The organism is Nostoc sp. (assembly GCF_036918015.1).
Classification (GTDB): Bacteria; Cyanobacteriota; Cyanobacteriia; order Cyanobacteriales; family Nostocaceae; genus Nostoc.
This window is the reverse complement of the sequence record NZ_JBALEO010000043.1, coordinates 1-51,923: the sequence shown is the minus strand read 5'-3', so window position 1 is coordinate 51,923 and position 51,923 is coordinate 1. Positions and strand designations below refer to the sequence as shown.

At 41.6% G+C, this 51,923-nt stretch carries 31 protein-coding genes, 2 tRNA genes, 2 pseudogenes and 1 CRISPR repeat array; of the genes and pseudogenes, 15 read left to right on the top strand and 20 right to left on the bottom strand.

From position 1 onward, the window contains the following. Positions 1–502 (top strand): hypothetical protein (locus V7K61_RS10325; RefSeq protein WP_335053247.1); only part of this gene is annotated, 502 nt, incomplete at its 5' end. 126 nt (positions 503–628) lie between these two features. Further along, positions 629–3,955: a Swt1 family HEPN domain-containing protein gene (locus V7K61_RS10320; protein WP_335053246.1), complete on the top strand. Its 3,327-nt coding sequence runs from the start codon at positions 629–631 to the stop codon at positions 3,953–3,955. 276 nt (positions 3,956–4,231) lie between these two features. Here V7K61_RS10320 and V7K61_RS10315 read toward each other — a convergent pair whose 3' ends face one another. Further along, a complete protein-coding gene (locus tag V7K61_RS10315) occupies positions 4,232–4,489 on the bottom strand; it encodes a hypothetical protein (protein WP_094343937.1) in 258 nt (85 codons plus the stop codon). A gap of 196 nt (positions 4,490–4,685) precedes the next feature. Between V7K61_RS10315 and V7K61_RS10310 the strand changes: the two genes are divergently transcribed. Beyond that, a complete protein-coding gene (locus V7K61_RS10310; RefSeq protein WP_335053245.1) occupies positions 4,686–4,991 on the top strand; it encodes a hypothetical protein in 306 nt (101 codons plus the stop codon). 126 nt (positions 4,992–5,117) lie between these two features. Here V7K61_RS10310 and V7K61_RS10305 read toward each other — a convergent pair whose 3' ends face one another. Further along, positions 5,118–5,384, bottom strand: coding sequence for a helix-turn-helix domain-containing protein (locus tag V7K61_RS10305; RefSeq protein WP_152590045.1), 267 nt, complete (start codon positions 5,382–5,384; stop codon positions 5,118–5,120). A gap of 121 nt (positions 5,385–5,505) precedes the next feature. On the opposite strand from V7K61_RS10305, the gene cas12k reads away from it, so the two are divergent. Continuing rightward, on the top strand, positions 5,506–7,431 hold the full coding sequence (gene cas12k / locus V7K61_RS10300; RefSeq protein ID WP_335053244.1) for a type V CRISPR-associated protein Cas12k: 1,926 nt from the start codon (positions 5,506–5,508) through the stop codon (positions 7,429–7,431). A gap of 451 nt (positions 7,432–7,882) precedes the next feature. Continuing rightward, positions 7,883–8,428: a CRISPR direct-repeat array (repeat unit 37 nt; unit sequence GTTACAATGACCCTTCCCGTGTTGAGCGGGTTGAAAG). A 519-nt stretch (positions 8,429–8,947) separates the two neighbouring features. Here the strand turns inward: cas12k and V7K61_RS10295 are convergent. The 8 genes from V7K61_RS10295 to V7K61_RS10260 form a co-directional block, all read right to left on the bottom strand. Next, positions 8,948–9,021 (bottom strand) — tRNA-Met (locus V7K61_RS10295). A gap of 164 nt (positions 9,022–9,185) precedes the next feature. After that, positions 9,186–11,507 (bottom strand): peptidoglycan DD-metalloendopeptidase family protein, encoded by a 2,322-nt coding sequence (locus V7K61_RS10290; RefSeq protein ID WP_335053243.1) that lies wholly within the window; start codon positions 11,505–11,507, stop codon positions 9,186–9,188. A gap of 791 nt (positions 11,508–12,298) precedes the next feature. Continuing rightward, the gene (locus V7K61_RS10285; RefSeq protein WP_335053242.1) at positions 12,299–12,760 is read right to left on the bottom strand and encodes a tRNA (cytidine(34)-2'-O)-methyltransferase; all 462 of its coding nucleotides are present in this window, start codon (positions 12,758–12,760) and stop codon (positions 12,299–12,301) included. 394 nt (positions 12,761–13,154) lie between these two features. Beyond that, positions 13,155–14,294, bottom strand: a complete 1,140-nt coding sequence (gene gshA, locus V7K61_RS10280; protein WP_335053241.1) for a glutamate--cysteine ligase — start codon at positions 14,292–14,294, stop codon at positions 13,155–13,157. 188 nt (positions 14,295–14,482) lie between these two features. Beyond that, a complete protein-coding gene (locus V7K61_RS10275; protein ID WP_335053240.1) occupies positions 14,483–16,294 on the bottom strand; it encodes a hypothetical protein in 1,812 nt (603 codons plus the stop codon). 64 nt (positions 16,295–16,358) lie between these two features. After that, positions 16,359–17,237 (bottom strand): bile acid:sodium symporter family protein, encoded by an 879-nt coding sequence (locus V7K61_RS10270; RefSeq protein WP_335053239.1) that lies wholly within the window; start codon positions 17,235–17,237, stop codon positions 16,359–16,361. Positions 17,238–17,415: 178 nt separating this feature from the next. Next, the gene (locus V7K61_RS10265; protein WP_335053238.1) at positions 17,416–17,649 is read right to left on the bottom strand and encodes a hypothetical protein; all 234 of its coding nucleotides are present in this window, start codon (positions 17,647–17,649) and stop codon (positions 17,416–17,418) included. A gap of 344 nt (positions 17,650–17,993) precedes the next feature. Next, complete coding sequence (locus tag V7K61_RS10260) at positions 17,994–19,187, bottom strand: FAD-dependent oxidoreductase (protein WP_335053237.1); 1,194 nt, start codon at positions 19,185–19,187, stop codon at positions 17,994–17,996. A gap of 112 nt (positions 19,188–19,299) precedes the next feature. Between V7K61_RS10260 and V7K61_RS10255 the strand changes: the two genes are divergently transcribed. The 3 genes from V7K61_RS10255 to V7K61_RS10245 are packed head-to-tail and all read left to right on the top strand — an operon-like array spanning position 19,300 to position 23,043. After that, the gene (locus tag V7K61_RS10255) at positions 19,300–19,848 is read left to right on the top strand and encodes a (2Fe-2S)-binding protein (protein WP_335053236.1); all 549 of its coding nucleotides are present in this window, start codon (positions 19,300–19,302) and stop codon (positions 19,846–19,848) included. Continuing rightward, positions 19,835–20,848: an FAD binding domain-containing protein gene (locus V7K61_RS10250; protein WP_335053235.1), complete on the top strand. Its 1,014-nt coding sequence runs from the start codon at positions 19,835–19,837 to the stop codon at positions 20,846–20,848. The genes V7K61_RS10255 and V7K61_RS10250 overlap by 14 nt, the downstream gene beginning before the upstream one ends. 5 nt (positions 20,849–20,853) lie before the next feature. Further along, on the top strand, positions 20,854–23,043 hold the full coding sequence (locus V7K61_RS10245; RefSeq protein WP_335053234.1) for a xanthine dehydrogenase family protein molybdopterin-binding subunit: 2,190 nt from the start codon (positions 20,854–20,856) through the stop codon (positions 23,041–23,043). 192 nt (positions 23,044–23,235) lie between these two features. Here V7K61_RS10245 and V7K61_RS10240 read toward each other — a convergent pair whose 3' ends face one another. Continuing rightward, positions 23,236–25,965 (bottom strand): CHAT domain-containing protein, encoded by a 2,730-nt coding sequence (locus V7K61_RS10240; protein ID WP_335053233.1) that lies wholly within the window; start codon positions 25,963–25,965, stop codon positions 23,236–23,238. 144 nt (positions 25,966–26,109) lie between these two features. Beyond that, positions 26,110–26,703, bottom strand: a complete 594-nt coding sequence (locus V7K61_RS10235) for a hypothetical protein (protein ID WP_335053232.1) — start codon at positions 26,701–26,703, stop codon at positions 26,110–26,112. 296 nt (positions 26,704–26,999) lie between these two features. Between V7K61_RS10235 and V7K61_RS10230 the strand changes: the two genes are divergently transcribed. After that, positions 27,000–27,881, top strand: a complete 882-nt coding sequence (locus V7K61_RS10230; protein ID WP_335053231.1) for a hypothetical protein — start codon at positions 27,000–27,002, stop codon at positions 27,879–27,881. Positions 27,882–27,989: 108 nt separating this feature from the next. Then, positions 27,990–29,171: a sulfate ABC transporter substrate-binding protein gene (locus V7K61_RS10225; RefSeq protein WP_335053230.1), complete on the top strand. Its 1,182-nt coding sequence runs from the start codon at positions 27,990–27,992 to the stop codon at positions 29,169–29,171. 446 nt (positions 29,172–29,617) lie between these two features. Here the strand turns inward: V7K61_RS10225 and argJ are convergent, their stop codons facing one another. The 7 genes and pseudogenes from argJ to V7K61_RS10195 all read right to left on the bottom strand — a co-directional run bounded on the left by argJ (position 29,618) and on the right by V7K61_RS10195 (position 42,761). Next, entirely contained in the window at positions 29,618–30,781 is a 1,164-nt protein-coding gene (gene argJ, locus V7K61_RS10220; RefSeq protein ID WP_335053229.1) for a bifunctional glutamate N-acetyltransferase/amino-acid acetyltransferase ArgJ, read from the bottom strand. Positions 30,782–31,028: 247 nt separating this feature from the next. After that, positions 31,029–32,543, bottom strand: a complete 1,515-nt coding sequence (locus tag V7K61_RS10215) for a hybrid sensor histidine kinase/response regulator (protein ID WP_335053228.1) — start codon at positions 32,541–32,543, stop codon at positions 31,029–31,031. Between the two features lie 18 nt (positions 32,544–32,561). After that, positions 32,562–33,575: pseudogene (locus V7K61_RS34075) on the bottom strand (histidine kinase dimerization/phosphoacceptor domain -containing protein); the annotation flags it as partial. A gap of 84 nt (positions 33,576–33,659) precedes the next feature. Further along, positions 33,660–34,538 (bottom strand): annotated as a pseudogene (locus V7K61_RS34070) (PAS domain-containing protein); the annotation flags it as partial. 1,138 nt (positions 34,539–35,676) lie between these two features. Next, positions 35,677–35,750, bottom strand: a tRNA-Val gene (locus tag V7K61_RS10205). A 222-nt stretch (positions 35,751–35,972) separates the two neighbouring features. Next, positions 35,973–36,593, bottom strand: a complete 621-nt coding sequence (locus V7K61_RS10200) for a hypothetical protein (RefSeq protein WP_335053226.1) — start codon at positions 36,591–36,593, stop codon at positions 35,973–35,975. A gap of 981 nt (positions 36,594–37,574) precedes the next feature. After that, positions 37,575–42,761 carry a CHAT domain-containing protein gene (locus V7K61_RS10195; RefSeq protein WP_335053225.1) on the bottom strand — a complete coding sequence of 1,729 codons (5,187 nt, stop codon included), beginning with the start codon at positions 42,759–42,761 and terminating at the stop codon, positions 37,575–37,577. A 207-nt stretch (positions 42,762–42,968) separates the two neighbouring features. Between V7K61_RS10195 and V7K61_RS10190 the strand changes: the two genes are divergently transcribed. Together V7K61_RS10190 and V7K61_RS10185 are read left to right on the top strand one after the other, a co-directional pair. Next, the gene (locus V7K61_RS10190; RefSeq protein WP_335053224.1) at positions 42,969–44,789 is read left to right on the top strand and encodes a ShlB/FhaC/HecB family hemolysin secretion/activation protein; all 1,821 of its coding nucleotides are present in this window, start codon (positions 42,969–42,971) and stop codon (positions 44,787–44,789) included. Positions 44,790–45,140: 351 nt separating this feature from the next. Continuing rightward, the gene (locus tag V7K61_RS10185; protein WP_335053223.1) at positions 45,141–45,395 is read left to right on the top strand and encodes a DUF7219 family protein; all 255 of its coding nucleotides are present in this window, start codon (positions 45,141–45,143) and stop codon (positions 45,393–45,395) included. Between the two features lie 236 nt (positions 45,396–45,631). On the opposite strand, the gene V7K61_RS10180 is transcribed toward V7K61_RS10185, so the two are convergent. Continuing rightward, positions 45,632–46,663, bottom strand: coding sequence for a VOC family protein (locus V7K61_RS10180; RefSeq protein ID WP_335053222.1), 1,032 nt, complete (start codon positions 46,661–46,663; stop codon positions 45,632–45,634). 275 nt (positions 46,664–46,938) lie between these two features. On the opposite strand from V7K61_RS10180, the gene V7K61_RS10175 reads away from it, so the two are divergent. The 4 genes from V7K61_RS10175 to V7K61_RS10160 all read left to right on the top strand — a co-directional run bounded on the left by V7K61_RS10175 (position 46,939) and on the right by V7K61_RS10160 (position 51,841). Next, positions 46,939–47,562, top strand: coding sequence for a DUF3859 domain-containing protein (locus V7K61_RS10175; RefSeq protein ID WP_335053221.1), 624 nt, complete (start codon positions 46,939–46,941; stop codon positions 47,560–47,562). A 5-nt stretch (positions 47,563–47,567) separates the two neighbouring features. After that, positions 47,568–49,406 (top strand): asparagine synthetase B family protein, encoded by a 1,839-nt coding sequence (locus tag V7K61_RS10170; RefSeq protein WP_335053220.1) that lies wholly within the window; start codon positions 47,568–47,570, stop codon positions 49,404–49,406. Between the two features lie 32 nt (positions 49,407–49,438). After that, a complete protein-coding gene (locus V7K61_RS10165; RefSeq protein ID WP_335053219.1) occupies positions 49,439–50,740 on the top strand; it encodes a diaminopimelate decarboxylase family protein in 1,302 nt (433 codons plus the stop codon). A gap of 156 nt (positions 50,741–50,896) precedes the next feature. Further along, entirely contained in the window at positions 50,897–51,841 is a 945-nt protein-coding gene (locus tag V7K61_RS10160; RefSeq protein WP_335053218.1) for a hypothetical protein, read from the top strand. Positions 51,842–51,923: the final 82 nt, after the last annotated feature.

Sequence of the window (51,923 nt, the reverse complement as noted above, 5' to 3'; positions counted from 1 at the left end):
TGATTATCTTTCAAAAAAAATGATAATTAGAGAGAAGTTCTCTTGTTTATACAGAGAACTTTATCTTCTTTTTTTTCAAAATGAGAATTGCTGTGCAGAAACCCTCTCCAAAGCTAAGAATACAGCAGTACAAGGCATGGTAGACGCTGGCATCCTCACTGCCAAGGCGGGTAAAGTGCGACTATTGCGCCGCAACGAATTACCCAAAAATTGGAATCCCCAAACCGATAACCGCCTCACGGTCTGGGAAGCTACACAACACATGATTCGGGAATTGCAAGACGGTGCGGGAAATCAAGGTGCTGCAAATTTGCTATCTCAACTGGGAACCATAGGAGAAGCAGCAAGGGAATTAGCTTATCGGCTGTATAACATTTGCGACAGAAAAGGCTGGGCTGCTGAAGGTGTTGCTTACAACAGCTTAGTGATTTCCTGGCCAGAAATTTCTCGCCTCGCTGCTGAAACCGAAGAATCGACTCCTTTACAAATGGCTTTACTTTAATTATTTTCGACTCTCGTTATTAGCCTCAGCCTATTAACACATTCTGGGTGGCTCTAACGCCCAAAGTAGATGTAGCGATCGTGAAGCAGCAGCCCTGAGTTAAAAGAAAAACTAGTATAAAAATCTATGACCGTAAGTAACCGCGAACGAGTTGGCAGGGTGCTAGACCTTTTGAGAGATGGCTTATATCCTTTTGTGGAAAGGGAAATGCGTTCTATTTATGGTGATAAGTGGGTAGTTGCCGCTACACCTTTTGTTCCAGAAGACCACAGCTTAAGACGTAATGTCCAGCAAATTCTCAAGCAAGACGAATCAGCACTGCTGAAACTCATGTCTAATCAGTGGCGTGAGGTGTTCAAAAAGACTCTGGGCAATGCTGAAAGAAGCTTGGTTGGGGAATTAATTGACACGCGCAACTCTTGGGCGCACAACAAGCCACTCTCTACAGATGATGCCTATCGCGCTCTTGATAGCGTATCGCGGTTACTTTCTGCTTTTTCTGCACCAGAAGCAGATGAAGTTGATAAACAAAAACAAGAACTTTTGCGGGTACGCTTTACAGAACAAGCCCGTCGTGAAACTCGTCGTGCTACTCACCAACCTTTAGAAGGGAATCCTGTAGGCGGTTTAAAACCCTGGCGAGAAATTGTTACACCTCACCCAGATGTTGCCTCTGGTAGCTACCAACAAGCAGAATTTGCTGCTGACCTTTGGCAAGTTTATTTAGATGAAGGTTCCGACGAATACCGCATACCTACAGAATTTTTTAGCCGTACTTTTCTCACGGAAGGGCTAAAGCAACTGCTCATAAATGCCTTGCTACGTCTTGCTACCAATCAAGGCGACCCCGTTATCGAACTCCAAACCAACTTTGGTGGGGGCAAAACCCACGCGATGCTGGCACTATACCACCTGTTCATGGGAGTTCCAGCATCCACGTTACCCGGATTGGAACCAGTGCTGGAAGCGGCAAATGTTTTACCTCCGCCAAAAGTTAATACAGCAGTGTTGGTAGGAAATAAAATTTCTCCCGGTCAGCCTCAACCTAAAAAAGATGGCACATTTGTCCGAACACTCTGGGGCGAATTAGCTTGGCAACTGGGCGGTAGGGAAGCCTACGAAATGATTCGAGAAGCAGATGAAACTTCAACGAACCCTGGCGATACTCTCCGGCTGCTGTTTAACCGCTATGCACCCTGCCTGATTTTAATTGATGAATGGGTGGCTTATGCCCGACAACTTCACGAAATAAACGACCTTCCGGGGGGCAGCTTTGACACTCACTTTACCTTTGCCCAGACTTTGAGCGAGTCGGCAAAAAATGCTAACCAAACTCTTTTGGTCGTGAGTATTCCGGCATCTGATAATGAGATTGGAGGCGATCGCGGTAAAGCAGCCTTAAGTAGACTCAAAAATGCTATTGGCAGAGTCGAATCTCCTTGGCGACCAGCAACTGCCGATGAAAGCTTTGAAATTGTGCGGCGGCGGCTGTTTCAACCCATCACCGAAGAAAGTGGCTTTATTGCCCGTGATGCCATCATCCGTGCCTTTGCAGAAATGTACCAAAACCAATCTCAGGAGTTTCCTAGTGAGTGCCGAGAAGGTAGTTACAAACGACGGCTAGAAAATGCCTATCCTATCCATCCAGAACTGTTTGACCGACTTTATAATGACTGGTCAACTCTCGACAAATTTCAACGCACGCGGGGTGTGCTGCGACTGATGGCAAAGGTGATTCATTCACTTTGGGAAGGACAGGACAAGAGTTTGTTAATCATGCCTGCCAGCGTGCCAATGGATGACGGACAGGTACAAACAGAATTGACTCGTTACCTCGAAGATAACTGGGTGCCAGTGATTGAAAAAGATGTAGATGGATATAATTCTCTACCATTGGCGTGCGATCGCCAAAATCCCAACTTAGGACGTTACTCTGCCTGTCGGCGTGTTGCTCGGACAATTTACCTTGGTTCTGCTCCTACTTTGAGAGCAGCCAATCGCGGTGTAGAAGATCATCGGATCAAGTTAGGATGTGTTCAACCAGGGGAAAGTGCAGCAACTTTTGGCGATGCTTTGCGCCGACTTACCGACCAGTCCACACATCTTTATGTCGATAACACTCGTTACTGGTTCTCAACTCAGCCTAGTGTCACCAGACTTGCCCAAGACAGAGCCGAGCAAATCCAACAGGATCAGGATAAAGTTTGGGATGAAATCATTCTCCGATTAAAGGCTGACAAGCAGCGCGGTGAATTTGCTGGAGTACATATTGCTCCCGACTCTTCCGCAGATGTTCCTGATGAAATGGCCGTAAGGCTGGTTGTCATGGGGCCACAACATCCCCATAAAAATAAGGAAAGCGAAACCCAAGCCCGCACCAGAGCCGAAGAAATACTAAACCAAAAGGGAGCCAGTCCTCGGTACTGCAAGAATATGTTGCTGTTCCTAGCACCAGACAAAGCAAAACTGGAGCTATTAGAACAATCTGTTTGCCAATACCTCGCCTGGAATTCGATTATTCGGGATAAAGAAGCCTTAAACTTAGATGTTTTTCAAAGCAATCAGGCGACGACTAAACAACAGCAAACCGACAAAGATGTAAAAAGTTTAATTCAGGAAGCTTACATCTGGTTGTTAGTGCCGATGCAACCCGACCCCCAAGGAGAGATTGAATGGCAAGAAATCCGATTGCAAAAGCAAGACTCTCCTATTGTGCAAGCAAGTCGCAAAGCAGTTCATGAAGAACATTTGATTGCTAACTATGCTGCTAGTCGCCTGCGCCTGGAAGCTCTCGATCCATATCTCTGGCGCGATGTAAACCACCTCGACCTTAAGAAGTTGTGGGAGTACTTAGCGTACTACCTTTACCTGCCACGCATCAAAAATCAACAAGTGCTATTACAAGCGATCGCAGAAGGAGTTGCAGCGTTACTGTGGAATGAAAACTTTGCTTATGCCACTGGCTGGGATGAATCCAAAGGACGTTATCTCGGTTTGAAAGCAGCTGAACACATTACCGTAACCCTTAGCAGTCAAAATCTGATAGTTAAGCCAGAAATAGCACAACGCCAGTTTGAGGCAGATGCTGCTGCTAAACCTGTAACTCCACCAGTATTTAAAGAAAAAACAGGAAGCTATAAGACTGACAAGGAAAAAACTATTGACACTGTAGTAACAGAAAATGGCTCTTCTGGTAGCCAAGTAACTGTCATAGTTCCACCAAAACGTTTCTATGGTTCAGTCAAATTGGACGCATTGCGGCTAAGACGTGACATAGGACACATAGCAGACGAGGTTATTCAACACCTCAGTAGTTTAGTAGATGCTGAAGTAGAAATTACCTTGGAACTTCAGGTCACTGTCCCTGAAGGAGTGCCAGAGAACGTGATTCGCACAGTCAGCGAGAATTGTCGGGTTCTCAAATTTAGTAATCAGGGATTTGAACAAGAATGAAGTTGAGGTAGATAAACTGTTAGAGAGTAATGAGGTAAAGCATTACGTCACACCCAACAAAGTAAGGGAAAGTCTTGTGGGTTAACGGATTTGAGCGCGATCGCAGTCTTAATAATAGTTACTACTTCCCTATTACTCGTAGTAACCGTATATCTTCCCATAGTTAATCTCCTTAACAAAACTAAACCCGTCAGGCATCTGACGGGTTTTTTGGGTTCTTAGGGGCAGAACTGATAATTTGATCTATCCATAGCCTGAGAGAATCGTTCTCTTCTCTCAGGCTGCTAATTTTCCCAAGTATTCATTTTGGAGTGCAGCAACTTGTTGCTTTAGATTCTCCAAGTCCGCTTGCATTTTGGCTAAGTCTGGAGTTCCTTGGAGTTCTTCAGCCATGTAAGAACGAATCCATCCCATGATCAATTCTGAGGCTGTCTTGCCTTCAGCCTTAGCTTTATTCATAAAAGCTTCCTTTGTCTCATCATCCATTCTGACAATAATCTGATTGCTCAATTTCGTTGTCTGCCGCTTTGCCATACTACTTTCTGCTGAAAACTTTTAATCTGTAATAACTCTATTTACCTTAATTGTGGCGAATTTTGAAAATTTTGTAGTAATGCTATTGTTTTGGTAGTAACTAGTAGTTACACTATAGTAACAAAGCAAAGGCGATCGTCCTCCAGGAAGAGACTGCGATCGCCTTTTGTTAAACCCCATCAATGAGGTTACTCAGATGATTGTACAAGATGAGTTTGACAACCAAGCCTCGGCTCAAGCAGAATTTGAGGAATATGTTGACCACTTAGCTGACGCAGTAGCGCCAGAAATTGAAATTGACTCAGTGCCAGATGATTTGGGAGAACTGTATCGAGTTTGGAATGGTTCCCATCTGCTTGGAACTTTTTATCAGAATCTTGAGGGTAAATGGGTAACACAACCTTGCAATAGCGATAAAAGACATTGCTGTGACACCTCTGCTTCAGCGCAACTTTTGATCATTGCTGTCAACGGACTACTGGTCGCGGATGTAGCCGCTTAATGGTTTTTCTCCTATCATCTGGAGACGTGAGGTTAGCCACGTCTCTTTCTTAATTTTTGACATATTTGTATTTTTTGTAGTAATGGAAGGACAAATTTATGTCAGTATGTACTAAAACACTATAAACTAACACTCAGTATCTTTTTCTGATTTATGCTCTGCCTCAATACTGTAGTTGATAAAAAGAGCAGAAATGGAGATGTTTAGTGCTTTTGCAAGCTTTTCAATATTTTTGAGAGAAGGATTACGGGTTCCCGTCTCAATACTTGAGATGTAATTACGGTGAAGTCCAGCTTTTTCAGCCAGTTCTTCTTGAGAGTAATCTAGCTCTCGCCTTCTTCGTCTTATCGCCTTTCCAAAACGATATTCAATGTTGATGTTATTTTCCCTCACAGCCTAATAGTGAGGTACTATCAATCATAAATCTACACATAATAAATGTAAATTTGCACACTATAAATGTTAATTTGAGGATACTGGTGTATTTAGTGAAGTTTAGAGAAGAGAAACCGCTATGAGCGTGATCACTATTCAATGCCGATTAGTAGCCAGCGAAGATACCCGCCGCCATCTGTGGCAATTGATGGCAGAGAAGAATACACCTTTGATTAATGAACTACTTGAACAGGTAAGAATGCATCCTGATATGGAGGAGTGGTTGAAGAAGGGCAAATTACCAGATGGAGTAATCAAACCACTGTGTGACTCACTCAGTAGTCAAGAACGCTTTCTTAACCAACCCAAGCGTTTTTACAAATCAGCTATTGAAGTAGTCGAGTATATCTACAAGTCTTGGTTAGCATTACAGAAAGAACGACAACAAAAAATTGATAAAAAAGAGCATTGGCTCAATATGCTTAAAAGTGATGTAGAACTAGAACAAGAAAGTAACTTTAGTTTAAATATTATTCGGGCTAAAGCTATTGAAATTTTACCGTACTATATTGCTAAGTTTGAAGAAACTAATAAGCCGGATATTAAAAACGAAAATGTAAGTAAGACTAAACAAAGTAAAAGCAAAAACAATAATTACATACTGTTTGACATTTTATTTAAGGCTTACGATCAAGCAAAGAATCCTCTTAATCGGTGTGCTATCGCTTACTTATTGAAAAATAATTGTCAGGTTAGCGAAGAAGAGGAAGACGCTAATCGGTATGCTCTACGTCGTAGTAAGAAAATTAAAGAGATTGAACGTCTTAAAGAACAACTGCAATCGAGGATACCCAGTGGTCGTGATTTGACAGGACAAGAGTGGCTGCAAAGCCTTTTAGTAGCAACCACCACTGTTCCTGAAAGTGAAAATCAAGTTAAAATCTGGCAGAAGCATCTCTTAGAAAATTCTAGTTCGATACCATTTCCAGTTCAATTCACAAGCAACGAAGACCTTATTTGGTCAAAAAATGAAAAAGGTCGTATTTGTCTTAGCTTCTCAGGTAAAGAGTTCAACAAGCATATCTTTGAAATTTACTGCGATAATAAACAAATTTATTGGTTTCAAAGATTTTTAGAAGATCAGAGCATTAAGCGCAACAACAAAGACCAGCATTCATCTTCTCTCTTTACTTTACGTTCAGGACGTTTAGCATGGCAAGACAATAAAGGTAATGACCTTCCCTGGAAAATTCATCGTTTAACTCTTTATTGCAGCGTTGATACTCGCTTGTGGACGATTGAAGGAACTCAGGAGTTTAGGCAAGAAAAAGTAGACGAAATTACTCAAAAACTGGCCAACATGGAAAAAAAAGAAAACTTAAATCAACATCAGCAAATTTATATTAAACGCCTTAACTCAACACTCACTAAAATCAACGCCGCCTACCCACGTCCTAATCAAAACTTGTATGAAGGTAAAACATCAATTCTCATTGGTGTGAGTTTGGGTTTAGAAAAGCCTGCAACAATAGCTATTGTTGACTGCTCCACAAATAAAGTTCTTGCGTATCGCAGTGTTAAACAGCTACTTGGTGATAATTACAAGTTACTGAACCGCCAGCGACAGCAGCAGCAACGTAATTCTCATGAACGCCACAAAGCCCAAAAAAGCAACACACAAATTAAGTTGTCAGAATTGGAGTTAGGAAAGCACATTGATAACTTACTAGCACAAGCAATTATCACGTTAGCCAAAAATTACCAAGCTGGCAGCATTGTTCTACCCTCAATGAAAAATGTACGCGAGAGCATCCAAAGTGAAATAGAAGCTAGGGCAGTGAAAAGATGTCCTAATTACAAAGAAGGTCAGCAACAGTATGCAAAACAGTACCGCCAGAGCATTCATCGTTGGAGCTACAACAGATTGATCGAGTGTATTCAAAGCCAAGCAGCTAAGGCAAACATTTCTATAGAACAAGGCCCACAACCTATTCGAGATAGTCCTCAAGAAAAAGCGCGAGATTTAGCGATCGCTGCTTACCATTTTCGTCAAAATAAATCTTAATCTTCAGATTGAGCAAATATACTGAACCTTGACAATAAAATAAGTAATAGCGCCGCAGTTCATGTTCTTTGTAACCGCTGAACTGTGAAAAATATGGGGTAGTTTGACTATTGGAAGATAGTCTTGCTTTCTGACCCTAGTAGCTGCTCACCCTGATGCTGCTGTCTCCGGACAGGAATAAGGTGCGCTCCCAGCAATAAGGGCGCGGATATACTGCTGTAGTGGCTACTAAATCACCTCTGATCAAGGGGGAACCCATACCAATCCTTGTTTTCAGGCATTAGAAGAGATTAAAAATTTTCAGTCGATTCGCGCTTGCTTGCGGTGAAAGGGTTTTAGCGTTTAATGGCACATAAATTGCCCATTTAAACGGTAGTTGAAGAAGCATGGAATATATATCCGCGCTATCAACTCTGGAATCCTTTACAAAACAAGGATTCTACAGAGGAAGGTTACAATGACCCTTCCCGTGTTGAGCGGGTTGAAAGCTTAACCTGTTTGTGAAAAAACTGGGAATCCTAAAAGTTACAATGACCCTTCCCGTGTTGAGCGGGTTGAAAGACAGCAACCGTACTGCTGTAGCTACCAGATGCACTTGTTACAATGACCCTTCCCGTGTTGAGCGGGTTGAAAGGTTCAATCCATACTTGGCGTGGGTTCGCACGTAATCAGTTACAATGACCCTTCCCGTGTTGAGCGGGTTGAAAGGTTCAATCGCAATCCTGAAGATTTGCCACAGCATTGGTTACAATGACCCTTCCCGTGTTGAGCGGGTTGAAAGCGATATGTAAAATAGCAAGTACAGGAATGCTTGAAGTTACAATGACCCTTCCCGTGTTGAGCGGGTTGAAAGAACCATATACCTTGGAAGCAAGTTCTGGATATAGCGTTACAATGACCCTTCCCGTGTTGAGCGGGTTGAAAGTCGCAAACTAAGCGCTTTTCCTACCCAAATTATGGGTTACAATGACCCTTCCCGTGTTGAGCGGGTTGAAAGGCGCCGAATTGAGTTAAAGAATTTGTTAGAACTTAGAATGAGCCTTGCTGCAAAAATGGATTGAAGATGTAATACCTAACGATGAGCAAGAAAGGACAAGTTATATAAAATCTTCCAGTGCAGGGCTGATGGAAATATAAAGATTACAAGATATTAGGTATGGGTTGAAAGGGTTCAACTCCGTCCTGCTTAACTTTTGTTGCCAAGCATGGTGGTTGGACTAATTTTTTGCGAAATCAAAGAACAAAAATTCTCTGTTTAAGTAAGGTACAGTAAAAGTTTTTAGAGCTTGAGTTAAACTTAAGCTTATGGTGTTCTATTTGGTAAGTCTGATGTTGACTAGTCACAGTACACAGTCGAGAAGTCTCTAATATTGCGACATTAGTTTGTGAACGGTGATCTCGAATCACCCACGACACCAATTAGTGAAAGAGCGACATTAATTTGTGAACGGCGACATTCAATTTGTGAATGTACATGACTAGAAACTGATACCCTTATATAGATTAACTTTTAAAGTGGCTCAGGTCGGAGTTGAACCAACGACCCCAGGCTTATGAGTCCCGTGCTCTAACCAACTGAGCTACTGAGCCATGTATTTCTAAATCATCAACTAGGATAGCATAGAAAATTGCATAAGACTAGCCCCTTTTGCAATTTTGTTATATACTTCCATCCCTATTTAGTCAATAGAAAGTAGAAGAGGGAGGGAAGCTCCCTCAACTAACAAGGTAATAATTTAGTTACAGACAGCCAATTATATGCGTTCCGGTAACATAGCTATTGGGTTAACAGCACCCTTGCCTGATGGATGGATTTCAAAGTGGGTGTGTGGGCCAGTACTGTGACCAGTGGTACCCATTAAAGCAATTGTTTCTCCCTGATGTACTGCCTGACCAGGTTGCACCAGAATCTTGCTGTTATGAGCATAGCGAGTAGTGCTGCCATCAGGATGGCGGATTTCGACGAGGTTGCCGTAGCCACCATTGTTCCAGCCAGCTTTTAGTATCGTCCCCTCAGCAGAAGCGACAACTGGCGTGCCAGTGGAGTTAGCAACGTCAATTCCTTTGTGCATTCTACCCCAGCGCCAGCCATAGCCAGAAGTAAGGGTGCCCTTTGCTGGCCAGGTGTAAGCTAAGGTTGAGGAAGATGGAGGAGGTGTAAGTTCGTCAATGGGTCTGGGAAGATATTGATCCACTGCTGCCAAAGGCGGTAATACCTGTGGAGAAACTGTGGTTCCTCGCATCTTTCCTAAGGAATCAGAGGCATTTACTCTTCCAGAAGGTGTTGCAACTCTTGTGGCAGATTGAGTACGAGAGGGAGTCCACTGGCTAGCAGAACCTAGATTAGGCAAGAATTCTGGGTTTACTGCTTCGGTAGGGCGTACAGTAGTACGGAATTGGGACTTAATTGGCTGAACGCTATAGTTAGCCCGAATCGGTGTCGGAACTGGAATTGGTATTGCTACACTATTTGGTCTAGATGCAGGGTTAGGTACACTGAAATTATTGGGCGTAGAAATAGGAGTGAGCATAGCAGCATTATTTGCTTCGATCGCTGCTGCTGGCACAACTAAATTACCAGACTGTTGAGCGCGATATTTCTGCTGTAACCTCTGGATTTCCGCTTGTAAGCCCCGCAAACGGTCATTATTGTTATTATTTACCCTTGCTACCCTATTTGCTGGTGTCTTAGGCTGTTGCATTTCGGCAAAAGCTTGCGGCACTGGAATGTCACCACCGACGCCATAAGATTTAGCTGTAGGGGAGGCAGTTTCTAATTCGGTTGCACTATTTGCCTGAATCTGTACAGTTACCGGTCTAGGGACGGCAATGCTACTGTTGTCGGCAATAGTTGGCGATGGTGAACTAGGTAGATATGAGTTAGCACTGCCAATATTCAAAGGGGAGGCAGCAACATGAGGAGTTTTGCTAGACTCTACAAAAGTGGGCTGACTCGCTACAGTTGCCTCAACTTGAACAGCAGGAGTTTGAACAGCAGGAGTTTGAACAGCAGGAATAACTAGTTTTTGACTAATTCGCAGTTCATTGGGATTATTGAGGTTATTTGCTTTAACTAGTTCTGATACTGAAGTGTTGTATCTGCTGGCGATCGCTGCTAGTGTATCTCCAGGTTTAACTTCGTAGGCTGTATGTGTCGAGGAGGCAATCACTATTGGTGCCGCTGGTACAGATGCACTTGTTTGTGTCTTCTGTTTTAACCTCGATATCAGGTTCGCTTGGCTTGCATCGCTAGAAGTGTCTGACTGGACTGCTAATGCAGTCTTCTCAACGACAGTTGTCGGCTGCGCCAATTCTATATCCGCTTGTGATAAATTTTTGGTTTCTCCAGACTGCAACTGCGCCAGACTCTTTCTTAAACGGTTCGATTTTTCTTGTAAGCGATTTAGTGCGAACTCTTGTTGCGCCTTAAGTTGTGCATTTATTTCACTGTTGCCTGCACCAGATGTTGCCACTGTTTGTGGCTGGGCAGTTAGTGATGTATTTGTACTATCAACACCATCAGCACTATAGTCAGACAGCTTATTGACTGTTGGAAAACTAGTTTCGGCTAAGGTATTGTTCAATCCCTGTGCCATTTTGGGCTTCAGGTAGGTGGAATTTTTATAACCTGCTGTTGTTTGAGAAAACGTGTTTGATGCAGGAACTTGCAAAGATATTCCACTTGCCGCGACTTGCCATTTAGCTTCAAGCCCAGGCACTTGTGATACTGCCGTTGGTTCCACGATTACAGGATTTTCCGGCACGCTCGCTGATGAGACTGCTTGGGACTCCAGCTTTGTGGAGGCGAATTTCACCTGGGTGTCAGGAATAGCAGGAATCGCTGAAGTTGCCTTTTGGCTGCCTACTGGCACCGCTGCTTGGGCTTGATCGCTTTGTCGAGTCACCAAAAGGCTGGTTGCTCCCATAGAGATTGCCAAGCCAATCATCGCCGCTTTTGTCCGCACCCGGCTTTTAACTTTTGGATTCATCACATTTAGCAGTTCTACCGGGGCATCATCGCTGCTAGGGGTATTGTTCAACACAGCTTTTACTCTCTTTTTCAATGCTCGTTTCAAAGACGACCTCCTAATGATCACTAGCGCTTAACTAACCTCGATTTTTCAGTTGGATACTAGTCAATGATTTAGATCACAACAAATGATAGATCGAGATCACATTCACCAGAGATGCTTACGCAAGACTAACCTGCTTCTCTGATTTAGACAAGTTCACATTTGTTAGCAAAACTTAAATTTTGCTGTGTTTACTTGTCCGAACCACTCCTAACACCACTTAGGACGATTTTACTCTTTACCATTATCCGCGCTTGTCTTGCGTCAATCGCGGGGACTGGACAACTATTTGCCAAGTCCAAGTCGCTGCTGAAAATTAAATTGCGGCGACTTCTGGAAAAGTTATGCCCCCTGCTGTAGATATCTTCAAGATATTTCTACCCCATCCGTCTTCTCAACACGAGACTTTACGTTGATTATTCCCTAAAAAACAACCGTATTAACTATCGGCTACTTTGGGGCTGATTTCTGTCGTTGATTGAGCAAAAATAGCTCAAATGTAATACATGACTGGATTTTAGCAATTTCGTTCCTAGTTTAGGATGTTTTAAATTCATCAAAATCTATCATTCAAATTTGGCAATATCCCAAGTTTCATATACAAATTTCTTATAATAACCTTACTATACTTGTAAGTATCTTCCACTACATTTTGCGAATAAACCCAATTTTTGGTATATTGTTTTACATATTCTTGCTGTCACCAAGAAAAATTTTGCAGTCACAAATAAATCGTCTAATAGGTTTCTGGAAAGTTCATAAGTAAATACACTTATAACCATGAATGTAAGCAACTATTGTAAATAGCCTAACTGACGACGGGTTTCAAATAAGCCAATTGCTACACTCACTGACAGATTCAAGCTGCGAACCCCCGGTTGGCTCATGGGAATATAGAGGGTAGCATCGCAATCTGACAGAATTTCTGGTGATAAGCCCGTGGTTTCACTACCAAACAGTAGCCAATCATCAGGTTGAAACTGAAAGCTTACATAATTACAACTTCCATTAACCGTATAACCTAACCATCTGCCGCCACGCCTCTGATGTACGGTTTTAAAGGCTTCTAGTGATTCGTGATAGTGTAGTTTGACATAAGGCCAGTAATCTAAGCCGGCTCTTTTGAGGTAGCGATCGCTAATTTCAAATCCCAAAGGCCCCACCAAATGCAACTCTGTACCCGTAGCTGCACAAGTACGGGCAATATTACCTGTATTAGGAGGTATCTGCGGGTTAACTAAAACTACCTGAGGCATTATCCGTACAATTTACGTGTTGTATAAAACAATTTATTGTCAATGTTAAATCTACCAAAAGGTAGAGGCTATTCATAGGTTTTGTTAATAATAATCAAGCATCATCTATCGATTAGATTTTTAAAACGAAGTACAAACCATCCCAGAGCAATGCCTGAGAGGATATTTGGCTACAATCGGTAAATATTAAGTTTTGTGTAGAAAGGGTAGTACTTGTGTATTTTAGGGCTGGTAGTGACTGCAATAAAATCTTCCATTTGTATGAAGACGGGAGTGGGGAGTGGGGAGATGAGGGGGACAAAGAGAAATTCTTGAATCAGTATCTTCTCTTCCTTGTCTTCCCCCTCTCTTTTCTATGCCCAAGCCCCATGCCCAATGCCCAATGTCTCTTAAGTTAAGCCAGCAGTGACGAACACAATTTATCTTCGAGTTCGATTTCGCGCTCTTGGGTGGCGATAATAGCCTGACTGATGACGCGGTGGGTGTCAAAACCGACTGCGTGTAATTGCAACCACTGTTGAGCTTCATTGCCTTCGCGGAGAATTTTGTGCAAAGGGGAAAGGAAACAGCTAAAGCCTCGTTGTTTAGCGATCGCCCAAACATCTTGGTACATTTGAGCAATCCAATCTCTCGCTAAGATATTTCTACCATCTTGCCAATGCCTCAACTGAGCATCAAGACTACCAGCAGCAGCAGCAGCTTCATTCTCAGCAGTCAGAGTAACAAGTTCTTCAGCAGAGAAAGTACTTTGGGTTAACGGATCGATGCTAGGATTTTCGATTATTTGCAACAAACGCGCTTCTAATAAGGCTGTAATGGCTAGTAAGGCAATGGGATCTGTGACTAAATCGCAAATTCGCAGTTCTAGGCGATTCAAGTCATAAGGACGGCGATCGCCATTTGGTCGCACCGATGCCCACAAATGCCGCACATTCTGCATGGTTCCGGCAACGAGTTGATCTTCTACCCATTGGATATGATCGGCGTGGCTGGCAAATAAGGGGACATGGCTAGGCGTTTGTGGGAAGACGCCCCAACGGGTAGAGTGATAGCCAGTAGTTTTGCCATCCAAGAAGGGAGATGAGGCGCTGAGAGCGAGAAATAGGGGCGCTTCCATACGGATGACTCGACACGCCCGCATTAATACTTCTGGGTCACTGATGCCGATATTGATGTGTACGCTAGCGGTAACTACTTTCGTGCCGTAGGTATTCTCAATGTAATCATGATAGGGGTTTGCTGGATCGGAACGGAGAAAGCGATCGCCCCCACCCAAAGATAAAGTACTCCCTGGTATTAAGGTGTAATCGCCCAAACGATTGAGGTAGTTTCGCAACTCCCGCCTGGGACGCAACAAAGCACACAATAAATTTTCGTAATTATGGGATGGTTGGGTTATGTACTCAACGTTGCGGCTATCTGGTTCGCGCATAAACCCATCCAAAGCCGCAATAATTTTGTCGGAGAGACCGACGATTTCACCTTGAGGCGTGCCAGTATAAATCTCAATCTCAAAGCCTTTTAATAAGACCACCTTGTTCTCCTCGGCTCTCTCTACCTATAAATTGTATCGAACAAGACGAATCTCTGGATCTATCTTTAAGTCAATCAAAGGTTAAGAATCATTTAATTGCCAATCCCCGCAAAATCAAGACGGTATATTTCTGGGCTGGCTTCTGATAAATTATTACTCTGGGAGTATGAAAAATATCCTAGTGTGGGTTAAGTACCGTACAAAATAAAATCATTGCGTGAATCACTCTCTTGAACAATCTTGAGACGTATAAACTGCGCCCATACTTCATCACTAAGTAAGTTTAAAGCAGTTTCGGGATTGTTAATTGCGATCGCGCCGATGACTTTCCGCCATCCCTGTTGCAATTGCTCAATAAAAGCTTCTTCAATAGAAACTTGACTGAGCAACGAAAGTGCAGTTTTAAAACTTGCTGAATCACCTGATAGGTTTTTCGATTTTAATCCCTGTAGTACTACCTTTAACCATATAGGCAAAAGTTCAAACCAATTATTTTTCTGTATCTCTTTGAGTGCAATATCTTCCATACCTAACGCACCCCATACACATAAAGACTCTATTGCAAGTTTAGAATCGCGGTTTTTTAGAGCATTTTGCCATAGTTTTTGAGCTTGATTTTGGAAGCGATTAGCGAGAAATTCATAAGCTTCCTGGACTTGAAGGGGAATTGTAACTTTATAAACTGACTCACCTCGTGGTAGGTAATCGCCGCGATAGGATAACCAGTTATGAGATCCGCAAAGATGGATTTCTTTATCAACTATTACTTCTTTAACATGGGAATCTCCCAACCAAAAAACCTGTACAGATGGTAAACCATCAGGTGTTTTTATCGCTCGAAGTTTTTTTTCTACTTCTGGTGGAATTGGTTTCTCTTCATCTTCTTGTCGCCGCGCAATTCCATATCCAATTAAAATCCATACTCCGCGATTAGCTAATTTCTGTAATAGAGTAAGAAATTTTTCATTAACAACTGCTTGATTCACGCGAGGAGAATAAATCAGAACTTGGCTTTTAGCCGAATTTAAAACTTCTAAAAAAACTTGGCTAATTTGTCCATTTTGTAACTGAATGGCTTCACTTACTACTGATTTCTTATCAGATTTTGTAGCAGTTTTTATCGCCTTTGTGCGAATATTTTCGAGTCTAGCTTCTATTTCAGCGTTTTTCTTGGTTTCACGTTCACAATTGAGGGTTTCGTTTGACAATTTGCATAATGTTTGCAAAGAGATTTTACCTTCAGTATGTAGAACTTCTAACCAATTTGATGCTGACTCTAAAATTTGCTTTCCATTTCTTACTTGAATGCTCAATTTATCTTCAAGGGCATCAAAGATAATAAAAAGCGATATCTTTCTCCAAATTTTTTGAGTCGAAGCTAGCACCTTGGAGGAAGTGACAATTTTTCCCTCTTCTGGAACATGAAGTGCTAAACCTGAAGCTTGAATACTTTTTTGGATTTCCTCAAGCGGTAAGGAAGCAATATCGGCAATTGTATTATCAATAGTTATAAAGTCTGCCAAATCAGGCAAATTTATTACTGTCTCATTTAAGGATTCAGATTGAAAAGTTATTTTGTCGCTTAAAGGGTCTGTAATAGCATAAATTTGTATAGGATATGGCGGCTGTGGTACAGACCCTTTTTCATAAAATGATCGACCTTCAGGAGTAACTGTTAGTGGCGATGTTGGTGATAGAGTTTGTAAGGAACGAAGAGTTGTTGTAGTAGTTTTAATAAATACAGAATCAAGCCCAAGTACAGAAGCTAATTCATCCTCTGTTGGCGGAGGTTGAAATTCAATAGCAGCACGGATGATAAATTCTTCGAGTACGTTAAATTGGCGGGGTTCTTTGATGCTCACCTCTACCGGAGTTTGACGCAAGCTATAACGGAATTGACGCGCTGCTAAAACTGATAAACTAGAACTTTGCGCTTCAATTTCGTCTACAAAATTTTTGAGATTGTCATCAATTGGTTTAGCAGAAGAGTCTAGAAACATCAACGTAACAAGATTGGATAATTCAATTTCTACAAATACTTGTAACCCATAAGGCAAAGTAATTTTATGCTTTCAACAACCCTTGGCGACGACTAGACCACCAAGCAAATCCAGTACCAGTCACAAACATTAGCAGACCATAAATTGCCCCAGGAATAGCCATTGTGGGAGTATTTAGTAGTGTAGGGGTAGAAGCGATCGCGATCGCCAGAGTCCCATTTTGAATTCCTACTTCTATGGTAATTGCCGTAACGCTTTTTTCTCCTAATCGGGTTAAAGTAGCGATCGCAAAACCTAAAGCCATTGCAACCACATTCAAAACCAGAGTTGCCAAGCCCACATCTATTACGTAAGAAACAAAATTATTCCGTTCTCGCAGCAACACTCCAGTAATTACCACCGCCAGGAAAAATAAAGACAGCCACTTTACAGGTTTATCTGCCTTGTCTGCCAATCCAGGTGCATACCGCTTGGCTATCATCCCAATTGCTATAGGTAGAAGTGTAATCACCGCAATCTGCAAAACAGTGTTTAAGAAAGGTAACTGTAGCGTTGTTCCTTCCCCCAAAAATCTCTGCATTGACAAATTTACTAGCAGAGGAATCGTAAAAACCGTAATGAAACTACTAATAGCTGTTAGCGTCACAGAAAGAGCAACATCACCCCCAGCCAAAAACGTAATCATATTAGAAGTAGCGCCACCGGGACAGGCTGCTAAAATCATCACACCTACTGCTAATTGTGGGTCAAGGGGAAACACCGACGCAATGCCAAAGCCCACAATCGGCAACACGACTAACTGCGCCAATAAGCCAATCACCACCGCTTTCGGATAGATTACAACTCGCTTGAAGTCCTCTAGGGTCAAGGTTAACCCCATACCTAACATGATAATAAATAGAGCCAAGGGCAGAAAAACAGCCGTCAGAAAATTTGCTTCCATCCTTAACCCGCGTTGGTAACAATAAAAGTTCCTCTGGATTTTACCGTATTCCCGTTAAAATTCTAGTTATTGCTTGTGACAATCGATATAAACATAGATTCTCATAGAGGCGCACAGATGTACGCCCCTAAGCAAGCCTATATTTAATTCAAATGAGAATCCCTACAGCAGGTACGGTTCATGGAAGATGAGTGGTTTGTACCTCTTCTAAGGATGGTGGAGATTTAGAAGAACTAGCGCTACTTTCTGGTGTTGAAAGCTCCTCATTTACAACTCCATCCCATGAATAATTGCAGATTTTAGTGCGAAGTAATGTACCAAATGTCAGGTTAATTACTACAGCGAAGGAATCGATAAAAATTAGATTCAAAAAGCGATCAATCATTAGACCCCCTTGAGCTAAATTAAGCATCAAGTGATACTTGCTTTCTTACTACACATGCCACAATGTCTTTTCCAGAAATGAATGGTGTCTCATATCGTGTCCGGCTAAAGACCAGGGCGATCGCAGGGGGGGCAATACTGCACGCTTTGTGCATTTTTAAATTGGAATTGGGTTTGGGGAAAAGGTTAAAGGGTAAAGGTTAAAGGTTTTTTCTTTCCCCTTTCCCCTTTTCCCCTTAACCGACAAGTATTGGCAGGGGGGGCGGTTTGCGGAAATGTTTTTTCTAATCAGCACCTTGATGGTTCGATAGCTTTCTTGTCGATTCCCTCAACTCAAAATTGTTCGGAGTATTGTTAATACCACACTAAAATTTAACTTTTTACAGATAGTTTAAAATTGTATACCCATTTGTGAAAATCATCATTCATACTCATTTGCCGCTCTTGCGTCTGCCCATTAGATGCCATAAAGTTAGTGTCGTAGTACCGCATTTCACCCAAGGCACTACGAGCTTGAATGAGTTTTGTCCGCTCGATGCGACACTGTTCGTAGCTAGTCAGAGCTTCTTGCAGATTAGCTGAATCAGAAAAACACTTTTGTAGTTGGTATGCATCTTCAAAAGTGGTATTGGCTCCTTGTCCCATTGCAGGCGCCATTGGATGAGCGGCATCGCCTAAGAGAGTGACTCTGCCTTGACTCCATTGGGTTAACGGTGGGCGATCGCAAATCGGCCCTTCCCAAATTTCCTTGGCTGGTGTCGCTTCTACCACTACCCGAAAGGATTCATCCCAGTCGGCTAATTCATGGAGAATGCGAGACTTCACTGCATCAGCACTGTGAGAAAGGGAGTATTCAGGCGAGAACTTCCGACTAATCCAACTGGTATAGCCGCCACCCACATTCAGAAGGTACATAAACTGTTGATTGCCTTTGACAAAAACTAGTTCATAGTCATTAAATAGCTCGTGGCGATACTTAATGACGGCACGCCAACACATACTACCGATATAATTAGGCTTACCTTCGCCAAATAAAGTTTCTCTGATAACAGAGTTAACGCCATCAGCCCCAATCAGCAAATCTGCATATACCGATTTTTCACCATCAAAATGAATTTCTACACCGTTTGCATCTTGCTCAAAGCCAATGCAGCGATGATTGAGGTGAACGATCTCAGACGGCAATCGAGAGGCTAAGACTTGCTGTAGACGATACCACCAAATAGTTAACAAAGGTTGTCCGTATTGCTCTAAATATTTAGTTGCGTTAGTTCGGATTGTCTCTCCCTGAATACTCTTTAAAACTGTGTGGTGAACTTCGCATCCTGAACTTTTGAGGGTTTCGACAATTCCCGGTGCGATTGCATCTAGAGAATGCAAGCCATTGGGAGCCAGCCCTAGTCCAGTTCCCGCCGGACGAAATTCTTGGGCTTTTTCGTATACTTGAACCTCTATCCCTTGGCTTCTCAGTGCGATCGCCGCAGCTAAACCGCCTGGCCCAGCACCGACAATAGCAACTTTCTCTACTATGGGTTTGGATAATTTCTGAGTGAGATTTGTGTTCATATTATTAAGTCAGAATTCACTGGGATTCTAAATATCAGGAAGTCAAGCTAGAACAACCGCAGACTTTTTATCGGTAGTATAGTAAATGATGTAATTATTATCTAGATGAGACATGAAAGAAAATTCCTTAGCTTCAAGAACTTCAGACTCACTTACTCAGGAAGTGAAAATATTGGGTTCAGAGGAAGTAGAATTATCACTGAATGTTAATAATACATCTTATTCTTTGAAGATAGAACCTCGTGTTACATTACTAGATGCACTTCGAGAAAAGCTGGGTTTGATGGGCACTAAAAAAGCTTGCGATCGCGGTGAATGTGGTGCATGTACTGTATTAGTTAATAATCGGCGAATTAACTCTTGTATGACTCTAGCTGTAATGCACATCGGTGATGAAATTACCACAATTGAGGGATTAGCACAAGATGGTAAACTCCATCCTATGCAAACAGCCTTTATTACCCATGATGCTTTTCAATGTGGCTACTGTACATCAGGTCAAATTATCTCAGCCGTAGGGATGATATTAGAAGAATCGCCAAAATCTGAAGCAGAAATTCGAGAAAAAATGAGTGGAAACCTTTGCCGTTGTGGAGCATATCCAAATATTATTGCGGCGATTCGAGATGTGCTAGAGGAAAAGGAAGATGCAGCCATTTAGTTATGCTAAAGTCACCTCAGAAGAAGTGGCGATCGCCACAGTTGAGCAAAATAAAACTGCTGCATTTATTGCTGGTGGCACAGATTTACTGGGATTAATGAAAGATGGAGTCCAAACAGCGAATATATTAATTGATATTAATAGTTTGCCCTTAGCAGATATTGAATCTCAACCGAATGGAATCCGCATTGGTGCGATTTCTCGAATGAGCGATGTGGCTTTTCATCCCCAAATTCAGGAATGTTATCCCGTAATTAGCCAAGCTTTATTACAAAGCGCTTCACCGCAACTACGAAATATGGCAACAGTAGGCGGAAATTTACTGCAACGAGTCCGCTGTGGTTACTTTCGCGATCCGGTTTTTCCTTGTAATAAACGCACTCCCGGTATTGGTTGTTCGGCAATTACAGGTTACAATCGAATGCATTCCATTTTCGGAGCTAGCGAACATTGTATTGCCGTTCATCCTTCCGATTTAGCTGTAGCTTTGACGGCATTAGATGCAGTAATTTGTATCCAAGGAATAGAACAATCACGGCGAATTTCAATTCATGATTTTTATCTCTTACCAGGTGAGACACCAGCAAAAGAAACTCTATTACAGCCTGGAGAATTAATTGTTGCTATTGAAGTTCCAGATTTTGCATATAAATCCCATTATTTAAAAGTAAGAGATCGAGTTTCTTACGAATTTGCTCTCGTTTCCGTAGCTGTTGCTTTAGATATGGAAGAAGACACGATAAAATCAGCACGTATCGCTTTTGGGGGAGTAGCACCCAAACCTTGGCGTGTTTGGGAAGCTGAGGATCTCCTCAAAGGGAAAGCAATTAACGAAGATATCTTTACAGCCGCAGCAGCAGCAGCCGTCAAAGAAGCAAAACCGCAAACAGATAATGAATTCAAAATTGAGTTAGTCAAACGCGCTTTGATCCGCGCACTCTCAGTTGTGGCAGAAGGAAAGCAAGGGGACAAGGGGACAAGGAAGAGGAGTAATAATTAATTGATATGAATAAAATTATTGGGAAACCACTCGATCGCGTTGATGGTAGGCTGAAAGTAACGGGAGAAGCGCCTTACACAGCCGATGTGCCAATCGAGAATTTAACTTATGGAGTGATTTTTCAAAGTGCGATCGCCAGCGGTAAAATTATCCAAATAGACACAACGGCAGCCGCAGTCGCCCCTGGTGTAATAGATATCATTACTTACCAACAAACCCCATCTCTGGTAAAAATACCCTTCTTTGGGCCTCCACAACCTCAGTCAACTGAAAAAGACCATAATATCTACTACGATGGTCAACATCTGGGGGTTGTAATTGCCCAAACTTTAGAACAAGCCGAAACTGCTGCTTCTAGGATAAAAATTATCTACGAAGAAGCCATTCCGACAGTCACAATGGCACATACAGAGATATTTGAACCCGAATCGATATTTTTGGGCATGATGCCAGGTAAAATCACTAGAGGCGACGTTGAATCGGGGAAAGTACAGGCAGATGTTTTGCTAGAGCAAGTTTATACCACGCCAATAGAACATCATAATCCCCTAGAACCTTCTGCAACGATCGCAATGTGGTCAGGGGATAACTTGACGCTGTATGAAACCACTCAAGGCGTTTCTGCAACCCAAAACCGAATCGCATCTATTCTGAATATTCCCGAAGAAAATGTGCGCGTCATCTCCAAATATTTAGGCGGCGGATTTGGTTGTAAAGCACTACTGCGATCGCACACGATTTTAGCAGCGATCGCAGCTCGGCAAGTAAAGCGCCCTGTGAAAGTAGTGCTAACGCGATCGCAAATGTACACAGCTTGCGGCCACCGTTCTGAAACTCAGCAGCAGCTAACGTTAGGTGCAACCAAGGAAGGCAAACTAACTGTCATCGAGCAAATTGGGACATCTTTAACTTCCCTGTTTGATGACTTTGCCGAACCTGTGGGTGCAGCAACAACGATGATGTACGCCTGTGCCAATTTGGAAATAAAATACCGTTTGGGACGCATCAACGCCGGCACACCAACCTTTATGCGTGGCCCAGGAGAAGCGCCGGGAATGTTTGCCTTAGAATCGGCAATGGATGAACTGGCATACACCTTAAATATCGATCCAATTGAACTAAGACTGAGAAATCATGCAGATATCGATCCGCACAAAGGATTACCTTGGTCAAGTAAATCCCTAAAAGAATGTTATCAAAAAGGCGCAGAAATTTTTGAGTGGGCACAACGCAATCCAGTTCCCCGTTCCATGCGAGATAATCATTTCCTGATTGGTTGGGGAATGGCAAGTGCGACATTTCCCACCAATGCTAGAACTGCATCAGTTAAGGTAGAAATTTTTGCCACTGGAGAAGTAAAAGTACAAAGTGGTACTCAAGACATCGGTACTGGTACTTATACAGTGATGACGCAGGTAGCTGCTGAGATATTAGGCTTACCAGTGCAGTTTGAATTAGGTGATAGCAATCTTCCTAAAGCACCGATTACAGGGAACTCAATGACAGTTGCGAGTGTTTCCCCGGCGGTGCATCAAGTCGCGATCGCCGCACGGGATAAAATAATTAAAATGGCGATCGTAGATGCAAATTCTCTGCTTTACGGATCGCAAGCAGAAGATATTACCGTTGAGTCAGGGCAAATATTTTCAAAACAAGATCCATCGAAGCGAGACAGCTACACCGATATTCTGCGCCGTCATGGATTAGAAAGTTTAGAAGTTACAGAGGAATCGTCACTCAACCCGGAGAGCCAACAATACGCCAAACACTCATTTGGTGCGATATTTGTCGAAGTTGCAGTTGATGAGTTGTTAGGAGAAATTAAAGTTAGACGTTGCGTAGGCGTTTATGATGCTGGGCAAATTCTCAACTTCAAGACAGCGCGGAGTCAAGTTATCGGCGGCATTACCTGGGGAATTGGCATGGCGCTGATGGAGAAAACTGTCATGGATGCTAATCAGGGCAGAATAGTTGGTGCTAACCTTTCCGATTACCTGATTCCCGTTCATGCAGATATCCCCAATATGGAAGTGCAATTTATTGAAGAACACGATCCTTATGTGAATGCATTAGGAACCAAAAGCCTGGGAGAACTTCCCATTGTTGGGGTAGCGGCTGCCATATCTAATGCAGTTTATCATGCCACAGGTAAGCGGATTCGCGATCTGCCAATTACGCCAGATAAGTTGTTGTGAGTAAATCGGTTTGTAACTAAAAGGCGGTTAGAAACCGATTTACACAAACAAAACCCACACTTCGACAAGCTCAGTGACCGCCTCCGTGGGTTTCAAACCCTCAATTTTTTCTTAGTCCGCGGAGGCGGACTTTGCCTGTGTAGCCGCGAATTCCATTCGCCCATTCTATTCCTGACTTCATTACGAATTACTTTACCGTGCATCACCAATCAACACAAATGGCGACCAATAAAAAGGATGACGATGGTCTGCAATTAGCTTTAACTTAGCTTTTTGCAAAGCTTCTCCTTTCGTCATACCCTGCTTGAGATTCTGATAAAAATCAACCATCAATAGCTGAGTTGCTTCATCATCAACTGCCCACAAACTTGCCATAACAGCTTTAGCACCAGCCCGCTCAAATATATAAGCAACACCTGCAATACCTGCGTCATTTAAATTAGTATCTACAGCAGTTTGACAGGCACTGAGAGTAATCAATTGTGTTCCTTGTAAACCTAAAACAGCAGCATCGGCAATGTCTAAGGATTTATCAGCAAAGAGTAACGTATTATTTTTTAACTTGACTTTTTTGCAATCTTCAGTTTGAAAACAGCCGTGAGTTGCTAAGTGCAAAAAGGAAAACTGCAAAGCCTGGGATCTAAAGTTTTCCAAAGTAGCTTTTTTATTGATATAAACTTCACTATCTGGCAGTATTTCTTTAATCTTTGTGACTTCTGCCTCTGCACCTGGGAGATTTTGTGGCTCACTGGTTACTGGATTACCAAATGCTAAAACAGCTTGTAGTTTGCGAGGTGTGGCATTTTGCATACCTGGAGATTGTAAGGATTTATTGGAAATGCGAGTGAGATAGTTTACAGGATATTTTTGGATCACAAATTGCTTAGTTTTATTGTCGTAAAGAGTCTCAAAAGGTAAATGGCGCAGTTTACCAGTAGCAATAATACTCAGTTGTTTAGGTGATAAAGCTTTAATCTCGCCTTCTATAGGACGAATGAGAATATCATAAAGTTCGCCGCCGGTTTCAAAGTAGTCAGAATCACTATCGTCTTGTACCTGTTTTAAGTAATCAGCAATAAGTTTATTAAATTTATTGGGTTCAATAGGTTTTTTAATAACACTAAAATGACCTTTGGTGAAGATAAAAAATGCGACATTATTAGGCATATCTGCCACATTAGTTAGCAAAATAGGTTGAACTACAACTGTTCCTGCTGGGATAGAGGATGTAAGATTTTTAATATCTACGGGTGTAGTTTCAAATAGTTCTGCCACTTCAGGAAAACGGCGGGATATATTTTCGGCTTCTGAATAAACTTGTGCTTCTAATTGCCGAATTTGTTGGGGTAGGCTTTCGGAGCGATCGCTTTGCAGTTGTTGTCGCAGTGCTTCCAATTGTTGATTTTTTTTATTCCAGTCATCGAGAGCTTTCTGTGCTTCTGGATTGGCAACTTTGGCATTAACGAGGCGAGTATAATCAGCAAGGTCGGCTGTAGTGAATAGGTTAACCCATTCAAAGGCTTGAGCATATTTCTTTTGATCAATGAGGACATCGACTAAAGCAATTGCACTTCCACCGTTTTCCTGTAAAAACTTTTGGCGATTTTCCCGTTGTAAACCTCGGCGCATTTCTAAGCTGATTTTGAGAGATTGCTCTAAATTAGTAATGGCTTGAGTTGGTTGATTTGTACTTTGGAAGAGTCCACCAATATTACCCAAGGTTATAGCTTCACCTGCGCGATCGCCCACAGCACGATATATTGGCAGAGCTTGGTTATAAAATTCGAGTGCTTTTTGCTTTTCTCCTAAAGCGGAGTAGACTCGACCGATATTATTGAGTGTACGAGCTTCACCAGTGCGATCGCCCACAGCCCGAATAAGGGGCAGAGCTTGGTTGTAAAATTCGAGTGCTTTTTGCTTTTCTCCTAAATCGTTGTAGACTCGACCGATATTATTGAGTGTAGTGGCTTCACCTGCACGATTGCCCACAGCAAGATATATTGGCAGAGCTTGGTTGTAAAATTTGAGTGCTTTTTGCTTTTCTCCTAAATCGTTGTAGACTGCACCGATATTATTGAGTGTAGTGGCTTCACCTGCACGATTGCCCACAGCACGATATATTGGCAGAGCTTGGTTGTAAAATTCGAGTGCTTTTTGCTTTTCTCCTAAATCGTCGTAGACTAGACCGATATTATTGAGTGTATTGCCAACAACTGCGCGATGGCCCACAGCACGATATATTGGCAGAGCTTGGTTGTAAAATTCGAGTGCTTTTTGCTTTTCTCCTAAAGCGGAGTAGACTGCACCGATATTATTGAGTGTAGTGGCTTCACCAGAGCGATCGCCCACAGCACGCGATAGCGGAAGAGCTTGGTTGTAAAATTCGAGTGCTTTTTGCTTTTCTCCTAAATCGGAACAGACTAGACCGATATTATTGAGTGTACTGGCTTCACCTGCCTTGTCGCCTACAGCACGCCATAGCGGAAGAGCTTGGTTGTAAAATTCGAGTGCTTTTTGCTTTTCTCCTAAAGCGGAGTAGACTGCACCGATATTATTGAGTGTAGTGGCCTCACCTGCACGATCGCCCACAGCACGATATAGTGGCAGAGCTTGGTTGTTAAATTCGAGGGCTTTCTGCTTATGTCCTAAACGGCTATAGTTAAACCCAAGCTCCTGTAGTGCGATCGCTTCAAGTTTTTGGTCTTTGAGTTGTTGTGCAATGGTTAAAGCTCGCTGTAATAGTTGTATTGCCTTTTGGTGTTCCTGTTGCTGTGTCAGTTTTATTCCTTGCTCAAGAAGTCTTTCAGCTTCTTGCGATCGCGAGTTTTGAGTTTGTCCCCAGGTGGGTTGAGCCATCAGCATTACTGTTATAGGCGTTAGACAAACACCCACAGCTAAAAGACTGGTGAGAATTTTTTTCATAGAATATTACAGATATAATCAGTTTTCATGAAGCATCAGCCGAAGCTGTAGTTATTAATTCTGAACTTGCTATAAGAAATACTTAAGCTGTTATTACTAACGTTGAAGTGATCGTGAAAAACGGGTTACTGAAATAATTCACGATTAATAAGGTTTTGCCAGAATAGTGATCGTTCTTTGTTTTGAATTGAACTGGATTTCATCCACAACATATTGCCGATCTCTAGCCACTGACTGAATACCCCGCAACTGTTCTGGGGAAACTACAGGTGATTTGAGCTTTACCACCGCTTGACCCTGAGTAGGATTTTTGACGGTAAAAGTATTTAGGGGTATACCGCTCCAAGTTACTGGTTTACCTACGGGGCGATCGCGCTCACCTCGAATAATTTGAAGTCCATTGCTTCTATAAACTAACGCCCCATTCTTGAAGACTATTCTTTGAATTTGGCTCAGGGGAATTGTGGCAGTTTTACCACCACGCTGAATTGATAGTGTTTGCCCTTGTGTATCTATTTTTACTACTCTACCACTTTTTGGCTCATGCCCCTTAAGAATGACTTCTGCTAACTCTGGCAAGGCCACTGCAAGTTCTAATTCATCTGCTTTAATTTGTGTCTGTGCTAACAATAAATTTCGCGTCTTGGCATCCTGGCTAATTCCAGTTTGGATGTTTCCTGCTAGCGCTGCTGCCATTACTAAGATTGCCACAACCCATCTTTGGAAAAAAGCTTTCATAGCTTTAACACTATTTTGATTATGTTTAACTTTCTCATTAAACTTTCAAAATGTATAATAAGTCTCCGTAAAATCACTACAATAAACTGATCATTCACCGATAAAAGTTTGCACTTGAGTGCAATATAGACCTAACCCCCAACTTCTTCTCTGCAAGGGAAGGCGAGTAAGATTCAAAGCCTCTCTCCTTTTAGGAGAAAGCTCAGAGTATATTTGCATATAAACGAAAAACGCTATATAACTCGGTGCATTACGCTTCGCGGTAATACAACCTACATTGTTTCCCTATCTCTCCTATGACCCAAGCTCCAAACCCTAACCAAGAAACCAATATTTTAGGTAAATTCACAAGTGTACTTGGCTTGCTGGGTGCGGCGCTTTTCTTTGCAGGCTGGATTTACCGTTGGTCATATTTCTACTTTTTTCAGATAGAAGTCAATACCCTCGACTTACCTACTGAGTCTTTTTTGATAGTTCCCCTGCAAATATTTCTCGGAGATATCTGGACAATCTGCAAAACAGCGATCGCCTTTTTTCTAGCTGCGATCGCAATTCAGGCAACGTTATGGTTAATTAAAATCATCAGTGATACGGTAGTCTCTGCCAGTCAATTACTAGTTAGTCGCATCATCTCTGCAACTCAACACAAACGCTCATGGACAGCTAAACGGCTCAAATCTATAGCTGAATTTAGTTCTGGACAACTGCGTTCAGTTGATTTTTTGCGATCGCTAGTCAATGAAATAGTAATAGTATCCTGGGTTTTAATAGTGATATTTTGGTTAGCTCGTTGGCAAGGCGTTACAGATGCACGACGAGACGCTGGTCAAAACTCCACTTTGCCCGTTGTAGCGTTAATTACACCAGAAGAAAAGTTTGCTGTAGGACGCAAACTTGATGATATATTTGCCGATCCGTCTTTGAAAGGTTATCGCATTATTGGCGATAGAGGTTTATTTGATGACTTGCGAGGTAGGGAAGATAATGATATCAGCAATCCAAAGCAACCGAGAGTCTGGCGCTTACTCTTAGAACGTGGCGGCTGGATTTATTTGTTTAGAGCATTGCCCCCAAATGCAAAACCTGATGAGCTACCGTCAGTTTTAGCTATTCAAGAAAGTGATAAAGGACATATCATCATTCGCAGTCCAGAAGTTTCTAAAACTACTTCTCCTTGATATCTTAAATAAGTTATTGATAAAAAAATATTTCTTCTTAGCCACCGTTTTATAATAACCCTTTACAGTATCTCATTTAAAATACTCCAGATTCAAAGGAAAAATTTGATGAAACAGTGGCAACCTACTCCTCAACTCAGGAGATATTTAACTCAATTAGTTTCCACTTGTATTGTTAAACCTTTGCAGTTTATAAGACGGTGGTGCATACAACCAATACACAGTTGGTTCTATAGACATACTTCGTGGAGCATTGTCTCTCTATTTTTGGCTGGAATTAGTTTGAGTATCCTGTTAGCTGCTTGCTCTTTACGTAATGTCAATTACACTGGTAATACTAGCGCAGCTTCTCAGCCTAATGTAACCCTAACGTTTGTTTCTTACTCTGTTACTAGCGCTGCATACGAGCAAATCATTCCCAAATTTATCGAACAATGGAAGAAAGAACACAACCAAAATATTACTTTCAATCAAAGCTATGATGCGTCAGCTTCCCAAACCCTTGCAGCGGTAATTGAGGGTAAAGAAGCTGATGTGGTACATTTGTCACTTCCCCTTGACATTAATAAACTTGTTGAAGCGGGTTTTATTCAACCAGGTTGGGAAAAAGAAGCGCCTAATAATGCAATTGTTACCAAATCTGTAGATGCGATCGCTATTCGTGAAGGTAATCCCAAAAATATTAAAACTTGGGCAGATTTGGCAAAAGATGGTGTCAAGATAGTTACAGCTAATCCCAAAACTTCTGGTGCGGCTCGTTGGAACTTCCTTAATCTCTGGGGTTCAGTCATAAATACCGGCGGAAATGACAATCAAGCAATAGACTTTATTTCCAAAGTCTATAATAATGCACCTGTGTTACCCAAAACTGCCCGGAATGCCAGCGAACTGTTCTTCAAAGATGGTCAAGGTGACGTTTTGCTCAACTATGAAAAAGAGATGATTGTATCGGACAAAAATGGTGAAAAAATTCCATATATTTTGCCTGATATTAATATCTCCATCGATAATCCTGTTGCTGTTGTAGATAAAAATGTTGATAAACACGGTACTCGCTCTGTTGCAGAAGCATTTATCAAATTTCTCTACACCCCAGACTCGCAACGAGAGTTTGCCAAATTGGGATTTCGTCCCGTTAACCTTGCGATCGCCAAAGAAACAGAAGGCACTTTTCCCCAAATTAAAACTATCTTCAAAGCTGAAGATTTAGGAGGATGGGACGAGATTCAGGCAAAATTCTTTGATGAAGGTACAATCTTTGACAAAATTCGAGCGAAAAAGTCAACTTAACCTTAAAAGGGCAATAATTGGCCCTTATCTACGAGACACTATGCTCTTTCTTCAACGCCGAGCGCAATGAATCAAAAGCCCTCACCCTAAATCTCTCTCCCAAGCTTGGCAGAGTAACTTTAAAATCAAGCCTAGAATCCCTCAATCTCTAGAAAAGCCTAAAACTTTAAAAATAATGCCCGTTTTTGTTGTACAGCAATGTTTTAAGCTTTTTAGCAGATTAGAATGAGCATACTAAGTACTGAAGATCCATTTTAATTGCATTCTTACCCCCCTTAATCCCCCCTTATAAAGGGGGGAAACCGGAAAATCTAGTTCCCTCACGCCACGTGCTTCAAGTCGGGCATTGCCCGCCCAACGCAGTGGCTCCCCTTTATAAGGGGAGGGTTAGGGAGGGGTAAAAAAATATTTGATACATCAATCATGACTTTTCAAACATCCTTTAATCAAGTTGAGTATTTACCATTAATTTCTATATAACCTTCTGAAAGATCGCAACCCCATACAGTTGCAGAGGCATCGCCAATATTAAGGCTAACATGAATATCTACTTTATCTTTAGACATAATTTGCCGTAACTGTTCTAGATTTTCCTCAGTTAAGCTACTAGGATAAACTTTCACATTATCAAAACTAATAACTACTTTATCTGGATTTATCTGCTGTTCATTTTCACATTTGCCTATAGCCATAGCAACTCTTCCCCAATTCGGATCTGCTCCATAAACAGCAGTTTTTACTAATGGTGAATTTACAATTGCTTTCGCTACTGTTTTAGCTTGTGCATAGTTAATCGCTGAATCTACTGTCACCTCAATTATCTTAGTAGCACCTTCTGCATCTCGTGCAATTTTCAGCACTAATTCATGTGCAACTTCTTGCAATGCCCTAGCAAAATCTGTTTCTGAAACTTCACCGGCTATTCCATTAGCTAGAATTACGGCGGAGTCACTAGTAGAGGTATCTGTATCTACGCTCAAACAATTAAAAGTTTTATCTATAGTAGAACGAAAAATAGAACGAAGGCTATTTGCAGAAATTGCAGCATCAGTAAAAAAGAAAGTTAGAAGAGTAGCCATATTAGGCTCAATCATGCCAACACCTTTGGCAATTCCTACTAGCTTGGCATTTCCTATTTGCCGTGTAGCTAGTTTCGCTACTGTATCGGTGGTCATAATACCACGGGCGGCAGCATTAAAATCAGCATCAGTCAATTTTTTGCCAAATCCTAATAAACCAGCCCGGATTTTTTCAATGGGGTAACGTCTGCCAATTACACCTGTAGAAGCTATCACAATATTATTTGCAGCAATTCCAGTTTCAGTTGCGACTAATTGCAGAACTTCTTGGGCATCAGCGATGCCAACAGAACCATTAGCTACATTTGCATTTTTAGATATAACGACAATTCCTTGTGCTTGTGAATCTTTTAAGTTATCGCGGCTAATAGTAACACTTGGCCCAGCAAAAAGACTTTGAGTGAAGACTCCATCTGCAACACAAGGAACTGATGATTTAATAAATACAAAATCATCAGTTGTATCTCGTATTCCCAAATTAGTGATAAATGCACTAAAACCTTGAGGTGTGGAAGATATAGTTAATGACATTTTTCGATATTTAATAATTTGCTTTCATTATCTCATGTCAAGTTCGATTAATTGCTGATCGTGAAATATATTAATGCAGCTTAGGCTAGACGACAGTGAAACCCAACATAAATAAAAAATAAGTTCATAAAATATTAATATCAAAACCCTTTTATTCTTGCAGAATCATTTGCTAAGTATTTAAAGATTTGACAACATATTTTTTTTACTCCCCACCCTCATCTAGAAAATTTTGGGTTATCGAAGACTATAAATCAGTTAATGTAAGAGTGAATATAGTCCATCCATTGCCACTTTCTACTTTAATGTTTCCTTGCAATTGTTCGACTAATTTCTGGACTATAGATAAACCTAAACCCGAACCACCTTGATTCCAGATATCTGTATTAGGGAGACGATAAAATTTATCAAATATCCGTGGTAACTCTGTCAACGCAATTTCTGCTGAATTACTGACAGTAATAATTGTTTTTGCAGGTGCTTCCGAGGAATTGTGACTTACACTTAAGACAATTTCACCACCGGCAGGTGTGTATTTACAGGCATTATTGAGCAATTCTACTATAATGCGTTCCAAGCTAATGCTATCTGACAATAGCGGCGGGAGATTTGCAGGGATATTCGGCTGTAGAGTTTGATGATGTTGTTGAACGCGAATTTGAAACGGCTCGATAACCCAAAGTAACCACTGTTGTAAGAGCAACGCATCAGGTGTAATAACTGGATAGGATGAGCTTTCTAGCCGTTGTAAGTCTAGTAGATCGTTAATTAATTCTAGTTCGCGATCGCACTCGCTTTCCATTAATTTTAGACAGCGTTGAGCTTCCTCAGTATTATTAGATAGTTGTATCATTTGAATCATCATCTTGATATTACTCAGAGGCGATCGCAGTTCGTGAGAAACTAAATTCAAAAAGTCATTTTTGAGTTGATTTATCTCTTCCCATTTCTCCACAAGTTGTTCTTGCTCAATTTGCTTTTGACGCGCCTCAATCGCTCGTTTATGCTCAGTAATATCTCGAAATACTAATACAGCACCTGTAATATTATCTTTGTCATCTTTAATCGGTGCAGCGCTATCATCAATTGGTATTTCTGCACCATCTTTAGTAATCAGAATTGTTTCTGCGGGGAGATGAACGATAATACCATCTTGAAGAACTCTTATAATCGGACTTTCAATAGAGTTATGAGTTTCGCCATTAGCAATATTAAATATCTCTGAAGACTTTCTGCCACAGGCTTCTTCCTGTTTCCATCCAGTCAGATTTTCCGCAACCGGATTCATAAAAGTGATTAAATCTTGTAAATCGCTAGCAATCACACCATCGCTGATACTTTTTAAAAGTGCATCCAGCCATTTTTTATTAACTTTTAATTGCCTTTCCAAACCATGCTTAGTCAAAGTTATTTCAATATTTGTTTGTAGTTCTCTTTCTTTAAAAGGTTTCAGTAGGTAGGCAAACGGCTCAGTTATTTTAGCTCGTTCCAATGTATTCTCATCTGCATAAGCAGTCAAATAAATTACTGGAATATCCAAACGCTTATAGATTTCTGCGGCAGCTTCTATACCGTCCATTGAGCCTTTAAGCTTGATATCCATCAGTACTAAATCTGGAGATATTTCTATTGCTATATTAATTGCTTCTTCTCCTGAAGAAGCAATAGCAGGCACTGTATAACCAAATTTCTTCAGCCGATATTGTAAGTCTTTAGCAACAATAGCTTCATCTTCCACAACTAAAATTTTTGCGTTTGTCATCTTTTATTGATTGTCTATTTATGTTAAAGGAAATGTCACCTGACACTCTACTCCAGTAGAGCCTGTAATATTTATATTTCCTGCTAACTGATGGGTTAAAGCATCTACCAACTCCCACCCTAATGATGCAATTTTTTTAAAATCAAAGTTTGGTGGTAAGCCAATACCGTCATCACGAACTATTAGCATTAAATTATTATTAATTATTTTCTTGATTTCAATATTAATTGCACCATTACTATTTTTGGGAAATGCATATTTTAAAGAATTAGATACAAGCTCATGGATAATTAAGCTACAAGGAATTGCTGTATCTAAACCGAGAAAAATACAATCTTCGGCATTTATTGTCAAAGCGATCGCATCTTCATTGACTTCATAAGCAGTAAATAAGCTTGCTACCAAATCTTGAATATATTCACCCAAATTAATCCTTGCTAAGTCTTGAGATTGATATAATTTTTCGTGAACGAGAGCCATTGATGCAATCCGCTGCTGGCTTTGTTGAAATATTGTCAAATCGTCTTTGTCTTTGATATAGGCAGATTGCAGGTTGAGCAGACTGGAAATAACCTGTAAATTGTTTTTGACCCGATGGTAAATTTCTTTTAATAACACCTCTTTTTCTAATAGTGATGCTTTAATTTGCTCCTCCCACTGTTTGCGTTCGCGCTGCGCGGCTTTCCGTTCGTTAATGTCTTCAACCACAGAAATAAAATATTTTGGCTCCTCATTAGGTTCGCGCATTAAAGACACAGTGAGATTAACCCAAACTATGGAATTATCTTTGCGGAAATACCGCTTTTCCATCGAGTAAGTTTGAATATTATCTGCTAAAATCCGCTCAACATATTTCAGGTTAGTATTAAGATCGTCCGGGTGAGTAATATCTTGGAAAGTTAACAACTGTAGTTCTTCGAGTGTGTAACCGAGAATATCGCAAAGCTTCTGATTCACCAACAACCAGTTTCCATCGATTGCGACATGGGCAATGCCAACAGCAGCTTGATGGAATGCAGCCCGAAATTGCTGTTCGCTCTCTCGCAATGCTTCTTCTATTCGCTGGCGTTCAGTAATTTCTATCTGTAATGATTTGTTGATTCTTGTTAACTCTGCTGTTCTTTCCTCAACCATGCTTTCTAATTGGTTAAGTAGGCTATTTAGTCTCTCCTCTGCTTGCTTGCGATCGGTAATATCAGTATGTGAACCTGCCATTCGTACTACATTACCATCTTCATTCCACAGTGCTTGCCCTCGATCTAAAATCCATTTATAGGTGCCGTCTTTACATAAAGCTCGATACTCGGTAATGTAAAACGGTGTTTTCTGCGCAAAGTGATCTTGAACCGCTTGTTTCACCCGCTCAATATCGTTCGGATGCACTCGTGTCAAGCATTCATCTAAATAGTTAGAAATTTCGTGGTTTTCGTAACCGAGCATTTCTTTCCAGCGAGCCGAGAAGAAAACTTCATTAGTTTTAACATTCCAGTCCCAAATTCCATCATTATTGCCTCGCAAAGCTAATTGCCAGCGTTGTTCGCTTTCCCTCAACACCTCCTCAGTCCGTATGCGTTCAGCAATTTCTTTTGCTAGTTGGTAGTTTGCAGCCTCTAGTTGAGCAGGACTCGGTAGAGCTAGCACCTGTGGTATTAATGGCACAAGCTCTACAGCCGTTAATACCGAGACAAAAGCGGTGATAGCTTTGAGTAACCCTGATAGCCAATAGGTAGGATACCAAAGCGTCCATACATCCATTAAATGAGTTGTGCCACAAGCAACAATGAATGCGCCAAACATTAGGAATATCCAGCCGAAAGGCATATCTCGCCGTTTACGAACAAAATAAACCAGCATCACTGGAATTGAATAATAAGCAAGTCCAGTTAACACATCTGAAATCAGATGCAACCACACCAATCCTGGTTTCCAGAGGTAGCAATGTCCGTGGGGAATAAACTGGCTAGTAGAGAAAAAATTATTTAAAAATTCCATCATAAAAACCTATACATTGCATAAGTCTTCACCAAAGCCTGAAGTGCGAAAGCAGAGATTCTGTGTTCGTCATCTTTTCTGAGTTTTTTAATCTGAATAATATAAGATTTATTAAAATTAAAATACCGCGATCGCTTTGGTTATTGTTACCGTATATCCTCTGAAATAAACCATTTACATATATAAAAACGTAAGAATTCAGCACCCAGGAGTCAGAAGTCAGAATAATAAAGTATCTATAGAATTAGTAAATTCATTCATCAAATATTTATCCTTATTTTTTAACCCTTCTGGCTCCTGGATTCTGACTCCTGAATTCTTACATAAAAACCTTTAAAAATTACAGCAATATTTCAGTTATATAATAATCTAATTTTAATCTAGCTGCATACGTGTATTTGCGCGCTAACTCAACTCACTTTGGGTAAATCAACACTATTAATCTGTCATATAATGTCCGGTTAAAGGCTTATCATTAACACCGCTTTATTTGTGTTATGCCATTGCATTGGCTTGTTATGCCATTACATCGGTGTGTTATGCCATTACATCGGTGTGTTATGCCATTGCATCGGTGTGTTATGCCATTGCATCGGTGTGTTATGCCATTGCATTGGCTTGTTATGCCATTGCATCGGTGTGTTATGCCATTACATTGGCTTGTTATGCCATTGCATCGGCTTGTAAAACTTAAATTATCTTTTCTTTAACTTTGCCCGATCTAAAAACCTTACCCGACGGTTATTGAGAATTATGTCTGCTACGCCTGTCGTCTACCGAAGAGACGCGATAAATCGCCGTCTCTACAAGTGTTTTGTTGCTCATTCTGAACTGTATTGAATCATACTGGAATTACAGGTTGACTTGCTTTGATTTGGGCGTAGACGCTAGGCGGCTTGTCTGCTTGTTCTAAATTCAAACTCTACAATTTCGAGCGATCGCTTGTGATTGTCTCGTTGGAGCATCCACCGCGTACCTTTTCCAGATTCTTTCCAGATTCAAATAATTCTGGTTCTAATCTTTGATATAGGGTATCCAGACTGGATAGTAGTCACTAATTTGTTAACAGTGACAAGATTTTGTTAAAATTGACATTAATCTGTTAACAGTGACAAACAATTAGTCACTATACAAACAAAAATGGACGTAACTGGATTCGAACCAGTGACCTCTACGATGTCAACGTAGCGCTCTAACCAACTGAGCTATACGTCCTTAACCACACAGTTATTAATGGTAGCATATACTTCTCTGATAAGGCAAGATAAAAGACCAAATCAGGCGAAATGTATCAGTCCCTAAGTAATCAAGCGCAGATTGTGAAGTATTTGTTTGATTTGTAAAAAAGGTTGCACCACTTGCTACAAATCAAACAAATAAGTCAAATCCTCTTCCTTTTGACCTCCAGCAAGACTGCCTGATTTCCTGCAAGCGTCTTTAAGTTTCTCGAATCCAAAAGGCCAATCCTCCCCCACGACCGCGAGCTGCAATGAAATCTTCTGTCACTAAAAAGAAGCCAAAGAAGGGTAGTTTAGCTATAGGTTGGTTGTAGAAATCTTCTGTTTGGACTTTACCAGCACGGATTGCTCTGTTGTAAATAACACGACCAAACAAACTGATAATCATCTGGTTAAAGTCAAAAGCCAATAAATTTTTCTTCCCGAAATATTGCACTGGCCCCGTGAGCTTCAGTGAAACTGGGTTAAGCTCAACCTGATTAGCAATTTCGCCTCTGTCTGAATCCTGTTCCAAAGTGGAATTAAAGGAAACATGGATTGTTATAAATTTGGGTACATAGAAACCGTTGCCTAATACAATTCCCCCGCTACCTCTGTTTTTCTTAGTGCCAGTGACAAAGCAAAGTTGCCATTTACCGAGCAGAAACTCAAACGGATAAGTCAACTTTTGTTGCTTGGCAGTTTTTTCGGCTTGTAGCAATGCCTTTACTAATATTTCAGCATTAGGACGTATACTTTTTGGTTCTCTATACTTAGCCGCAGCCTGGGATAGCACGTTAACAAAGTCAAATGTCGCTTTAGGTGTTAAATTAGCCGTCATGAAGCCACTCTGGATTTAACTATTTCTTTGATTTTCTGATAGATTGTAGCGTTCATCCGTAAGAAGACACATCTTTCATCCGTAGTATCCGCTAGAAGTATAGACCTCTTGCAAAAGTCCCTAACACCCCTCCCCGGTTGCGGGGACTACGGTGTACACACATCTTGGTAATGAAGCCCCAATCCTGGATTTACCCCCCTTAATCCCCACGGCTGTTTCATTCCATTTCAAACAGGATTTGTCAAGATGGTTAGCAAGAAAATTGTCAGTAAGGGTGACGATGAGATGAACATTTAAGCACTTAAATATCAGTAAAATAGTTCGTTTTATCGACACGCTGGTAACAAAATAACCAATTTAAAATTGCTAGAACCCTTGATTTTTAAAGCTCTTTGGGGAATGAAACAGCCCTGCCTTGTAAAGGGGGGAAACCGGAAAATCTTGTTCCCTCCCCTTTGCAAGGGGAGGGTTAGGGTGGGGTAAAACTGACGCATAAACCAGGTGAGTAAACTACTTCAGACTTGTGTATACACCGTAGCCTTGTAATATCATGTCCGCAGAATTAGTTATGCTAACCACAGTCATTACACCCCACCCCCAACCCCTCCCCGCTTGCGGGGAGGGGAGACAAAGCGTAGCTTTGGCGGGGTGGGGTTCTTTCTTATTTTTGATTTATGCAAGAGGTCTTATGTTGCTCTATTTAAGTTACTAGTGGTAATAGTATTTCTGCATCGAATTCACGTTAGAGTGTTCCAAAAAATAAATGATCCAAAACCCGTCATTGCGTTCGCCCTTGGCGTTCCCGTTGGCGCAGCCTCTCCAAGAGTTGGGTACGAAGCGAAGCAATCCCAGTCATTGCGATTGCTTCGCTTCACTCGCAATGACAATTGGGCATTTTTTTGCTTGGAGTATTCTTAGGTTAATCGCAACAAGAAAAATCTCTTTCTCCCTCTAGCTCTCTGACTCCATATTCCCTACCTTCTACCAGGGATTACCAACCATTGTAAATCCAGCCCAATAATAAGGATGCATAAGTGATTCATCAGCACTGTCAGCAGGTAAAGGCAAATTCCCAACCACTCCTAAACCTTGCACTTGTCCATCCTTGACATAAATTTGCCCTTTGAGCATAGCTACCTGAGCCTGTCTGAGAGCTTCTGCCTTAATTGGAGCTGTCTTTAAGTTCTCATAAAATTTTGTCATCAATGCTGCTGTGCCAGCATCATTAACCGACCAAAGACTAGCAACACTAGTTTTCACACCTGCCAGCACTGCTAAACCCGCAAATCCCAGTTCGGATTCTTCATCCCCTAAAGCTGTTCTACAAGCACTCAGCACGAGCATTTCAACTTCAGGTTCATTCAAGCGCAACTGTCGTAATTGATTCAAGCGCAACTTGTCTTCCCACAGTTGAATATAGGAATTATTCAAAGCGCCGGTAGCAAAATCGGCATGGGTTGCCATGTGAATAATTCCAAAAGGTTGTTGGCGGCGGATAGTTTTGAGATTTTCTAAGGTGGCTTGCTTGTCTAACAATAATTTGCCTTGCCAGAGTTTAGATACTAGTGTTGATAACTCAAGGGGGACTGCTGGTAAAGGCTCTTGTCCCTGAGTACTCTGAGAAACTCCCAGCGCTAAAATTTGAGATTTTTTGATGTCTTTATAGAGGGTATTAGTCAGACTAAGACTAGGCATTAAGCCGATACTGTATTTTTCTACTAGAAACCCCTTTCCATCGTGAAGTGCTGCCATTGGGGTTGAACGTAACCCAATGTCTGGTAAAAAGACCAGATTGTTGATTCCTCTCGCCTGTAAATCTGCCTCTAGTGGTGCAATAATCCAGCGATAAAGTTGTTGAGATGAACGCAAATAACCGGTGCGGCGACGGTTTTGTGGACTAACAATTTGGTCACGAAATTCTTGAGCTACTTGGAGAACTTTGTCTTTGCTTGTTTCTGGGATGCGCTTGCGGATAGGATCGCCTTTTCCGGTTACTACTATTACTTCTAGTTGGTCGCTATTCTTTTCTGCTACGGTATTTAACTGTTTCGTAAATTTTTGATCTTTACCTAAATTTCCCTCTGGTAGAATCTCCACAGGGACAAAACTGATGTAGATAAATGCAGGTTTCACACCAGTAGCTTCTTCAATTTTGCGAGCAATTTCTTTGGCATCATCTAGGGTTTTGATTCTAGGGGTGGGTATGCCTAAATGGTCGGCAAAATCATCTGTGAATTTATCTTCGGGTATGGGGTTGGTATTAAGAACGGGGTTATCAATCTTAGGATTATTAAGGTCAAGGTTATTCGGTTTACCTGGTAGATTGCATTGGAATGTGCAGGGGTCAGGATTTGGAGTCTCAGGATTCGGAGTTTCAGGATTCGGAGTTTCAGGATTCGGAGTTTCAGGATTTGGAGTTTCAGGATTCGGAGTTTCAGGATTCGGAGTAGGAATTTGACTGACGTTGATTCCTATCTGTACAGGTGCAGAAGAGGAAACGCCGTCATTTGCACTAATTACAAAGGCATTTAGTGACCCATTTGTATCTGCTGGAGGTGTGTATACCAAAGTATCGCCGCTAGATAAGGTTGTAACACCAGGGATGACGGGAACGCCATTGACAGTGATATTTCCCGTATTCACGACATCGACCTTGATGGAGGTGATGTCATTATTAACATCGCTGACTAGCGGAGCCAAACTAGAGAACGTTAAGGTAACAGGTTGATTGGTCTGGGTATCGGGTAGCGATGAGTTTGCTGTTAATGTCGGCGGTGTGTTGACAGATGTAATGGTAATGCCGGTTGGTGTACCGCTAGCATCTCCACCATTTGGCAAGACGGGAAAGCTGTTTGAAGCGATTATTGAATTGTCACCTGTAGTGATTGACCCTGCTGTACCATTGACACTTGCATCACCGACAATAAAATCTACATTGTTTGGGCCACCATCATGGCGAATGCTAATAGTACCTCCTGCTGAAGGTTGAACGTTAGTAACTCCTCCACTAGTAAAAAATCCGCCAGTTGCGATCGCTTCACCGGTTCCGATTCCTTGAATCAGTCCGTTGGTTAGCACTTGCACATTACCACCTTGAACTGTGTTTCCATCAACCAAATCGTCTGCTATGGACTGGGTGTTGATGTTGGTAAAACGAATATTGCTGCCAGCAGTATTGGTAGTCTGTAAAGTAACGTTGCCACTTGTAACATTTGCAATACCATCGACTTCAATGGCGATCGCTGAGGCGTTAATGGCATCATTAACGGTGATATTATCTCTAGCAGTTAAACTGACTGCGCCAGCTGCGCCTGTAAAATCGCCACCTGAAAACTTGGCTACAGATGAGTTAATTGCCCCTGTGGTGATACTGCCTGCGGTGGTTGTTACTTGTACATCGCCACCCGTACCTAAGCCACCAGCATCATTGGAAGAGGAATTAATGGTATTTGTAAGAATATTGCCTGCCGCAGTCAAAGTTACGGTTCCACCTGTGGCATTGCCAACCCCTCCACTATCGCTGGTGTCGATCTGATTTAGGGTAATTCCACTATTGCTGCTGACTACTTGAACATTACCTGCTGAGTAGCCCTGTCCACTGGCAATGATGTTGCCTGCACTAATGTTGCCACTCGCAAACAAGTTTATATCCCCGCTTCTATTGAAATCAATAGTTGTGTCTAGATTTCCTAGTGATAAGCTAGCTCCCGAAATGTTAATGGCTCCTCCGGTTGTGACGATTGTGTTGGTAGGATTAACGAAGTTTACAGAACCGGTTTGTGAACTCAGGCTGAAGCTACCGCCATTACCCAAGTTTAATGTAGCCACACCAGGGGTAGTCACTCCTGGCGTCGCTCCGGTGATGTCATTGATGGTAATGTTGCCTGTGGCTTGTAAGTTGATATTTGCACCTGAAGCTGCGATCGCACCCCAAGAAACGGTATTAGCCCCAATATCTGCATCGCCAAAGGCAATATTGTCTGCTGTAGCATCAAAATCACCCGTCCCTGCTGCACCATCGATAATTGTCAATGTGCTGGGGTCTAGCAATAAAGTGCCAAAGTTGCCATTGATGGCTGAAGTATTTACTAAACCGTTAAAATTTAAGAAATTTTTGCCTGATACTTCTACAAAACCACCATTGCCGACATTTGCTCCTCCACGAGCCGAAATTTTTCCAAAAAACTGGGTTGTGTCGTTACCCCAAACAATTACCCGTCCGCCATTTCCATTCAAATTACTATCAGCATTAATGACGGATTTTGAGTCCACATAAGTCCGATCTGCGTTCGGTAAAGTCCCTCTACCTTGATAATCTCCACCAATTAGCACAGTACCGCCGCCATTATTCCCAGAGGCGTTAATATTGGCATCAATCACTGCGACTTTTTTACCCAAAGCAGTTACCGTACCGCCTGTTTGACTCGATGCACTTACTTTCCCAGAAACAATTGTTGTACCTGGAGTTGTGGGAATTGTCACATTAGAGCCTGTCAATTTTACAGTTCCATCAGGATTGGCAGTTAACCCTGTGTTACCAATTGTGAGCAATTCTGGTAAAGAGGCGATGGGAATTGTCCAGTTATTGGGTTGGTTGCTACTAGAGGCGAGGGGCTGAATTTCTAGACTCAACAGATTTCCTGGCTGACTGAGACGCACCCAATTTTGTCCTGGTACTGATGTAACAGTAATCTGCCCTCCTGGTGCTGAAAGTTGCCCGGTGTTGACTAAAGTACCGCCTAATAAATTCAAATTTTGCCCAGTACCTACTGCCAAATTTCCAGCATTTGCGATCGCTCCTGGCTGGTTCATACTAAAGGCAAATCCGTTGGGGTTTCCAACTAAATTTATGTAGTCATTCACACCGATGGCGTTAAACCAACTGCTGCCAAAGCCAATGCCGTTAGCTGTTGTCACAGTGAAAGCACTAGGTACATTTAAGCTAGCGTTTGCTCCAAAAATAAATCCGGCTGGATTCATCAAGAAAAGGTTAGCATTGCCACCTGTTACCTGAATTAAACCATTGATAACCGAGGCATTTCCGCCTGTAATTCGACCAAGGATATTTTGTAACGCTGGATTAGCTTGAAAGTTGGCGATTTGTTCTGGTGAAATCCCAAATTGTTGAAAGCTGTGAAAAAGATTTGCACCATCTCTAGAAGTTGTGCCGCCAGTAATATCAAGTCGATTGCCGTTGGGTGTAATAATTGTGTTTGTCCCGTCAGCAGCAGGAACTATTTGTTGTGCTTGGGCTAATCTGGGACTTACTAGCGAGGCAATAACTAGGACTGAAGCGGCGATATTAGACAATAGACCTCTTGCACAAGTCCCTAACACCCCACCCCCAACCCCTCCCCGCAAGCGGAGAGGGGAGACAAAGCGTAGCTTTGGCGGGGTTAATAAAGATTTTTTGCGGCGTAATATGAAGCGACCTGTGGGCAATTCTACATCGATTTGTAACTTGTCTGCTAATCCGCGTCGCCAAAGTGCTTGAGCGATCGCTCGTTTAGACCAGAGGATTTGTTCTTTTTGTCTAATAACAGAGATGCTTTGAGAATGATTTCGGTAGAAATAGAGTGGCTCTTTGACTCGTAGCACTTGGGCTACTTCTGAAAGTCGCAGACATAGGTCATAATCATAGGCACTACAAGAGAACGATTCGTTAACACCTCCCACTCGGTCATAAACCGATCGCCGCATCAAGCGGAAGTGAAACGTCATGAAATCTACCAACAGACCTTCTTCAGAGTAAGCTATGTTACAGCGATGACCGTAGCTGATAACTTTACTATCTTGATCGATATTTAAGTAGTCGGTGTAAACAAATCCTGTTTCTGGATGGCTGTTGAGGAGTGTAGCGGTTTGGGCGAGGGCGGTAGGGGCTAGGATATCATCACTGTCTACAATACCAATGTAAGCGCCACTAGTTTGGGCGATCGCTGCCTTACAAGCCGCAGCAACTCCTTGATTGTCTGCCTCCACCACCCGCACTCGCCGATCTTTTTGAGCATAAGCTTTAGCGATCGCCACCGATCCATCTGTAGAGCCATTATCCCAAATCAATAACTCAAAGTTTTGCCATGTCTGCGCTAAGACGCTAGCGATCGCTTCTTCAAGGTAAGACTCCCGATTGTAATTGACGATGACAATGGAAATCAGTGGTGACATCGAAGTTTTCCCAAGTTTTTTACCTGTTACCACAATATAATGCTAGGGACTATCACTTAGAAGAAATCGCTGTTAATTATAGTTTTAGTTACAAATCTTTTGAAATTTGAATATCAAAAATATGATATTGAAATACTCATACAGCCATAGCATACTCCAAAATCAAAATCAGCCCAGTCGTTAAATAAGGCACTCCACTGAAGAGAAATGAGAAAAGAAACAGAAACTGGTGTTCAGCCTAGAGCAACGACTCAGCAAAAAATTGTCTATTTCTCTCATCAGTTAGACAATTGGCGGAGTTTGGCAATTACTAAATGCAGTAAGCACAGTTTCAGTTTTCGGTGCAGCTTGCTAATTCTGCCTGCGGTCTGGATTTTAACTGCAAATGGACTGAGAGCTACAGCTAATATTTTTACACCTGACTCGATTCAAAATAGCAGTCAGTCAGAGTTACAAATAGTACAAGAAACAGAATCGACCCCGGCAACTAACCCGAACCCACAACCAGAAACACCACAACGGATTCGGGTTCGCAAAATTCAGGTTGTAGGTAGCACAGTTTTTAAGGAAAATGATTTTAATCCAGTAGTAAAACCGTTTGAAGAACGGGATTTAACTTTAGAAGAAATCAGACAAGCCGCAGATGCCGTTACCCAGCTTTACCTAAATAAAGGCTATATAAATTCCAGAGCAATTCCAGACTCTCAACAATCAAGTACCGCAGATGGTGTTGTGGTAATTCGGGTGTTGGAAGGGCGTTTAACAGAGATTGACATCCAAGGGACGCGGCGATTAAACCCATCTTATATTCGTAGTCGCATCCAACTAGGTGCTGGTATTCCTCTGAATACTGGTAAGCTCGAAGAACAGTTGAAATTATTGCGACTCGATCCCTTATTTACAAATGTGGAAGCGAGTTTGCGTCCAACGGGTAAAGTTGGTCAAAGTATTCTCATTGTCAGAGTTGAAGAGGCAAAAACTTTAATTGGTAGCTTGGGTGTAGATAATTATTCGCCTCCCAGTATTGGAGCGGAAAGATTGGGTGTTGAATTGCGATCGCGCAATTTAACTGGTATGGGAGATGAGTTAGCAGGCTCCTATTACCATACACTCTCTGGTGGTTCCGATGCCTTTGATTTTAGTTATCAGGTTCCCGTGAACGCCATGAACGGCAAAGTGCAGATTCGAGCCGCATTTAATCGCAACGAAATTACTGAGCCACCCTTTGATGCCTTTGACATTCGGGCAAACCAGGATCTTTATGAAATCAATTATCGTCAACCATTGATGCGATCGCCCAGAGAAGAATTTGCCTTATCTTTAGGATTTACCTATCAAGATGGTCAAACCTTCCTGTTTGATAACCTCGCAACTCCCTTTGGTATTGGGCCTGATGCCAATGGTGTTAGCCGCACCAGTGTAATTAAATTTGGTCAAGATTATATCAGGCGCGAACCTCAAGGAGCTTGGTTTTTGCGATCGCAATTTAATTTTGGCGTTGATATATTAGATGCAACTATCAACAATGACCCCATACCCGATGGTCGCTTTTTTAGTTGGCTAGGTCAAATACAGCGCGTGCAGCAACTCAGTAACGATCATCTATTGCTCATTCAAGCAGACTTGCAGCTGACACCAGATAGTCTTTTACCTTCCCAGCAATTTGTGATTGGCGGCGGACAATCGGTAAGGGGATATCGCCAAAATATCCGTTCTGGGGATAATGGATTTCGGGTAGCGATCGAAGATCGGTTTACAGTCCAGCGCAATGAATCTGGATTATCGACAATTCAACTTGCGCCATTTGTGGACATGGGAGCCGTCTGGAATCAGTCTGATAACCCCAATCCGCTACCCAATCAAACTTTTTTAGTGGGCGCAGGCTTAGGATTATTGTGGAATCAGGCAATGGGAATTGATAATCTCTTTTTGCGCCTCGATTATGGATTTCCATTTATCGATCTGAGCGATCGTGGTAATAACGCTCAGGATGATGGCTTTTACTTTAGCCTTCGCTATCAACCCTAGCTAAAGCCTATGGTAATCATAACTAATTCTGCGGGTATGAGATTATTTGAGCCGCATTTGAGCAAGTCGAATTTAATCAGCAAAATGCTATTTCACTTATTCCTTTTAGTGTTTTCCGTAAGTAATATGCCATTTGACTTACTCCTTTTGGTAGATGAGGTACTTAATTTTGGTAGAAGAGGTACTTATTTCAGTATTTTCCACAGTTAATTACCTGTTCTTCTGCTTTATCCTAATCTTGAACTAAAAAATTAACTTCTTTCTTCAGGAATTTGAATTTTATCCTGTGTATATACACAAGAAGAAAAGTTTTAGTTTATAAATTTAATAAAGGATTATAAGAAAAAACTTATGACGCAACCTAACTCGCAAGACAAAAACAGCCTTCTTTACCCTCGCAGCCGGTATTATGGTAAATTTCAGCCAGAGAATTTGGTATTTAATGCCAACCTTCAAGAATTCTCTCAAAAAATTAGTTACATCACTGGACTAGAAACAGGGGGTAAATTGTCTCAGGAAGAGGCTTACCAGCAGATTAAGTCACTCTGGAAAGAGTTGAAAAATAGCAAAAAGCAACTATCTATTGGCGGAAATAGAGAAATTTAAACTAATGTGAAGGAGATATTGGGAATTATTATTAAATCTATTGCAAAAATACTATTGCAAAAATACTTGAACCGCCAAAGACTCAAGTCTCTAGCTAATAGTAAAAGTCCGTTAAAACCGACTAAAATTACTGTCATTAGCCAGTTCCAAACGACTTGAGTTATTAGCCCAGAAATTGATTTTAGGGCGGTTTTTTGGCCTTTGTCAAGAAGTCTTCTTTTTCGTCAGATGTCTAGTTAATTACCTTCTAGCAAAGTCCAGAAATAACCATCTGGTGCAATAAAGGAGAAACTCGTTTCGCCAAATTCATTACTAATAATGTCTGTAACTTTTTGTGCAGTACTCGCCTTGATGCGATCGCTATATTCCTGTATTCCCTTAACCCGATAGGTATATAAAGACATACCCAAACTACCTGGTTGGGCCGCTTCAAAGCGTGATTCTAAATTAATAGATTCTGGAAATCGAACGATATAAAGTCTACCACTACGTGTAGCCATCAGGTCAGACTTAGAAGAACGAGGATCGTCAAAGGTAGTCACAATAAACTTTTCACCAGGATTAAGGTCAAAAATATCTTTACCTGCGGGCGAAGATTCATAACTAGTTTCAACACCATCACGCACGCGCAGCAAACCCAAAACTTCTTCATAAAACTTCAGGGTTTCTTTGCTGTCATCTTGAACGATGATTCCTATATGGGTAAATTGACTAGTCTTGAGAGGCGCATTCTGGTTAACTTGTCCGTAATGCGGTAGTGTATAACCAAACCGTTGAAACAAAACTTGTCTAGCTAAAGGTTGTAGCAGCAACATTTCTCGCACACCAACTGCTGGCTCAAGAAAAGGACGGCTTTTTCTATCTTTGTTATAGATGACTTCCCAATAAGGGTTAGAGTACCTAATAGGGAAACCTGCTGCTTTTGCATCCTCTATATGATTTAAAATACTCAAGACATCCGCAGTTAAACTTGTTGCCCAGCGATTTCCCTTAATTTTCATTGACGCTATTCCCAAACCTTCATTGGTGGGATTTTGCCAAACCATCAGCCGAATCAAACCATGATCTGCATTTTGGTGGTAGAGGCGAATTGAGCGTAAAGACGAATTCACCCCATATAATTGATGGGCTACATCTGCGGTTAATTCACCCACTTCACCAATGCGATAGCCAAATTGCTCCCAATAGTGAATTGCAGAAATTGGCTCTGGAATGCCGATACAGACTTCATAAATACCTTCAATAGCGGTTTGTTGTTCTTGAGTCATAATCAGTGCTGAGTTAGGAATATAGATGCGATGAATCAGAGACGCGATGAATCAGAGACGCGATGAATCGCGTCTGTACAAGAGTATGAGTAGAGACGCGATTCATCGCGTCTGTGTTTACAAAAGTATCTCAGAAAGAATCTGGAAAACAACAACCTTTTTTTGTAGCTTATGATGTACTTACAAAAGTGAGATATCTAATATATAAAGTTCAAAGTTCTTCTGATTACACGTAATTAGCGATCGCAATCAAATTTTTCAACAGGAGTTAAGCTATGACGCAGCGACTGACTCAAGAGCAATTATCACAAATAGTTACAGAAGTACAAGGTCTGCAATTGCGTCGGGAAGCGGAACTAGACCAACGGCAGGTTAAAGAAATTTTACAGGAGTTGAATTTACCGCCAGAGTTACTAGATGAAGCGCTAATTCAGTTAAATCGCCGCCAAGCACTGGAAGTACAACAACGCCGGAATCGATGGATTACCTCTGGAGTGGTGGCAGTTATAGTGGTTGTCATTGCATCTACAATATTTTTCATGCAGCAGCAAAGTTCTACACTTTCCCGTGTTTCTACTCAACAAGACCGCATCACTTTGACACAAGATAATGGCGGCGACTTAAAGACAATTTCTCGCCAAACCAATCCAGAAGTGTTGTATCATGTCACTCTAAAGGATGCACCTTTGGGTAAAAAGCTGGCTCTCTCTTGTAATTGGATTGACCCAAGTGGTCAAATTGTCAAGCAAAACAACTATCAAACCCGCGAGATTAATACGTCTGTCTGGGATACCCAGTGTCGCTACACTATTAACCCGGCTGCAACTGTTGGCAATTGGAAAGTGCAGATGTTTCTAGAAAGTCGGCAGATTAGCGATGCAACTTTTGAAGTTAAATAGTCCAGATGGGTATCCCGCATCACTTTCTTGGCTATTGGGGTTACGGCGCTCAACAGGAGTTGGAAGCGCTGTTAACTAGTGTTGTGGAAAACCTCTCTCCAAACCTCTCCCCTTGTAGGGGAGAGGCTTTGAACTTTCCCCCTTCCCTGCAAGGGAAGGGGGTTAGGGGGTTAGGTCAGAAAAATTATTTCTCTCTACAAGAAAATTATCCTCTTCCCATCTGGAATGTTGTTTACATAGGAATCGATGGCAATTCCCCACCGCAACAAAATCAAATTGCTGCCATCTCCGCATCAGGATTATTTAGTTCACCCGATGCTTGGGTAAGTCTCCAAGAAAACAACTGCCTAATTTTGGGAAGGGAACCTTTCGGAAGAGTTCCTTTGTATTGGACTCAGCAAGGACAAATAATCTGGTTTGCATCCCAACTGCAATTACTTTTACCGATTTTGCAACAGTCAGAAGTTAGCATTCCTGGATTATATGGCTATAGCTGTTTTTCTTACGTTCCTACACCCTTAACTCCTATTAAAGGAGTGTTTGCAGTGACGGCGGGAACTGAATTAGTTTGGCAGAGCGATCGCCAATCAGGTAAGCTGCAAACACCTGAATCTAAAAAAATCCACTCATGGCGGGAAGCGCCAGAACAGTTAACAGATGAAGCTACAGCAATTACTAAATTGCAAACTCTCCTTAAAGATTCTATTGAGCGACAAATTGCAGATTTAAAGGATGAGCCTGTTGGGGTGTTTCTCTCTGGCGGACTCGATTCTTCAGTGGTGGCGGCGCTGCTGGTACAAGCAGGGGTGAAAGTCCGCGCTTACACTTTAGATTTTGGTGACGCAGGTATTCCAGAATATCGCTATGCTGAACAAGTCGCCGAGTTTCTTAAAATTCCGCTTGTTAAAGTTGCAGTAACCCCCAGTTCGATCGAGAATGCCTTAATTCCGACTGTGCAAGCATTGGATTTACCCTTTGGCGATGGCGTGTGTGTGCCGTTGTATCTCCTGTCAGAGAGAGCGAGTCAGGAAACTCAGGTAATTTTTAATGGCGAAGGTGGAGATCAATTATTTGCCGGTTGGACGAACAAACCTTTAATTGCCGCAGGTGTTTATCAAGCAGAAAATCCCGCTGGACAGGAAACTTTTATTCAGCAATATCTCCGCACCTTTCACCGTCTTGGGGGATACGAATCTCAAGTTTATCAGCCGGAGGTTTATGCACAGATCCAAAATTTGCATCCTGAAGATTGGTTGTTAACAGCTCTTGATCGCAATGAATGCCCATCTTTGCTGCATCGCTTGCGCCGTGCTAGTTTGATGCTCAAAGGAGCGCAGAATATCCATCCCCGTGCCACTGCATTGGGGTTTGCTCATGGGTTGTGGGTGCGATCGCCTTTTTGTGATTTACCTTTAGCTGAATGGACATTCCGCCTATCTGGAGAACTCTGTTTGCAGGCTGCTTGTGAAAAATATATCCTCAAACGGGCTGTAGAAAATTGGCTGCCACCCGAAATTGTCTGGCGACAAAAACGTGGTATGGGGGTTCCTTTGACTTCTTGGTGTTTAAATGATTTTTGGCATCAACTCGGCATTTGGCTCAATCCAGAAAGACTTCGCGCTCACAATCACTTTTATCCTCACATTGCGGCACAAATCGTTGAAGGCAATCTAGGAGCAGCTATTCAAGGCCGTCGAATTGGTGAAACACTCTGGTTACTAATTATGTGGCAACTTTGGCGATCGCACGTTTTAAATGAAAAACAAAGTAAACAATCTTGGGATCATCCCTTTTGGTTACATCGTTGGCTATGGAGAAACTACAAAATAATTCGTAATTCGTAATTCGTAGTTTACTGTATCAGTATTTTTGGTAAATGGTATCAAATAATTTGACTCAAAATCCTCCTAATCTCCCATTCTCTAAAGAACTTGCTCAGGAATTACTGAATAACTACGGTTCTCCGCTTTATGTTTATAATGGCGATCGCTTGCGCGAAACTATTGAGCGGATTAGCAAAGCAGTCAGTTATCCGCGCACGCAATTTCGGTTTGCCAGTGTTACTAATGGCAACATTGCGCTGTTAAAAATTTTTCGTTCCTTTGGGTGGGGACTTCACGCCAATACACCAGGAGATATTTATTTAGGATTGCAAGCTGGTTTCGATCCTCGTGAGATTGTTTATAGCGGCAGTAATTTGAATCAAGCTGAGATGCTACAAGTCCTGAGTTGGGGAGTTACAACACTTAATCTCGATAGCCTCGCTCAATTACAGTTGTGCTGTGAAGTTTTGCCCAAACGCAGAGAGAAATCGATTCGGCTGGGTTTACGTCTCAATTTGCCGGAAATTACCGGAGATAGCCGCATTGGTGTACGTCCAGAGGAATTTGGTGATGCGATCGCTATAACTGGTGAGGCTGGATTAAAGCTGAGTGGTTTACACTTCTATCGAGGGACGGGAACTAACGCCACAGCCGCTTTTACCCAAGCAATCGATACAGTAATCGCCACAGCACAAAAGTTACCTGATTGGGAATATTTAGATTTTGGTGGTGGTTTTGGCTATCCTTATCACCACAACAAAACAGCCTTTGACTGGGAAATATTTGGGGCTGAGTTAACCGAGAGAATTACTCGTTTAGGACGGGAAATTGATTTGGTGATTGAACCGGGACGAAGTGCGATCGCTGGATGTGCAACTTTGCTTGCTCAAGTTGTTTCTGTAAAATGGCAAGGAGAAAAACAGATTGTTGGAGTTGATACCACCGTTGCAAATCTTTCAGTACCCTCAGTACACGGCGGCTACCGAGAAATTATCACTTGGAAACAAGCAGACAATCCATTCACAACAGATATTTGTGGTAACACCACATATTCACGAGATTATCTAGGGAAAAATTGCCAACTCCCAGTTTTAGAAATTGGTGATATCGTTGCCATTCTAGATGTCGGTGCTTATGGTTATGCAATGTCGTCTCACTTTTTACACCGTCCCAAACCTGCGGAAGTCTTGCTAGAAAATGATACACATCGCTTGATTCGTCGGCGGGAAGAATACAGTGTTTTATTAACAAATCAGGTGCTAGATAGTTCCCCCCTTTTTAAGGCTACGGTGTATACACAACTCGAATTACCCCCCTTAATCCCCCCTTATAAAGGGGGGAAAGAAGAAATCTAGTTCCCTCCCCTTTATAAGGGGAGGGTTAGGGTGGGGTAAAACCTTGGTTAATCAATCAGCTATTTCAGGTGTATACACCGTAGCTTTTTAAGAGGGGATTAAGCCCAATCTCAACCGTATTGACTAACAACGAATAACTAACATCAAAAAACCATTATGAAGTGTATTAACTGCGGAACTGACAATAAACTAAAAGACCGGACAGCTAATCAAGGTCGGTGTATAAAATGCAATCATACCTTTGCTTTTGAACCGACCAGTATGAGTAGTGTGAAGATTACTGATCCTTTTTTTGCAAAGGCGATCGCTGACATTTCTGCAAATAGCACCTTATTTTTTACACCCAAACAACTACTTTATTTTCTAGATAATCGTTTAAGAAAAAGCTCAAAGTCAATTTCACGATTTGGCTGGCTACTTCCTTTTTTATTTATTAACTTTGTTACATCATTAACGATTTTTATACCGATAATAGTAAATCTTGCATTTATTAATTTCTTTCATGAAAGTAGCAAATCAACTAAACTCAATCTTGTAAGTCGCAAACAGTATGCGAGGAATTTACAAATCATAGGAGTAATTATCCTTTCCATAGGAATTCTGGCTTTAAAGTCATTTCCCCTCTTTGTCATTATTGTGATTATAGGAATGCTGGCTATATATTTAGGAACTCGACAGATAGGGCGAATTCAATTATTAACACAAGACTTTTTAATTTCTGAATCTCAGATTAAAGATTGGCTAAATCGCTGGCAGCAAATCAATGGTTCAATTCTCAAAATTCTTCCTTCGCCAAACCAGGAAAATAAACCAGCTACGGTTAATCCTGACGTAACAGCTTACAGCTTTGATAGATTAGTTGTTTGTGATACTGCTAGTATTGCTCAACTATTAATTGCTAATAATTTCCACTTTGAAAACAACTGTGCAATTCTCAGCATTACTGGATATCCTCAAAGCATTTTTGACACCACAATGCAAATGCTGCGCCGCAATCCCGAATTGAAAGTCTATGCAATACATGATTGCAATCCACGAGGAATTGGTTTAGTTCATAATTTGAGAACCAATGCTAATTGGTTTTTCAATACTGGACTTTAGACTAAAGGTGAGCGATCAGTAAGTGAGAGGGTGGGCAAAAAATAAAGGGATGCCTGTAATCACAAGCACCCCAGTAACGGAA

Excerpts from the sequence above, each read along its gene's own strand:
- V7K61_RS10320 (WP_335053246.1), top strand. The coding sequence starts at position 629 with ATGACCGTAAGTAACCGCGAACGAGTTGGCAGGGTGCTAGACCTTTTG.
- V7K61_RS10315 (WP_094343937.1), bottom strand. The coding sequence starts at position 4,489 with ATGGCAAAGCGGCAGACAACGAAATTGAGCAATCAGATTATTGTCAGA.
- V7K61_RS10310 (WP_335053245.1), top strand. The coding sequence starts at position 4,686 with ATGATTGTACAAGATGAGTTTGACAACCAAGCCTCGGCTCAAGCAGAA.
- cas12k (WP_335053244.1), top strand. The coding sequence starts at position 5,506 with ATGAGCGTGATCACTATTCAATGCCGATTAGTAGCCAGCGAAGATACC.
- V7K61_RS10285 (WP_335053242.1), bottom strand. The coding sequence starts at position 12,760 with ATGCCTCAGGTAGTTTTAGTTAACCCGCAGATACCTCCTAATACAGGT.
- V7K61_RS10275 (WP_335053240.1), bottom strand. The coding sequence starts at position 16,294 with ATGTTTCTAGACTCTTCTGCTAAACCAATTGATGACAATCTCAAAAAT.
- V7K61_RS10270 (WP_335053239.1), bottom strand. The coding sequence starts at position 17,237 with ATGGAAGCAAATTTTCTGACGGCTGTTTTTCTGCCCTTGGCTCTATTT.
- V7K61_RS10265 (WP_335053238.1), bottom strand. The coding sequence starts at position 17,649 with ATGCTTAATTTAGCTCAAGGGGGTCTAATGATTGATCGCTTTTTGAAT.
- V7K61_RS10260 (WP_335053237.1), bottom strand. The coding sequence starts at position 19,187 with ATGAACACAAATCTCACTCAGAAATTATCCAAACCCATAGTAGAGAAA.
- V7K61_RS10255 (WP_335053236.1), top strand. The coding sequence starts at position 19,300 with ATGAAAGAAAATTCCTTAGCTTCAAGAACTTCAGACTCACTTACTCAG.
- V7K61_RS10250 (WP_335053235.1), top strand. The coding sequence starts at position 19,835 with ATGCAGCCATTTAGTTATGCTAAAGTCACCTCAGAAGAAGTGGCGATC.
- V7K61_RS10245 (WP_335053234.1), top strand. The coding sequence starts at position 20,854 with ATGAATAAAATTATTGGGAAACCACTCGATCGCGTTGATGGTAGGCTG.
- V7K61_RS10240 (WP_335053233.1), bottom strand. The coding sequence starts at position 25,965 with ATGAAAAAAATTCTCACCAGTCTTTTAGCTGTGGGTGTTTGTCTAACG.
- V7K61_RS10235 (WP_335053232.1), bottom strand. The coding sequence starts at position 26,703 with ATGAAAGCTTTTTTCCAAAGATGGGTTGTGGCAATCTTAGTAATGGCA.
- V7K61_RS10230 (WP_335053231.1), top strand. The coding sequence starts at position 27,000 with ATGACCCAAGCTCCAAACCCTAACCAAGAAACCAATATTTTAGGTAAA.
- V7K61_RS10225 (WP_335053230.1), top strand. The coding sequence starts at position 27,990 with ATGAAACAGTGGCAACCTACTCCTCAACTCAGGAGATATTTAACTCAA.
- argJ (WP_335053229.1), bottom strand. The coding sequence starts at position 30,781 with ATGTCATTAACTATATCTTCCACACCTCAAGGTTTTAGTGCATTTATC.
- V7K61_RS10215 (WP_335053228.1), bottom strand. The coding sequence starts at position 32,543 with ATGACAAACGCAAAAATTTTAGTTGTGGAAGATGAAGCTATTGTTGCT.
- V7K61_RS10200 (WP_335053226.1), bottom strand. The coding sequence starts at position 36,593 with ATGACGGCTAATTTAACACCTAAAGCGACATTTGACTTTGTTAACGTG.
- V7K61_RS10195 (WP_335053225.1), bottom strand. The coding sequence starts at position 42,761 with ATGTCACCACTGATTTCCATTGTCATCGTCAATTACAATCGGGAGTCT.
- V7K61_RS10190 (WP_335053224.1), top strand. The coding sequence starts at position 42,969 with ATGAGAAAAGAAACAGAAACTGGTGTTCAGCCTAGAGCAACGACTCAG.
- V7K61_RS10185 (WP_335053223.1), top strand. The coding sequence starts at position 45,141 with ATGACGCAACCTAACTCGCAAGACAAAAACAGCCTTCTTTACCCTCGC.
- V7K61_RS10180 (WP_335053222.1), bottom strand. The coding sequence starts at position 46,663 with ATGACTCAAGAACAACAAACCGCTATTGAAGGTATTTATGAAGTCTGT.
- V7K61_RS10175 (WP_335053221.1), top strand. The coding sequence starts at position 46,939 with ATGACGCAGCGACTGACTCAAGAGCAATTATCACAAATAGTTACAGAA.
- V7K61_RS10170 (WP_335053220.1), top strand. The coding sequence starts at position 47,568 with ATGGGTATCCCGCATCACTTTCTTGGCTATTGGGGTTACGGCGCTCAA.
- V7K61_RS10165 (WP_335053219.1), top strand. The coding sequence starts at position 49,439 with ATGGTATCAAATAATTTGACTCAAAATCCTCCTAATCTCCCATTCTCT.
- V7K61_RS10160 (WP_335053218.1), top strand. The coding sequence starts at position 50,897 with ATGAAGTGTATTAACTGCGGAACTGACAATAAACTAAAAGACCGGACA.